General features: G+C 70.1%; 38 protein-coding genes and 4 pseudogenes (2 of these 42 cut by a window edge). 28 read left to right on the top strand and 14 right to left on the bottom strand.

The features are described from left to right. Positions 1-1,039, top strand: partial view of an FAD-dependent oxidoreductase gene (locus ACH5AF_RS26840; protein WP_398904961.1) — the 3' portion only. It extends 620 nt beyond the left edge of the window; the window shows 1,039 of its 1,659 coding nt (coding positions 621-1,659); its start codon lies beyond the left edge, outside the window; the stop codon is at positions 1,037-1,039. A 167-nt stretch (positions 1,040-1,206) separates the two neighbouring features. Beyond that, entirely contained in the window at positions 1,207-2,550 is a 1,344-nt protein-coding gene (gene gdhA, locus ACH5AF_RS26835) for an NADP-specific glutamate dehydrogenase (RefSeq protein WP_398904959.1), read from the top strand. Here the strand turns inward: gdhA and ACH5AF_RS26830 are convergent. The 4 genes and pseudogenes from ACH5AF_RS26830 to ACH5AF_RS26815 form a co-directional block, all read right to left on the bottom strand. Next, positions 2,528-3,181, bottom strand: a pseudogene (locus tag ACH5AF_RS26830) (endo alpha-1,4 polygalactosaminidase); the annotation flags it as partial. The gene gdhA and the pseudogene ACH5AF_RS26830 overlap by 23 nt on opposite strands. A gap of 56 nt (positions 3,182-3,237) precedes the next feature. Beyond that, the gene (locus ACH5AF_RS26825; RefSeq protein WP_398904957.1) at positions 3,238-3,930 is read right to left on the bottom strand and encodes a TetR/AcrR family transcriptional regulator; all 693 of its coding nucleotides are present in this window, start codon (positions 3,928-3,930) and stop codon (positions 3,238-3,240) included. Between the two features lie 313 nt (positions 3,931-4,243). After that, positions 4,244-4,528: a substrate-binding domain-containing protein gene (locus ACH5AF_RS26820; protein WP_398904956.1), complete on the bottom strand. Its 285-nt coding sequence runs from the start codon at positions 4,526-4,528 to the stop codon at positions 4,244-4,246. A 30-nt stretch (positions 4,529-4,558) separates the two neighbouring features. Continuing rightward, entirely contained in the window at positions 4,559-5,593 is a 1,035-nt protein-coding gene (locus ACH5AF_RS26815; protein WP_398904955.1) for a LacI family DNA-binding transcriptional regulator, read from the bottom strand. 348 nt (positions 5,594-5,941) lie between these two features. Between ACH5AF_RS26815 and ACH5AF_RS26810 the strand changes: the two genes are divergently transcribed. The 17 genes and pseudogenes from ACH5AF_RS26810 (at position 5,942) to argF (ending at position 31,148) form a co-directional block, all read left to right on the top strand. Further along, positions 5,942-7,216, top strand: coding sequence for an extracellular solute-binding protein (locus ACH5AF_RS26810; RefSeq protein WP_398904953.1), 1,275 nt, complete (start codon positions 5,942-5,944; stop codon positions 7,214-7,216). 21 nt (positions 7,217-7,237) lie between these two features. Next, positions 7,238-8,245 carry a carbohydrate ABC transporter permease gene (locus ACH5AF_RS26805; RefSeq protein WP_398904951.1) on the top strand — a complete coding sequence of 336 codons (1,008 nt, stop codon included), beginning with the start codon at positions 7,238-7,240 and terminating at the stop codon, positions 8,243-8,245. Next, on the top strand, positions 8,242-9,108 hold the full coding sequence (locus tag ACH5AF_RS26800; protein ID WP_398904950.1) for a sugar ABC transporter permease: 867 nt from the start codon (positions 8,242-8,244) through the stop codon (positions 9,106-9,108). Before ACH5AF_RS26805 ends, ACH5AF_RS26800 begins: the two co-directional genes overlap by 4 nt. 83 nt (positions 9,109-9,191) lie before the next feature. Further along, entirely contained in the window at positions 9,192-10,841 is a 1,650-nt protein-coding gene (locus ACH5AF_RS26795) for a glycoside hydrolase family 13 protein (protein ID WP_398904948.1), read from the top strand. Beyond that, entirely contained in the window at positions 10,829-11,893 is a 1,065-nt protein-coding gene (locus tag ACH5AF_RS26790; RefSeq protein ID WP_398904946.1) for a LacI family DNA-binding transcriptional regulator, read from the top strand. Before ACH5AF_RS26795 ends, ACH5AF_RS26790 begins: the two co-directional genes overlap by 13 nt. Positions 11,894-12,371: 478 nt before the next feature. After that, a pseudogene (locus ACH5AF_RS26785) lies at positions 12,372-13,748 on the top strand (alpha-amylase family protein); the annotation flags it as partial. Positions 13,749-13,846: 98 nt separating this feature from the next. Further along, positions 13,847-19,231: a pullulanase-type alpha-1,6-glucosidase gene (gene pulA, locus ACH5AF_RS26780; protein ID WP_398904944.1), complete on the top strand. Its 5,385-nt coding sequence runs from the start codon at positions 13,847-13,849 to the stop codon at positions 19,229-19,231. Positions 19,232-19,315: 84 nt separating this feature from the next. Continuing rightward, positions 19,316-19,711 carry a cell division protein SepF gene (locus ACH5AF_RS26775; protein ID WP_398904942.1) on the top strand — a complete coding sequence of 132 codons (396 nt, stop codon included), beginning with the start codon at positions 19,316-19,318 and terminating at the stop codon, positions 19,709-19,711. A 59-nt stretch (positions 19,712-19,770) separates the two neighbouring features. After that, a complete protein-coding gene (locus ACH5AF_RS26770; protein ID WP_398904940.1) occupies positions 19,771-20,940 on the top strand; it encodes an ATP-binding protein in 1,170 nt (389 codons plus the stop codon). Next, the gene (locus ACH5AF_RS26765) at positions 20,937-21,269 is read left to right on the top strand and encodes a nucleotide pyrophosphohydrolase (RefSeq protein WP_398904938.1); all 333 of its coding nucleotides are present in this window, start codon (positions 20,937-20,939) and stop codon (positions 21,267-21,269) included. The genes ACH5AF_RS26770 and ACH5AF_RS26765 overlap by 4 nt, the downstream gene beginning before the upstream one ends. Positions 21,270-21,569: 300 nt before the next feature. Next, positions 21,570-22,097: a DUF6099 family protein gene (locus ACH5AF_RS26760; RefSeq protein WP_398904936.1), complete on the top strand. Its 528-nt coding sequence runs from the start codon at positions 21,570-21,572 to the stop codon at positions 22,095-22,097. A gap of 161 nt (positions 22,098-22,258) precedes the next feature. Continuing rightward, on the top strand, positions 22,259-23,182 hold the full coding sequence (locus ACH5AF_RS26755) for an LLM class F420-dependent oxidoreductase (protein ID WP_398904934.1): 924 nt from the start codon (positions 22,259-22,261) through the stop codon (positions 23,180-23,182). A 15-nt stretch (positions 23,183-23,197) separates the two neighbouring features. Then, entirely contained in the window at positions 23,198-24,103 is a 906-nt protein-coding gene (mmuM, locus tag ACH5AF_RS26750; RefSeq protein ID WP_398904933.1) for a homocysteine S-methyltransferase, read from the top strand. A gap of 87 nt (positions 24,104-24,190) precedes the next feature. Then, complete coding sequence (locus tag ACH5AF_RS26745; protein WP_398904931.1) at positions 24,191-25,666, top strand: 3' terminal RNA ribose 2'-O-methyltransferase Hen1; 1,476 nt, start codon at positions 24,191-24,193, stop codon at positions 25,664-25,666. Further along, positions 25,663-28,236: a polynucleotide kinase-phosphatase gene (locus tag ACH5AF_RS26740; RefSeq protein ID WP_398904929.1), complete on the top strand. Its 2,574-nt coding sequence runs from the start codon at positions 25,663-25,665 to the stop codon at positions 28,234-28,236. The genes ACH5AF_RS26745 and ACH5AF_RS26740 overlap by 4 nt, the downstream gene beginning before the upstream one ends. Positions 28,237-28,845: 609 nt before the next feature. Then, entirely contained in the window at positions 28,846-30,078 is a 1,233-nt protein-coding gene (locus ACH5AF_RS26735) for an arginine deiminase (RefSeq protein ID WP_398904927.1), read from the top strand. Positions 30,079-30,140: 62 nt separating this feature from the next. Next, positions 30,141-31,148: an ornithine carbamoyltransferase gene (gene argF, locus ACH5AF_RS26730; RefSeq protein WP_398904926.1), complete on the top strand. Its 1,008-nt coding sequence runs from the start codon at positions 30,141-30,143 to the stop codon at positions 31,146-31,148. Positions 31,149-31,429: 281 nt separating this feature from the next. On the opposite strand, the gene ACH5AF_RS26725 is transcribed toward argF, so the two are convergent. Then, entirely contained in the window at positions 31,430-31,849 is a 420-nt protein-coding gene (locus ACH5AF_RS26725) for an ATP-binding protein (protein WP_398904925.1), read from the bottom strand. A gap of 221 nt (positions 31,850-32,070) precedes the next feature. On the opposite strand from ACH5AF_RS26725, the gene ACH5AF_RS26720 reads away from it, so the two are divergent. Both ACH5AF_RS26720 and ACH5AF_RS26715 read left to right on the top strand, forming a co-directional pair. Then, entirely contained in the window at positions 32,071-32,898 is an 828-nt protein-coding gene (locus ACH5AF_RS26720; RefSeq protein WP_398904923.1) for an enoyl-CoA hydratase family protein, read from the top strand. A 1-nt stretch (position 32,899) separates the two neighbouring features. After that, complete coding sequence (locus tag ACH5AF_RS26715) at positions 32,900-35,203, top strand: bifunctional salicylyl-CoA 5-hydroxylase/oxidoreductase (protein WP_398904922.1); 2,304 nt, start codon at positions 32,900-32,902, stop codon at positions 35,201-35,203. On the opposite strand, the gene ACH5AF_RS26710 is transcribed toward ACH5AF_RS26715, so the two are convergent. After that, positions 35,204-36,019 carry a PaaX family transcriptional regulator C-terminal domain-containing protein gene (locus ACH5AF_RS26710; RefSeq protein ID WP_398904921.1) on the bottom strand — a complete coding sequence of 272 codons (816 nt, stop codon included), beginning with the start codon at positions 36,017-36,019 and terminating at the stop codon, positions 35,204-35,206. It lies immediately after the preceding gene. Positions 36,020-36,023: 4 nt separating this feature from the next. Next, positions 36,024-37,640, bottom strand: a complete 1,617-nt coding sequence (locus ACH5AF_RS26705; RefSeq protein ID WP_398904919.1) for an AMP-binding protein — start codon at positions 37,638-37,640, stop codon at positions 36,024-36,026. A gap of 131 nt (positions 37,641-37,771) precedes the next feature. On the opposite strand from ACH5AF_RS26705, the gene ACH5AF_RS26700 reads away from it, so the two are divergent. From ACH5AF_RS26700 to ACH5AF_RS26690, 3 genes are all read left to right on the top strand, one after another. Next, positions 37,772-38,896: an acyl-CoA dehydrogenase family protein gene (locus ACH5AF_RS26700; protein WP_398904917.1), complete on the top strand. Its 1,125-nt coding sequence runs from the start codon at positions 37,772-37,774 to the stop codon at positions 38,894-38,896. After that, positions 38,893-39,291, top strand: a complete 399-nt coding sequence (locus ACH5AF_RS26695) for a RidA family protein (RefSeq protein ID WP_398904916.1) — start codon at positions 38,893-38,895, stop codon at positions 39,289-39,291. Before ACH5AF_RS26700 ends, ACH5AF_RS26695 begins: the two co-directional genes overlap by 4 nt. Positions 39,292-39,595: 304 nt before the next feature. Continuing rightward, a complete protein-coding gene (locus tag ACH5AF_RS26690; RefSeq protein WP_398904915.1) occupies positions 39,596-41,143 on the top strand; it encodes an MFS transporter in 1,548 nt (515 codons plus the stop codon). A gap of 85 nt (positions 41,144-41,228) precedes the next feature. Here the strand turns inward: ACH5AF_RS26690 and ACH5AF_RS26685 are convergent, their stop codons facing one another. The 3 genes and pseudogenes from ACH5AF_RS26685 to ACH5AF_RS26675 form a co-directional block, all read right to left on the bottom strand. Continuing rightward, a complete protein-coding gene (locus ACH5AF_RS26685) occupies positions 41,229-41,684 on the bottom strand; it encodes an SPW repeat protein (RefSeq protein ID WP_398904913.1) in 456 nt (151 codons plus the stop codon). A 343-nt stretch (positions 41,685-42,027) separates the two neighbouring features. After that, positions 42,028-42,411, bottom strand: a pseudogene (locus ACH5AF_RS26680) (IS5 family transposase); the annotation flags it as partial. Between the two features lie 539 nt (positions 42,412-42,950). After that, positions 42,951-43,699: pseudogene (locus tag ACH5AF_RS26675) on the bottom strand (transposase). A gap of 400 nt (positions 43,700-44,099) precedes the next feature. Here ACH5AF_RS26675 and ACH5AF_RS26670 point away from each other — a divergent pair. Then, positions 44,100-44,426, top strand: a complete 327-nt coding sequence (locus ACH5AF_RS26670; protein WP_398904911.1) for an integrase — start codon at positions 44,100-44,102, stop codon at positions 44,424-44,426. A gap of 143 nt (positions 44,427-44,569) precedes the next feature. Here ACH5AF_RS26670 and ACH5AF_RS26665 read toward each other — a convergent pair whose 3' ends face one another. Then, positions 44,570-46,099 carry a helix-turn-helix domain-containing protein gene (locus tag ACH5AF_RS26665; RefSeq protein WP_398904910.1) on the bottom strand — a complete coding sequence of 510 codons (1,530 nt, stop codon included), beginning with the start codon at positions 46,097-46,099 and terminating at the stop codon, positions 44,570-44,572. A 560-nt stretch (positions 46,100-46,659) separates the two neighbouring features. Between ACH5AF_RS26665 and ACH5AF_RS26660 the strand changes: the two genes are divergently transcribed. Beyond that, entirely contained in the window at positions 46,660-47,400 is a 741-nt protein-coding gene (locus ACH5AF_RS26660) for a VOC family protein (RefSeq protein ID WP_398904908.1), read from the top strand. A gap of 241 nt (positions 47,401-47,641) precedes the next feature. On the opposite strand, the gene ACH5AF_RS26655 is transcribed toward ACH5AF_RS26660, so the two are convergent. Beyond that, entirely contained in the window at positions 47,642-48,205 is a 564-nt protein-coding gene (locus tag ACH5AF_RS26655; protein WP_398904907.1) for a dihydrofolate reductase family protein, read from the bottom strand. Between the two features lie 451 nt (positions 48,206-48,656). Between ACH5AF_RS26655 and acnA the strand changes: the two genes are divergently transcribed. Then, a complete protein-coding gene (acnA, locus tag ACH5AF_RS26650; protein WP_398905095.1) occupies positions 48,657-51,371 on the top strand; it encodes an aconitate hydratase AcnA in 2,715 nt (904 codons plus the stop codon). A gap of 225 nt (positions 51,372-51,596) precedes the next feature. Here the strand turns inward: acnA and ACH5AF_RS26645 are convergent, their stop codons facing one another. Both ACH5AF_RS26645 and ACH5AF_RS26640 read right to left on the bottom strand, forming a co-directional pair. Further along, a complete protein-coding gene (locus tag ACH5AF_RS26645) occupies positions 51,597-52,523 on the bottom strand; it encodes an FG-GAP repeat domain-containing protein (protein WP_398904906.1) in 927 nt (308 codons plus the stop codon). Positions 52,524-52,674: 151 nt separating this feature from the next. Further along, on the bottom strand, positions 52,675-56,514 hold the full coding sequence (locus ACH5AF_RS26640; protein WP_398904904.1) for a GH92 family glycosyl hydrolase: 3,840 nt from the start codon (positions 56,512-56,514) through the stop codon (positions 52,675-52,677). A gap of 502 nt (positions 56,515-57,016) precedes the next feature. On the opposite strand from ACH5AF_RS26640, the gene ngcE reads away from it, so the two are divergent. Beyond that, positions 57,017-57,671, top strand: the start of a protein-coding gene (gene ngcE / locus ACH5AF_RS26635) for an N-acetylglucosamine/diacetylchitobiose ABC transporter substrate-binding protein (RefSeq protein ID WP_398904903.1). The gene runs 788 nt beyond the window's last position; 655 of the gene's 1,443 nt are visible here — the first part of the coding sequence; it begins with the start codon at positions 57,017-57,019; its stop codon lies beyond the right edge, outside the window.

The raw sequence follows: 57,671 nt of genomic DNA, 5'->3' as shown, positions 1-57,671 counted from the left end.
GCACGGTCTCGCGGCCGTCGTCGGGGACCGCCGCTTCATCGTCTGCTATCTCACCGACCCGGCGGCCGACGGAGCACTGCTGCCCGTGGACAACGCCGAGAACTGGGTTTTCCACATGCCGTGGCAACCCCAGGACGGCGAGACGCTCGAGGACTTCACCGACGAGCGCTGCATCGCCCACGTCCGCAGGGCCACCGGCGCCCTCGACCTGGACGTCGAGATCACCGGCAAGGCGCCGTGGCACGCCGCCGAGCGGGTCGCCGAACGGTACGCGGACCGCCGCGTGTTCCTCGCCGGCGACTCGGCACACGAGATGTCGCCGACCGGTGCGTTCGGCTCCAACACCGGTATCCAGGACGCCCACAACCTCGCCTGGAAGCTCGCCGCCGTCCTGGGCGGCACCGCGGGCCCCGGCCTGCTGGAGACCTACGAGGCCGAGCGCCGACCGGTCGCGGTCGCCACCGGCCAGCGGGCTTCCGCCCGCTCCGAGGAGCACAGCCACCCCGGCTACTCGCCCGCCCCCGGCGGCGGCGGAAGGCAGAGCGGGATGCTCACGGTCGCGCTCGGCTACCGCTACCGCGGCGGCGCCGTGCTGGGCGCCGACCCCCGACTCCCCGTCGTACCCGGGCAACTGGCCCTCTCGGGCGAACCCGGCAGCCGCGCCCCGCACCTGTGGGTGCATCGCGCCGGAGACAACCGCATGATCTCCACCCTCGACCTCTACGAGCGCTCCTTCGTGCTGCTGAGCGACGCCGGACCCGGGGGCGGCGCCTGGCACGCGGCGGGGGCACGCGTCGCCGCCCGGCTGCGGGCACCGCTCGACGCGTACCGCATCGGCGAGGGCCCGGACGCCGACCTGGTGCCCGAGACCGGCGTCGACTGGCGGGCCGCGCACGGCACGACCGGCGAAGGGGCCCTCCTCGTACGGCCGGACGGCTTCGTCGCCTGGCGATCGGCCGGCTCCGTGCCCGACCCCGAAGCGGTGCTGTCGGACGCGCTGGAGTCGTTGCTCCACCGTTCACCGGCGGGACGCGGCTGAGCGCCACCTGCCTGATAGCGTCCGCAGGCAGGCGGCCGGGGGTGTCCGGCGGGCCCGCCCGGTGTGAACGCATCCGGCCGGGCGGCCGTACTCCTCGCCGGCAACGACACCGGACCACCGTCCCGGCCGGGCACCGACCGCGCCGGCCGGGCAGGAAGGGACATGCTGTGACAGCTTCACCCGCGAAGGACCGGCAGACCGCTCTCCGCGAGGAACTCCACCGTCGCAATCCGGGCGAGCCCGAGTTCCACCAGGCGGCCCGGGAGGTCCTGGAGAGCTTGGGGCCCGTGTTCGCGGCGCGTCCCGAGTACGCGGAGCCGGGGCTTCTCGAACGGCTCTGCGAGCCCGAGCGGCAGATCATCTTCCGGGTGCCCTGGCAGGACGACCACGGCGCGGTCCACGTGAACCGCGGATTCCGGGTTGAGTTCAACAGCGCGCTCGGCCCGTACAAGGGCGGTCTGCGCTTCCACCCTTCGGTCAACCTCGGTGTGGTGAAGTTCCTCGGCTTCGAGCAGGTGTTCAAGAACGCGCTCACCGGGCTCGGCATCGGCGGCGGCAAGGGGGGCAGCGACTTCGATCCGCGCGGCCGCTCGGACGCCGAAGTGATGCGTTTCTGCCAGTCGTTCATGACCGAACTCCACCGGCACATCGGAGAGCACACCGATGTACCGGCCGGTGACATCGGCGTGGGCACCCGCGAGATCGGCTACCTCTTCGGCCAGTACCGGCGCATCACCAACCGCTGGGAGTCCGGGGTGCTCACCGGCAAGGGACTCGCCTGGGGCGGCTCCGCGTTCCGTACGCAGGCCACCGGTTACGGCAGCGTGCTGTTCGCTGCCGAGATGCTGAGCCGCCGCGGCGAGGAACTGGCGGGACTGACGGCCGTGGTGTCCGGCTCCGGCAATGTCGCCGTCCACACCATCGAGAAGCTGACCGCCAGCGGCGCCCATCCCGTCACCTGCTCCGACTCCCAGGGCTGCGTCGTCGACGAGAAGGGCATCGACGTCGAACTGCTCAAGCACGTCAAGGAGGTGGAACGCGGACGCGTCGCCGACTACGCGCAGCGCCGCGGCTCCTCCGCCCGCTACGTTCCGGGCGGCAGCGTGTGGGACGTGCCCGCCGACCTCGCCTTCCCCTCGGCCACCCAGAACGAACTCGACGCCCCGCAGGCCCTCACCCTCGTCCGCAACGGTGTGCGTGCTGTCTCGGAAGGGGCCAACATGCCCTGCACGCCCGAGGCGGTGCGCGTCCTCCAGGAGGCGGGCGTCGCCTTCGGCCCCGGCAAGGCGGCCAATGCCGGCGGCGTCGCCGTGAGCGCCCTGGAGATGCGTCAGAACTCCTCCCGCGACGCCTGGACGTCCGCCCGCGTGGAGAACGAACTGACCCTGATCATGGGTGACATCCACCGCGTCTGCTACGAGACGTCCGAGCGCTCCGGGCCCGGCACGCGGCGGCGAAGTCGCCCCGCTCGTACTCGACGTCGAAGACGCGGCCGGCGTGGGCGCGGGTGAAGTCGGGGCACTCCGCGTGGCGCGCGCACTCCTCCACGACCGCGAAGTCGAAGCCGATGTCCTCGCGCGCGTACAGCAGTTCGGCGGTGTTCTTCTGGGCGATCGCGAGCCCGCGCTCATGCGCCCGGTCCGCCAGCAGGCGGGCGAAGGCGATGGCGTCGGCCTCGGTGAGGAGTCCGTCCGAGCGGGTGTAGGAGTCGAGGTTGTCGGGCTCGACGGCGTCGAAACCGCGCTCGGCGCAGCCGTCGATCCACGGTCCGACGACGTCGAGCAGCGCCCCGCGCCTGGCGGCCGACGAGATGTCCAGGAGCGGCTCGTCCCAGTCCTCGTCGACGACGAGTCCGCCGTCGCGCCCGTGCAGCAGGAGATCGGGGTGATGCTCGCGCCACCAGGTGACGGCGTCGCCGGGCTGCGTCTGGAAGGCGTTGACGTAGCAGATGTTGTAGAGGCCGGGCACGGGCTCGGCGCCGCGGTCGCGGGAGACGGCCTCCACGTCGTCTCCCGGCGGATAGGCGCCGCCCAGCTGGTAGTCGAACACCGCGCCCGCGGCCGGGAGGCGGACGCCGTCCCCGTCGGGACCGGGCGCGGTGGGGCGCGGCTCGGGCTCCGCGCCCGTGGCGCACGCGCTCATGACCATCAGCAGGACGGTGACGGCGGCCGCGGCACGCAGCCGGGACATCGAGCGCATCAGCCCTCTGCTTCGGCGTCTGCGGTCGCTTCCGCCTCGCCGGCCGCCGGGGAGACGGGCCGGGCGTGCGCCACGAGGTCGAGCACCTCGGTCTCCGCGCGGCGGGCGGGGACGCCCGCCGCGATGAGCGTCGTGATCGCGGTCGCCTGCCCGTCGTCCTTCCAGGAACGGGCGTTGACGCTTTCCAGCAGCGACAGCGTCAGGGACTCCAGGGCCGCGCTGAGCGCGGGCGCCGGCACATGGGAGGGGAACGACCCCGCCGTCTGGCCCCGTTCCAGGATCGCCTTCACCGCCGCGCGCGCGGGGGAGAGGACCTCGGTGATGTGGTCGACGCCGAGGTCGCGCCGGGCGAGGGCGATCAGCATGCGGTAGCGGTCGCCGACCGGCCAGATGGTGAGCACGAAACGGGCGAGCGCGCGCTCGGCCGGCTCGTCCGCGGCGCCCGCCGCGGTGAAGGTGCCGACGGCGGCCTGAAGCGCCTGGGCGGCCTCGTCGGAGAGCGCTTCGAGCAGGGCCGTACGACCGGGGAAGTGCCCATAGACGGTGCGACGCACGACGCCGGCGGCCCGCGCGATCTCCTCCAGCGTGGTGTCCGGGTTGAAGGCCAGCTCGCTGCGTGCGACGGCGAGTATCCGGGCGCGGTTGGAGCGCGAGTTGCGCCTCTGCGGCTCGCGGGCGGCGGGCTTCGTCACAGCAGTACCTCAGGGCCGGGGGTCGCACGGACAGGCCTTCATGTTTGCACAGCGGCGAGCAGCCGCCCAAGGAGCTCACGGGCCATGCACCGGGCGTGCGCCGCCCCTTGTCCGCTCACCGCGGACGGCGCGCGCTCCGGCGCAGGCGACGGTGCCACGTCGTGTCCGCACACGTCGTCCCGGCCCGATCCGCCGAGCGCGCTTGCCCACAGCCGGTGAGCGGGAGGGCCCGCCCTGCGTCGACCCCGAAGCCGAGTGGCACCGGACCCCGTGGTCCCCCGCGCTGCGGGCGGACGACGATGCGGACATGCCGCTACGCGCTGCATCGGCGGGGATCAGCTCGGCCCGGAGCACCCCATTGCGCCGCCCGGCGGCCGAGGCCCCGGGGACGCATCCGCTCGAACGGGACGCCCGCCGTCGTGCGCCCCATCTCCTCCACCGGCCGACGGACCGTGGTCAGCCGCGGATCGGTGCGCCGGGCCGGCGGGGAGGCGTCGAAGCCGACGACCGCGACGTCCTCGGGCACCCACCGGCCGGCCGCGCGCAGCGCGGGGGAGCGCTCCCGTGGCCATCCATCCCGGGACGGGCGGGCCCGCATCCCCGGGCCGCCGCACCGGCCGCGGCCCCGTCACTGGTCGGAGCCGGACCTCTTCGTCCCCGACGCGGTCGAGCCGCGCACCACCAGCTCCGGCATGAACACGAACTCGCTGTGGGGGGCCGGGGTCCCGCCCACCTCCTCCAGCAGCGCGCGGACCGCCGCCTGGCCCATCGCCTGCACGGGCTGGCGGATGGTGGTCAGCGGCGGATCGGTGAACGCTATGAGCGGCGAGTCGTCGAAGCCGACCACCGAGATGTCCTTCGGCACGTGCAGCCCCTGCTGCCGCGCCGCGCGGATCGCGCCGAGCGCCATCATGTCGCTGGCGCACACGATCGCCGTGCAGCCGCGGGCGATGAGCCCGGAGGCGGCGGCCTGACCGCCCTCCAGCGTGTAGAGGGAGTGCTGGATCAGCTCCTGCGACTCCTCCGGAGTGAGCCCCAGCCGCTCCTGCATCGCGGCCTGGAATCCCTCGATCTTGCGCAGCACGGGCACGAACCGCCTGGGCCCGAGGGCGAGGCCGATCCGGGTGTGGCCGAGCGAGACCAGATGGGTCACCGCCAGCTGCATGGCGGCCCGGTCGTCGGGAGAGACGAAGGGTGCCTGCACCTTGGGGGAGAAGCCGTTGACGAGGACGTACGGCACGCCCTGGGCGCGCAGCCGGTCGTAGCGCTCCATGTCCGCGGTGGTGTCGGCGTGCAGACCGGAGACGAAGATGATGCCGGAGACCCCCCGGTCGACCAGCATCTCGGTGAGCTCGTCCTCGGTGGAGCCGCCGGGTGTCTGGGTGGCGAGGACGGGGGTGTATCCCTGGCGGGTCAGCGCCTGGCCGATCACCTGCGCCAGCGCGGGGAAGATGGGATTGTCCAGCTCGGGGGTTATGAGACCGACCAGGCCGGCGCTGCGCTGCCGAAGCCGCACGGGCCGTTCGTAGCCGAGCACGTCGAGTGCGGCAAGGACGGACTCGCGGGTGGCCGCGGCCACACCGGGCTTGCCGTTGAGCACGCGGCTGACTGTGGCTTCACTGACCCCCGCCTGGGCTGCGATATCGGCGAGCCGCGCGGTCATGTCAGGACTGTACCGGTCATACAGGGGATTGCCCACCACACAACGGATTCGGACGGTTGCGGCCCGACGGTGTGAGGGTCCGATCACAGCTCTGCAAAACCTTGCGGAGTGGTTGCGGACGCCTTGCGGCAGGCCTCACCCTGTGTGGGGAACGGTGTCAAGGAATTCGACGGCAACTCTCCGGACACGCGGATGTAACGATCAGCAGTCCTTGCAGAAATTTGCGGCAAGGTCTTTCCGATGGTTTTCAGCCCTGTTACGTTCCTGGCAACCCGGCGCCGCGAGGGAGCGGACGGCGGGAGGCAGGTTTTCGCCTCCGCCCTTCCGGGCTCAGTTGAAGGAGTTCACATGCGGCGTGGCATAGCGGCCACTGCACTGGTCGCGGCACTGGCCGTGTCGGCGACGGCGTGCGGTGGGGACGACGGCGACAAGGGTGGCAAGAGCAGCTCCGGCGAGCTCAGCGGCACGGTCACCTGGTGGGACACCTCCACGGTCGGCAGTGAGGACAAGGTCTTCAAGAAGATGGCCGAGGACTTCACCAAGCAGCACCCGAAGGTCACCGTCAAGTACGTCAATGTGCCGTTCGGTGAGGCGCAGAACAAGTTCAAGAACGCCGCGCAGTCCGGCTCCGGCGCCCCCGACGTCATCCGCTCCGAGGTCGCCTGGACCCCGGAGTTCGCCGATCTCGGCTATCTCGCGCCGCTCGACGGCACCGCTGCCCTCAAGGACAAGGACGACTTCCTCAAGCAGGCCGCCGCGTCCACCGTCTACAACGACAAGACCTACGCGGTGCCGCAGGTCATCGACTCCATGGGCATCTTCTACAACAAGAAGATCTTCAAGGACGCCGGTGTCGAGGTCCCCAAGACCGTCGACGAGCTGAAGACGGTGTCCGCCACGATCAAGGAGAAGACCGGCAAGACCGGCCTTTACCTCCGCGGCGACGACGCCTACTGGTTCCTCTCCTTCCTCTACGGTGAGGGCGGCGACCTGGTAGACGCCGAGAAGAAGACCGTCACGGTCGACGACGAGGCCGGCGTCAAGGCGATGAAGGTCGTCAAGGACCTGGTCGACTCCAAGGCCGCGATCACCGACGCCACCAACGGCTGGGACAACATGCAGGCCGCCTTCAAGGAAGGCAAGGTCGCCATGATGATCAACGGCCCGTGGGCCGTGACCGACACCTACGCGGGTGCACAGTTCACCGACAAGTCCAACCTCGGCATCGCCCCGGTCCCGGCCGGCACGGCCGGCCAGGGCGCCCCGCAGGGCGGCCACAACCTCGCCGTGTACGCGGGGTCCAAGAACCTGGACGCCTCCTACGCCTTCGTTGAGTACATGACCAACGCAGAGAACCAGGCCAAGATCGCCAAGGATCTCAGCCTGCTTCCGACCCGCAACTCGGTCTACTCGCAGCCGGGCGTCGCCGGCAACGAGAACGTCAACTTCTTCCGCCCGGTCGTCGACAAGGCCGTCGAGCGTCCCTGGATCCCCGAGACCGGCAGCCTCTTCGCCCCGCTGGTCACCGAGTACACCAAGGTCCTCACCGGCCAGACCACCCCGGAGAACGGCGTCAAGGCCGTCGGCGAGGAGTACCGAAAGCTCCTCAAGGACTGGAAGTAACCAAGGAGGATTGACCGGCTGATGGCTGTGGACACCAGCCAGTCGGTGGCGCAGGCCGCGGGCGACGACGCCCGCGGCCGGAGCCGCGGTACTGGCAAGCCCGAGGGAAAGCTCAAGCGTTCCGTCTCGATCCACTGGTACGCCTGGGCGATGGTCGCTCCGGTCGTGGTCGTGATCGGCGTGATCATCGGATACCCGCTCGTCCGCGGGATCTACCTGTCCCTGACGAACGCCACGGAGCGCAACGTCGCGCGCACCATCGGTGTCAACGAGATCCCCGCGACCTACGAGTTCGTCGGCCTCGACAACTACACCGATGCCCTGACCGGTGACCAGTTCCTCGGGACGCTCGGGTGGACGCTGGTGTGGACCGTGGCCTGCGTCTCCATCACCTTCACCATCGGTCTCGCTCTGGCCAACATGCTCAACCGGAGGATCGCCGGCCGCTCCTTCTACCGGATGCTGCTGATCCTCCCGTGGGCCGTTCCCGGTTTCGTCTCCGTCTTCGCCTGGCGCTTCCTCTACGACGAGCGCCGCGGACTGCTGAACACCGTCCTCGCCGGCGGCGGGATCGACGCGGTCCCGTGGCTGAACGACCCGACGATGGCCAAGCTGTCGGTGATCGCGGTGAACGTCTGGCTCGGTGTGCCGTTCATGATGGTCGCCCTGCTCGGCGGACTGCAGTCCATACCCGGTGAGCTCTACGAGGCCGCCGAGATGGACGGCGCCACGGCTTGGCAGCGCTTTCGCAACATCACCATGCCGGGGCTCCGTTCCGTCAGCACCACGGTGATCCTGCTCAGCACCATCTGGACGTTCAACATGTTCCCGGTGATCTTCCTCCTCACCCGGGGCGGTCCCGGCGAGGCGACGCAGATCCTGGTGACTCAGGCGTACAAGTTCTCCTTCGAGATCAGCCCGCGGGACTTCGCCCAGTCGTCCACCTGGGGCGTCCTGATCCTGGTCCTGTTGATGCTCTTCGCCGCGGTCTACCGGCGAGTCCTCCGCAAGCAGGGAGAAGCCTGGTGACCACCGCAGCAACCACGCCCCCGGCCAAGGTCCGCCGCCGCGGCGAGCGTTCGCCGCTCGCTTCCTTCGGGCTGCACGCCACGCTGATCGTCACGTCAGTGATCGCCGTCTTCCCTGTGCTGTGGGTCCTGCTGACCTCGCTGAAGCCGGCCAGGTACGCGAACACCGCGGACTTCGTCAAGGAGACGACGCTCGCCAACTACCGGCAGTTGCTCGGGGACACGGAGTTCCTGGCCTGGTTCGCGAACTCGCTGATCGTCGCGGCTCTCACCACCGTCCTCGGTGTCTTCATCGCCGCCACCACCGGATACGCCGTGAGCCGCTTCCGGTTCCCCGGCAAGCGCGGGCTGATGTGGACCCTGCTGATCACCCAGATGTTCCCGGTCGCGGTGCTGATCGTGCCGATCTACAACATCATGGCGACCCTGGGGCTCCTCAACAGCGCCACCGGCCTCGTCATCACCTATCTGACGATCGCCGTGCCGTTCTGCGCCTGGATGATGAAGGGCTTCTTCGACACCATCCCGGCCGAGATCGACGAGTCCGGGCAGGTCGACGGCCTCACCCCGTTCGGCACGTTCTGGCGGCTGATCCTGCCGCTCGCCAAACCCGGCATCGCGGTGACCGCGTTCTACTCCTTCATCACCGCATGGGGCGAGGTCGCCTACGCCTCCGCGTTCCTGGTCGGTGACGAGAACCTGACGCTGGCCGGCGGCCTGCAGAAGTTCGTCAACCAGTACGGAGCCCAGTGGGGGCTGATGACCGCGGCCTCCGTGCTCATCGCCGTCCCCGCCGGCCTCGTGTTCCTCTTCGCCCAGCGGCATCTGGTGACCGGTATGTCCGCCGGTGCCGTCAAGGGCTGAACCACCATATGAAGCGGCGTCGCCGGTCCGTGTCCGACCCCCGGGCCGGCGCCGCACCCCACCCCATGACCTTCAGGGATGACATGACCCAGCACCTTGCCGCCCCCGCCGCTCCCACGTCCGGCACGGACACGAGCTGGTGGCGCGACGCGGTGATCTACCAGGTCTACCCGCGCAGCTTCGCCGACGGGAACGGCGACGGCATGGGCGACCTCGAAGGCGTGCGCAGCCGGCTGCCGTATCTGAAGGACCTCGGCGTCGACGCCGTCTGGCTCAGCCCCTTCTACGCGTCCCCGCAGGCCGACGCCGGGTACGACGTCGCCGACTACCGCGCCATCGACCCGATGTTCGGCTCCCTGCTGGACGCCGACGCGCTCATCCGCGACGCCCACGCACTCGGCCTGCGCATCATCGTGGACCTCGTGCCCAACCACTCCTCCGACCGGCACGAGTGGTTCAAGCGTGCGCTGCGCGAAGGGCCGGGGTCCCCGCTGCGGGCCCGGTACCACTTCCGGCCGGGCAAGGGGAAGAACGGCGAACTGCCGCCCAACGACTGGGAGTCCATCTTCGGCGGACCGGCGTGGACCCGCACCGAGGACGGCGAGTGGTACCTCCACCTGTTCGCACCCGAGCAGCCCGACTTCAACTGGGAACACCCCGCCGTCGCCGACGAGTTCCGCTCCATCCTGCGCTTCTGGCTCGACATGGGCGTCGACGGCTTCCGCGTCGACGTCGCCCACGGCCTGATCAAGGCCGACGGCCTGCCCGACCTGGGCAGCCACGACCAGCTCAAGCTGCTCGGCAACGACGTCATGCCGTTCTTCGACCAGGACGGTGTGCACGCGATCTACCGCAGCTGGCGCAAGATCCTCGACGAGTACCCCGGGGAGCGGATCGCCGTCGCCGAGGCATGGACGCCGACCGTGGAACGCACCGCGAACTACGTGCGCCCCGACGAACTGCACCAGGCGTTCAACTTCCAGTACCTCGGCACCGCGTGGGACGCCGTCGAGCTGCGCGCCGTGATCGACCTGTCGCTGGACGCGATGCGCCCGGTCGGCGCCCCCGCCACCTGGGTGCTGTCCAACCACGACGTCACCCGGCACGCCACCCGCTTCGCCAACCCCGCGGGCCTCGGCACCCAGATCCGCACCGCCGGCGATCGCGAGCTCGGCCTGCGCCGCGCCCGCGCGGCGACACTGCTGATGCTGGCGCTCCCCGGCTCCGCGTACCTCTACCAGGGCGAGGAGCTGGGCCTGCCCGACGTGACCGACCTGCCGGACGAGGTGCGCCAGGACCCGTCGTTCTTCCGCGCGGCCGGCCAGGACGGCTTCCGCGACGGCTGCCGGGTGCCGATCCCGTGGACCGTCGAGGGCCCCTCGTACGGCTTCGGCAACGGCGGCAGCTGGCTCCCGCAGCCCGACAGCTGGGCCGCGCTCAGCGTCGAGGCGCAGACCGGCGACCCGGGCTCCACGCTGGAGCTGTACCGCAGCGCCCTCGCGGTGCGCCGCGCCCGGCAGGAACTCGGAGCGGGCGACGCCGTGGAGTGGCTGGACGCCCCCGACGGCGTGCTCGTCCTGCGCCGCGGCGGCTTCGTCTGCGTCGCCAACACGACGTCCGAGCCGGTAACCCTGCCTGCCTACGGGCAGCTGCTGCTGGCCAGTTCGACGGTGCGCGTCGACGGCGATGCGGCCGAGGTGCCTGCCGACACCACCGCTTGGTGGGCGGTGTGACGGTCCCTCCGCCTCGGGGCGACGCCACGCACGCCGTCCCCAGGCTCGCTGACCTCGCCCTCCAGGCCGGGGTCAGCGAAGCCACCGTCAGCCGGGTGCTCAACGGCAAGGCCGGTGTCGCCGCGCCGACCAGGCACCGGGTGCTGGCCGCGCTCGACGTGCTCGGCTACGAGCGCCCCGTGCGGCTAAGACGGCGCAGTGCCGGGCTGGTCGGGCTGGTCATCCCCGAGCTGACGAACCCGATCTTCCCGGCGTTCGCCCAGGTCATCGAGCAGGTGCTGGCCGGGCACGGGTACACGCCCGTGCTGTGCACGCAGATGCCCGGCGGCGCCACCGAGGACGAGCTCGTCGAGCAGCTGGAGGAGCGCGGTGTCACGGGCATCGTCTTCCTGTCCGGGCTGCACGCGGACACCTCTGCCGACCCCTCGCGCTATGTGAAACTGGCGTCCCGGCGCGTGCCGTTCGTCCTCATCAACGGCTTCAACGAGCGCGTCGACGCGCACTTCGTCTCGCCCGACGACCGCTCGGCCGCGCGCATGGCCGTACGCCATCTCGTGGAGCTGGGGCACGAACGCATCGGCCTCGCCGTCGGCCCCACGCGCTATGTCCCCTCCCGCCGCAAGGCGGAGGGGTTCGTCGCCGCCCTCCATTCCCTGCTGGGCATCGCTCATGACGAGGCCCAGGGCCTCATCCGGCGGACGCTGTTCTCGGTGGAAGGCGGCCAAGTCGCCGCCGGCGCACTGCTGGACGCGGGCTGCACCGGCATCGTGTGCGGCAGCGACCTCATGGCGCTCGGCGCCGTCCGCGCGGTGCGCGGCCGCGGCCTCGACGTGCCGCGCGACGTCTCGGTGGTCGGCTTCGACGACTCGCCGCTCATCGCGTTCACGGACCCGCCGCTCACGACGGTGCGTCAGCCCGTGCAGGCGATGGCCACGGCCGCGGTGGACGCGCTGATCGAGGAGATCGACGGAAATCCGGTGCAGCGCACGGAGTTCGTCTTTCAGCCGGAACTCGTCGTGCGCGGCTCCACGGGCGCGCCCCCGGCTCTCTAGCGACCGGATCCGGCTGCTCCTGCGCGACCGGATCCGGCTTCATCCGCAGCCGGGTGCGGATGCAGACGGGGCCGGTCCGGCCGGCCGGGCGCGTGGGGCCCGGTATTGGACCGGGACCCCCGGCCGGCGCAGACCCCGTGGAAGCCACCCGCGCGGGGTGACCGCCAACGGCCCTCGCCCCGATCGACCACGGCGTCAGGTACGGGCCGGACCGGAGTCGTGGTTGAACGTAACACCGCTGCAATAGCTTGCGAAAGAGTTTGCGGACACGGAACGGCCACGTTTTCCCGCCGTCATCCAGTCGTCATGAAGCCCTGTCCGGAGGGTTGACCCGGTCGCGGGGCGGGTCGTACGGTCTCGACCGCAACGAGTTTCAGACTTCTTGCACAAGAATCCTCAAAGGCCTTGCGGGCACGGCGCGTTGACCGTACGAGGCTGCACCCTCGCATCCGCACCTCCCTGAAGAGCAGGAGGAAACATGGCCCGCACCACCGTGGCCGCTGCGCTCGCCGTCCTGGCGGGAGCCGCTGCGGCCGTCACGGCGCCCGCGCCCGCACAGGCCGCCCCGCCCGGCGACAAGGACGTCACCGCCGTGATGTTCGAGTGGAAGTTCTCCTCGGTCGCCAAGGCCTGCACGGACCAGCTCGGTCCCGCGGGTTACGGCTACGTCCAGGTCTCGCCGCCCCAGGAACACATCCAGGGCTCGCAGTGGTGGACGTCGTACCAGCCCGTCAGCTACCGGATCGCGGGCCGCCTCGGCGACCGCACCGCCTTCAAGAACATGATCGACACCTGTCACGCCGCGGGCGTGAAGGTGGTCGCCGACACCGTCATCAACCACATGGCGGCCGGCTCGGGCACCGGCACCGGGGGCTCCACGTACGGGAAGTACGACTACCCGGGTCTGTACTCCTGGTACGACGTGAACAACTGCACCTCGCAGATCAGCAACTACCAGGACCGCTGGAACGTGCAGGAGTGCGAGCTCGTCGGGCTCGCCGACCTGGACACCGGCGAGGAGTACGTCCGCACGAAGATCGCCGGATACATGAACGACCTGCTGTCGCTCGGAGTCGACGGCTTCCGCATCGACGCCGCCAAGCACATGGCCGCGGGCGATCTTGCGGCCATCAAGGCCAAGCTGACGAACCCGTCCGTGTACTGGAAGCAGGAGGCCATATACGGCGCGGGCGAGGCCGTCTCCCCGAGCGAGTACCTCGGCAACGGCGACGTGCAGGAGTTCCGCTACGCCCGCGACCTCAAGCGGGTCTTCCAGAACGAGAACCTCGCCTACCTGAAGAACTACGGCGAGGGCTGGGGCTACATGGAGTCCGCGAAGTCCGGCGTCTTCGTCGACAACCACGACACCGAGCGCGGCGGCGACACCCTCACCTACAAGAACGGCGCCGACTACACCCTGGCGAACGTCTTCATGCTGGCCTGGCCCTACGGCGCGCCCGACATCCACTCCGGCTACGAGTGGTCGGACAAGGACGCCGGGCCGCCAGGCGGCGGACAGGTGAACGCCTGCTGGAGCGACGGGTGGAAGTGCCAGCACGCCTGGCGCGAGATCTCCTCGATGGTCGCCTTCCGCAACGTCTCCCGGGGGCAGTCCGTCACCAACTGGTGGGACAACGGCGGCGACCAGATCGCCTTCGGCCGCGGATCCCGGGCGTATGTGGCCATCAACCACGAGACGTGGCCGCTGACCCGCACCTTCCAGACCTCGCTGCCCTCGGGCAGTTACTGCGACGTCCAGAACAACAGGCCCGTCACGGTGAACGGCTCCGGCCAGTTCACAGCGACCCTCGGCCCGAACACCGCGGTCGCGCTGCACGCCGGCGCACGGACCTGCGGCTGACGTCCACAACTCGCCCACCGCCCCGCTCCTCCTCCCGGAGCGGGGCGGCACCTTGGCACCCGCTCACCACCACCCTCATCCAGGAGATCCGTGTGATACGCCTCCGTATCCGCCTGCGCCCGAGCGCGGCCGCCGTCGCCGCGGCGACGGTCGCGGCGCTCGTTCCCGCCCTTCCGGCGGCGGCCGCGCCCAAGCCGCCCCCGCCGCCCTCGGACAGAGCCCTGGCCGCCCAGCCGGCCCGCCACGACCTGACGCGCGAACAGTTCTACTTCGTGCTGCCGGACCGTTTCGCCAACGGCGACACCGACAATGACCGCGGCGGCCTCACCGGCACCCGGACGACCACCGGTTTCGACCCGGCCGACAAGGGCTTCTACCAGGGCGGTGACCTGAAGGGACTCACCGAGAAGCTGGACTACATCAAGGGGCTCGGCACCACCGCCATCTGGATGGCGCCCATCTTCAAGAACCAGCCCGTCCAAGGCCAGGGCAAGGACGCGAGCGCCGCCTACCACGGCTACTGGATCACCGACTTCACCCAGGTCGACCCCCACTTCGGAACCAACGCCGACCTGGAGAGGCTGATCGACAAGGCCCATGACAAGGGCATGAAGGTCTTCTTCGACGTCATCACCAACCACACCGCCGATGTCGTCGACTACAAGGAGAAGTCGTACGGCTATCTGTCCAAGGGAGCCTTCCCGTACCTCACGAATGACGGCGAGCCGTTCGACGACAGCGACTACGCGGACGGCGGCAGCGGCTTCCCGCGGACGGACCCGGACTCCTTCCCTCGCACACCCGTCGTGCCCGAGGCGAAGAAGAACGTCAAGGTCCCCGCCTGGCTCAACGACCCGGAGATGTACCACAACCGGGGCGACTCGACCTTCGCGGGCGAGTCGGCAGCCCACGGTGACTTCTCCGGCCTCGACGACCTGTGGACCGAGCGTCCCGAGGTCGTCGAGGGAATGACGAAGATCTACCAGCGCTGGGTGCGCGACTTCGGCATCGACGGCTTCCGCATCGACACGGTCAAGCACGTCAACACCGAGTTCTGGACCCAGTGGGCCACCGCCCTCGACGCCTACGCGGCCAAGCGCGGCCGGGACGACTTCTTCATGTTCGGCGAGGTCTACTCGGCCGATCCGGCGATCACCTCGCCGTACGTCACCCGCGGCCGCCTCGACGCCACGCTCGACTTCCCCTTCCAGGAAGCGGCACGCGGCTACGTCTCCCAGGGCGGCTCCGCCGACAAACTGGCGAACCTCTTCGCGCAGGACTACCGCTACACCACGGACAAGGCCAATGCCTACGAGTCCGTGCCCTTCCTCGGCAACCACGACATGGGCCGCTTCGGCACCTTCCTGCGGCAGGACAACCCGCAGGCCGGCGACAGCGAGCTGCTGAAGCGCTACCGGCTCGCCAACGAGCTCATGTTCCTCACCCGCGGCAACCCGGTCGTCTACTACGGCGACGAACAGGGCTACACCGGGGCGGGCGGCGACAAGGACGCACGCCAGAGCCTGTTCGCGTCGAAGACCGCCGACTACCTCGACGACGACCAGCTCGGCACCGACCGCACCCACTCCGAGGACGCGTACGACACGGCGCACCCGCTGTACCGGTCCGTCGCCGCGCTGTCGAAGCTGACCAAGGCCCACCCGGCGCTGCGGGACGGCATCCAGCAGCAGCGCTACGCGGAAGGCTCCGTGTACGCCTTCTCCCGTACGGACCACGCGGCCAGGACCGAGTACGTCGTGGCCCTGAACAACGCGGACGCCGCGAAGACCGTCCGCATCCCGACCGGTTCACCCGACACCGCCTTCCTCGCGATCCACGGCGGTGACGCCACCGTCCGCAGCGGCGGCGACGCCACCGTCGAGGTCACCGTCCCGGCGCTCTCGTCGCTCGTGCTCAAGGCCGCCAAGCCGCTGGCCGCGCCCGCCGCGAAGCCCACGGTCACGCTCAAGGCCCCCGACGCGGGTGCGACCGGCACCGTCGAGATCGCCGCCGACACCGACGGCGGGCAGCTGAACCGGGTCGTGTTCGCCGCTCAGGTGGGCAACGGCAGGTGGCAGGTCCTCGGCTCCGCCGACCACGCCCCGTACAGGGTCACCCAGTACATCACCGCGCCGGCCGGAACCGCCCTGCGCTACAAGGCCGTCGTCGTCGACAGCGCGGGCCGCACCGCGAGTGCCACGGCCACGACGACCAGCGGCGCGCCCGCCGTCGAGCAGCCGCCCACCGCCACCCAGCGGGACTACGCGGTCGTCCACTACAAGCGGGCGGACGGCGACTACGCCGACTGGGGCCTGTACACGTGGGGTGACATCGCCGACGGCGAAGGCGCCACCTGGCCCGCGGGCAAGCCCTTCACCGGCCGGGACGCGTACGGCGCCTTCGCCTACGTGAAGCTGAAGCCCGGCGCCTCCTCGGTCGGCTTCATCGCCGTGAACAAGGACGGTGTGAAGGACACCGACGCCGACCGCACCATCGACCTGTCGAAGACCGGCGAGGTCTGGATCGAGCAGGGCAAGCCGGAGGTGCTGGGCACCGCCCCGGAGGGCGCCTACCCGCCCCAGGACACGTCCAAGGCCGTACTGCACTACAAGCGGGCGGACGGCGACCACGCGGGCTGGGGACTGCACACCTGGACCGGCGCGGCGAGCCCCACCGACTGGTCCAAGCCGCTGGAGCCCGTGCGGACCGACGCGTACGGTGCGGTCTTCGAGGTGCCGCTCGCGGCGGGTGCGACCTCGCTCAGCTACATCCTGCACAAGGGCGACGAGAAGGACCTGCCGTCCGACCAGTCGCTCGACCTCAAGGCGAACGGCCACGAGGTGTGGCTGCTCGCCGGTCAGGAGAAGTACCTGCTGCCGCAGCCCAAGGGCGGCGGCGCGGCCCTGGACCTGTCCAAGGCGCAGGCCGTCTGGGTCGACGAGCACACCGTGGCCTGGAACGGCAGCGACGCCGCCGCCTCCAGCGCCCTGCTCTACTCGCGTGACGGCTCCATCGCCGTCGAGGACGGTGCCCTGACCGGAGAGCGCCGGGTGCTGCGGCTGAACAAGGCGGAGCTGACCGATGCGCAGAAGGCGCGGTTCCCGCATCTGAAGGCGTACGCCGCCTGGTCCGTCGACCCGCGTGACCGGGACAGGGTGCGTGAGGCGCTGCGCGGACAGCTCGTGGCGGCGCAGTACGCGGCCAACGGTGCCGTGGTCACCGCCACCGGCGTCCAGATCGCCGGAGTGCTCGACGACCTGTATGCCGCGAAGGCCACCAAGGCGTCGCTCGGCGCCACCTTCGACAGCAAGGGCGTGCCCACGCTGCGGCTGTGGGCGCCGACGGCGCAGCAGGTGGCTCTGGAGCTCGGCGGCAGGACCGTCGCCATGCGCCGCGACGACGAAAGCGGCGTCTGGTCGGTCAAGGGCAGGAAGAACTGGAAGGGGGAGACCTACCGTTTCGCCGTGAAGGTCTGGGCCCCGAGCGTCCAGAAGATCGTCAGCAACAAGGTCACCGACCCCTACGCGCTCGCCCTGACGGCGAACTCGCAGAAGAGCATCGTCGTCGACCTCTCGGACACCTCCCTCGCCCCGCCCGGCTGGTCGGCGCTGAAGAAGCCGGCCGCCGTGCCGCTCAAGGACGCCCAGATCCAGGAGCTGCACATCCGCGACTTCTCCGTCGCCGACCCGACGGCCGAGCACCGGGGCACCTACCTCGCCTTCGCCGACAAGGACAGCAAGGGCTCGAAGCATCTGCGCGCGCTCGCCGACGCCGGCACCTCCTACGTCCACCTGCTGCCCGCCTTCGACATCGGCACCATCCCCGAGAGGAAGGGCGACCAGCAGCAGCCGGAGTGCGACCTGAAGATCTACGCACCCGACTCGGAGGAGCAGCAGGCGTGCGTCGCCGAGGCCGCCGCGAAGGACGCCTACAACTGGGGCTACGACCCCCTGCACTACACGGTCCCCGAGGGCTCCTACGCCACCGACCCCGACGGCACGAAGCGCACGGTCGAATTCCGGCAGATGGTGAAGTCCCTCAACGAGGACGGCCTGCGCACCGTCATGGACGTCGTCTACAACCACACGGTCGCGAGCGGTCAGGCGGACAAGTCCGTCCTCGACAAGATCGTGCCCGGCTACTACCAGCGGCTGCTCGCCGACGGCTCCGTCGCCACCTCCACCTGCTGCGCCAACACCGCGCCCGAGAACGCCATGATGGGCAAGCTCGTCGTGGACTCGGTGGTGACCTGGGCGCGTGACTACAAGGTGGACGGTTTCCGCTTCGACCTGATGGGCCACCATCCGAAGGCCAACATCCTCGCGGTGCGTGCCGCGCTCGACAAGCTGACCATCGAACGCGACGGAGTCGACGGGAAGGAGATCGTCCTGTACGGGGAGGGCTGGAACTTCGGCGAGATCGCCGACGACGCCCGCTTCGTGCAGGCCACCCAGAAGAACATGGCCGGCACCGGCATCGCGACCTTCTCCGACCGGGCACGCGACGCCGTGCGCGGCGGTGGCCCGTTCGACGGGGACCCGGGGGTGCAGGGCTTCGCCTCGGGCCTCTACACCGATCCGAACACCTCCAAGGCCAACGGCACCGAGGCCGAGCAGCGGGCGCGGCTGCTGCACTACCAGGACCTGATCAAGGTGGGCCTGTCCGGCAACCTCGCGACGTACTCCTTCACGGACACCAGCGGCCGTGAGGTCAAGGGCTCGGAGGTCGACTACAACGGCTCCCCGGCCGGTTACGCCGCGGCGCCCGGTGACGCGCTCGCCTACGCGGACGCCCACGACAACGAGACGCTGTACGACGCCCTCGCCTTCAAGCTCCCGGCCGGCACCCCGGCGGCGGACCGGGCGCGCATGCAGGTGCTCGCGATGGCGACCTCGGCCCTGTCGCAGGGGCCCGCGCTCTCCCAGGCGGGCACCGACCTGCTGCGCTCCAAGTCGCTGGACCGCAACTCCTACGACAGCGGCGACTGGTTCAACGCCATCCACTGGGACTGCCGCGACGGCAACGGCTTCGGACGCGGCCTGCCGCCCGCCGCGGACAACAAGCCCAAGTGGGGGTACGCGAAGCCGCTGCTGACGGATCCGGCGCTCACCGTGGAGTGCGACCAGATCGACGGCACCTCGGCCGCCTACCGTGACCTGCTCGAGGTCCGGACCACCGAGCCCGCCTTCGGCCTGGCCACCGCGGCGGACGTCCAGTCCGCGCTCTCCTTCCCGCTGTCCGGCAGGGACGAGACCCCGGGCGTGATCACCATGCGGCTCGGTGACCTCGTCGTGGTGTTCAACGCCACGCCGGAGCGGCAGACCCAGCGGGTCACGCAACTGGCGGGCACGCCGTACGGGCTCCACCGCATCCAGGGCTCGGGCGCGGACGAGGTCGTCAAGTCCTCGTCGTACGCGAGGAGCACGGGCACGTTCTCCGTCCCGGCCCGCACGGTGGCCGTTTTCGTGCGGGGCTGACGCCTCCGGCGCCCACCGAAGGTTCTCCCGTCCCTCACCGTGTCGCTGTTGGGCCGAACGAGTGAGGGACGGGAGGATGGTCCCATGAGTAGGTACGAGAGGTACGACGTCACCGACGAGCAGTGGGAGGGCTTGGCCCAGGTGGTGCCACTGCGCGGTCGCGACGAGTGGCCGTCGCGGGTGGACCACCGGACCGTCCCGCAGGACTACGCGGTCTCCGAGAACCGTCGCTTCGTCGTGCTGCGGGTGCAGGTCTTCGCCGACGCGCGCGAGGTCGCCGAGTACCTCGTCAACCGGACGCCCGTCCTGCTGGACCTGACGGCGGCCGACACCGAAGTGGCCAAGCGCATCCTGGACTTCAGCAGTGGTGTCGTCTTCGGACTCGGCAGCGCGATGCACCGCGTCGACCGCAACGTGTTCCTCCTGGCGCCCGCCGGCACCGAGGTGGAAGGCGCCGAGGCCGACGTCGTCCCTCATTAGTAGGACGGCGGCCACGACGGAACGGTTCGGCGCTGATCACACTGCGTACCGTCCCGCTCATGGATGCGAACTCACCGGTCGTCGAACCGCACGCACGGCCCGGCGAGGCCGGCGCCGCCCGACCCCAGGTCACCGAACTACGGCTCACTGCCTTCAGGAAGCACCGTGGGGCGGTCCTCGCCCTCGGCCCCATGGCGCTCTTCGCGGGGGCCAGCGGCAGCGGCAAGTCGAGTGCACTCCAGGCGTACGAGGCACTCGCCCTGCTCGGCTGCGGACACGATCTCGAGGCAGTTTTCCCCGAGGCGGCCGACTGCGTTCCGGAAGGGGCACGGGCTGACCGGCAGGGGCGCCGCGGCTTCCGGATCGGGTGCACGGTGGACGGGCCCGCCGGACCCGTGCGCCTCGACCTCGCGGTCCAGGCCACCCCGCGCCTGGAGGTCGTCGGTGAACGGCTGACCGCCGGCGGACGGACCTTACTCACCACGGCCCTGCGTGATCCCGCCCGCGCGGAGGTGGAGGCCGCCTGGCACACCGCCGGTGCGGCCGGTGTCACCCGCGGCCGGCTGCCCGCCGACCGGCTCGGCACCGCCCTGCTGCCGCTGCACGTCGCGGGAAGGACCCCGGCGCAGCTGCGGGTGCTGGCCGCTGCCGAGCAGGTGGTCCTCGCGCTGCGGTCCGTCTTCGCCTGCGACCCGTGGCCCCAGCGGATGCGGAAGCCGGTCGCCGCCGGCCCGGGCAGGCTGCGGCGCGGATGCGACAACCTGGCCGAGGTCCTGCACCGTACGCGCAGCGAATGCGGCAAGCGGCATGCGCGGCTCGCCGCGGCGGCGCGTGTGGGATGCGCGGGGGAGGTGACGGACCTGCGTGTCGAGGAGCTGGGGAACGGCACGGTGCGGGCGCTGCTCGCCCGCGGCGGCACATGCGCCGACACGCCCCTCGGGCACCTCGGGGACGGGGAGTTGAGGTACCTGGCCCTCGCTCTGGTCCTGCTCACCGGGCCTGGCGTGCTGTCCGTGGACCAGGTGGCCGAGGTGCCGGCGGCGTACCAGTCGCTGACCGTGCTCGCGGACGGCTTCGACCGCTGCCTGGATCCCGCGCAGGCGCGCGAACTGGTGGGCCTGGCGGCCGAGATGTGCGCCAGAGGGCACATCCGGCTGGCGGGGGCGGTCTCCGACGCCTCGTGCGCGCGCGGGGTCGCCGGAGTGTCGGTGGTAGACCTGGTGCCGTGACGAGAGACGACGGGCTGGACGTGGCGGGGCTCCAGCGCAGGCTGGCGGAGTTCGCGGCGGCACGTGACTGGCAGCCGTACCACACCCCGAAGAACCTGGCGGTGGCGCTGAGCGTGGAGGCCGCCGAACTGGTCGAGATCTTCCAGTGGCTGACGCCCGAACAGTCGGCACGTGTGATGGAGGACGACGGCACGGCGCACCGGGTGCGGGACGAGGTCGCGGATGTGCTCGCGTATCTGCTCCAGTTCTGCGAGGTGCTCGGGATCGACGTGCTTCAGGCCCTGTCCGACAAGATCGACCGCAACGAGGGGCGTTTTCCAGCCCCGTAGCGGCGCGGGATCACCCGGGTCTGCCGGGGTGCGGCCGGGGGTGCGGCCGGGGTGCGACCCGGGGCGCTCGGGGGCGCCGCAGGGGTGGTCCGGGGTCGCGTCGGACAGATTCGGATAGATGCGGTGAGGGGGCGCCACGGCTGCTACGACACTCCTCCGTCACTCTTTGGAGTTATTGAGTTATCCACAACAGCCTTGGTGTCCACAGATTTCCGAATTCCCTTGGCTTTTTTGGTCGATGACCTTCACTCTGGGTAATGAACTGAGTGGGCAGGAAGTCGTACGAACGGGGGAGCGCTCATGGAAGCGTTACGGCTCATCGAGATCAGCCGCCATGCACTGGCGCAGAGCCGGTCCGCGCCGGAGATCGTCGCCGAGGCCTGGCAGATCCAGGCGCTGGCCCAGGCGATCGGCAGCCGGCTCGTGATGAGCGGGCCCGCCGAACTCAGAGGCGAGGCCCGGGGGCTCGGCGAGATCGGCGGGCGCGGGTGCGGTGTGCTCGACCATCCGATGGTGCGCAGCGGAGGCGCGCGGGCCACGCAACTGTCGGGAGTGAGCGACCCGGAGGCCGCGCTGATCGGGCTGAACGTCCTGCTCGGCGAGGTCGGCATTGCTCTCGTCGGCGTCGCCTGCGCCACCGACGACGAGGGGCTCTACTGGCAGTGCATCGAGACGATAGACGCCGCGGACGAGTCGAGCGACCGTGTGCGTGGCATGCTGCGCCGCCTCGCGGAGCACCAGCCCGAGCGCCCTCCCGAAACGGTCCGCGGCCGGGCGGGCCCGGCGGGGACCGTCGCCGAGATGGGGCCGGCGGCCGGCACCTCGTGACCGGCGCCGCGTGAGCCCGCGCTGTGTGAACCGGCCCACGCGACCGGCGCCGCGTGATCCCGGCCGCGTGATGCCGGCCTGGTGAACGTGCCGCGTGACCGGCACTCGTCACCTGCCCTCGTGACCTGAGTGCGCGGCGGCGAAAGGTGCAGGATGGATGCATGGATCTTCGAATCTTCACCGAGCCTCAGCAAGGGGCGAGCTACGACACCCTGCTGCGCGTCGCGACGGCCACCGAGGAGCTCGGCTTCGACGCCTTCTTCCGGTCCGACCACTACCTGCGCATGGGCTCCGCCGGCGGCATGCCCGGCCCGACCGACGCCTGGATCACCCTTGCCGGTCTGGCCCGCGAGACCAAGCGGATCCGCCTCGGCACACTGATGACGGCGGCCACCTTCCGGCTCCCCGGCGTGCTGGCCATCCAGGTCGCCCAAGCCGACCAGATGTCGGGCGGCAGGATCGAACTGGGGCTGGGCGCGGGCTGGTTCGAGGAGGAGCACCAGGCGTACGGCATCCCCTTCCCCACGGAGAAGTTCGCCCGGCTCGAGGAGCAACTGGAGATCGTCACCGGCCTGTGGGCCACCGAGGTCGGCAGGACCTTCACCTATGAGGGCGACCACTACCGGCTGATCGACTGCCCGGCCCTGCCCAAGCCCGTCCAGGACAAGATCCCCGTGCTGATCGGCGGTCACGGCGCGACCCGCACGCCCCGCCTCGCCGCGCGGTACGCCGACGAGTTCAACCTGCCCTTCTCCTCGGTCGAGGACACCGAGCGCCAGTTCGGCCGGGTCCGTACCGCCGCCGAGAAGGCCGGACGCTCCCCCGACGACCTGATCTACTCGAACGCGCTGGTGGTATGCGTCGGCAAGGACGACGGCGAGGTGGCCCGCCGCGCGGCGGCGATCGGCCGCGACGTGGACGAGCTCAAGGCGCATGGACTGGCCGGGTCCCCGGCCGAGGCCGTCGACAAGATCGGCCACTATGCGGCGACCGGCTCGTCCCGGATCTACCTCCAGGTGCTGGACCTGCACGATCTGGACCACCTGGAGCTCATCTCCGCCCAGGTCATGGCTCAGCTGACCTGATTTCCGGGAGCCACCGTGAGACCCGCCCGCACACTCGCCGAAGCGCTCGCCCGGGACGTCCTCGTCCTCGACGGGGGGCTGTCCAACCAGTTGGAGGCACAGGGCTGCGACCTGTCGGACGACCTCTGGTCGGCACGGCTCCTCGCCGACGATCCACGGCAGATCGAAGCGGCGCACGCGGCATACCTACGGGCGGGCGCCCAGGTGCTGATCACCGCGAGCTACCAGGCCACGTTCGAGGGGTTCGCCCGCCGGGGCGTCCGGCACGACGAGGCCGCCCGCCTCCTCGGCCGGAGCGTCGCACTGGCGCGCAGCGCGGCCGAAGCGGCGCCCCGTGAGGTGTGGGTCGCCGCCTCGGTCGGCCCGTACGGGGCGATGTTGGCCGACGGCAGCGAGTACCGGGGCCGTTACGGGCTGACCACGGCGGAGCTGGAGCGCTTCCACCGGCCGCGGATCGAGGCCCTCGTGGCCGCCGGTCCGGACGTGCTGGCCCTGGAGACCGTTCCGGACGCCGACGAGGCGCGGGCGCTGCTGCGGGCGACCGAGGGATGCGGCGTACCGGTGTGGCTGTCGTACACCGTCACGGGCGGGCGGACCCGGGCCGGCCAGGACCTCGCGGAGGCGTTCGCGCTGACCGCGGGCCGGGACGGCGTGCTCGCGGTCGGCGTGAACTGCTGCGACCCGGACGAGGTGGCCGCGGCGGTCCGCACCGCAGCCGAGGTCACCGGCAAACCCGTGGTCGCCTACCCCAACAGCGGCGAGGGATGGGACGCCGTCGAGCGGCGCTGGCAGGGCGCGAGCGCGTACGACCCTGCCGCGGCGCGCGCCTGGTGTGCCGGCGGAGCCCGGCTCGTCGGCGGCTGCTGCCGTGTGGGCCCGGCGCAGATCGGGGCGCTGGCCCGACTCCTGGGCACGGAGTGACGCCTGCCGCGCGGTGGTGGCGCTCTGGGGCCCGATTGTGACAAAAACTGCTGGTCGGGGCGGACCGAGCGCACGATACTCAAACGCGTGTTCCTGACGATCAGTACGACCGGTACCCCTGAACGTCCCGCGACCGACCTCGGCTTCCTGCTGCACAAGCACCCCGACAAGGCGCAGGCGTTCTCCACCTCGCACGGCACCGCACATGTCTTCTACCCCGAGGCGTCCGCGGAACGGTGCACGGCCGCACTGCTGCTGGAGGTGGATCCGGTGGCGCTCGTACGGCGCGGCAAGGGCAAGGGCCGCGGCGGCGCCCCCGACTCGGCGCTGGCCCAATACGTCAACGACCGCCCCTACGCGGCGTCGTCACTGCTGGCCGTGGCGTTGAGCACGGTGTTCAAGACCGCGCTGCGCGGTGTGTGCGCCGCCCTGCCCGAACGGGCCGAGGCCACGCTGCCGCTGCGCATCGAGGTGCCGGCGGTCGCCGCCCGTGGCGGCGCCGATCTGGTCCGGGCGCTGTTCGAACCGCTCGGCTGGACCTCGGTCGAGGCCGAACCGGTGCCCCTCGACGAGCAGTTCCCCGAATGGGGCGCATCGCGCTATGTGCAGCTGGTGCTCGAAGGGGAGCTGCGGCTCGCCGACGCCCTGCGTCAGCTGTACGTCCTGCTCCCCGTCCTCGACGACGCCAAGCACTACTGGGTCGCACCGGACGAGGTCGACAAGCTGCTGCGCGCGGGCGAGGGCTGGCTCGCCGAACACCCTGAGCAGAAGCTCATCACCAGCCGCTACCTGTCCCGCCGCTGGGGACTGACCCGGCAGGCCATGGAGCGCCTGGAACTGGTGCGCCTCGCCGAGGCCGACGACCTCCGTGTCGAGGACGTGGACAACGCCGTGGACGAGACCAAGGACACCGAGGAGCGCCCGGTACCGCTCGCCGAGCAGCGCAGGGAAGCGATCCTCGAGGCGCTGCGCGCCGCCGGCGCGAGCCGTGTCCTCGACCTGGGCTGCGGGCAGGGCCAGTTGGTGCAGGCGCTGCTCAAGGACGTCCGGTTCACCGAGATCGTCGGCGTCGACGTATCGGTGCGTGCCCTGACCATCGCCGGGCGCCGGCTCAAGCTGGACCGCCTCGGCGAGCGGCAGGCCGCCCGCGTCGCACTGATCCAGGGCTCCCTCACGTACACCGACAAGCGGCTCGCGGGCTACGACGCCGCAGTGCTCAGCGAGGTCATCGAGCACCTCGACCTGCCGAGGCTGCCCGCCCTCGAATACGCGGTGTTCGGCTCCGCGCGCCCGCAGACCGTGCTGGTGACCACTCCGAACGTCGAGTACAACGTCCGCTGGGAGACGCTGCCCGCCGGCCATGTGCGCCACGGCGACCACCGATTCGAATGGACCCGCGAGGAGTTCCGGACCTGGGCCGAAGCCGTCGCCGGGCGCCACGGCTACGCGGTGCGCTTCGTCCCCGTCGGCCCCGACGACCCCGAGGTGGGCCCGCCGACCCAGATGGCGGTGTTCGAGAAGACGACGACCGACACGACCACGAAGCAGGCGACCGCCGCATGACCAGCACCACGGAAACCACCGCGACCGCCGCCGCCCCCGGCCGGCGGCTCCCGGTGACCGACCTGTCCCTCGTGGTCCTCGTCGGTGCCACCGGTTCGGGCAAGTCCACGTTCGCCCACAAGCACTTCAAGCGCACCGAGGTCGTCTCCTCCGACTTCTGCCGGGGCCTCGTCGCCGACGACGAGAACGACCAGAGCGCGAGCGGTGACGCGTTCGACGTCCTGCACTACATCGTGGGCAAGCGGCTCGCCGCCGGACGGCTGACCGTCGTCGACGCCACCAACGTGCAGACCGAGAGCCGCCGGCAGCTCGTACGCCTCGCCCGCGAGCACGACGTGCTGCCCATCGCCATCGTCCTCGACCTCCCCGAGGACGTCTGCGCCGCGCGCAACGCCACCCGCCCCGACCGCGCCGGCATGCCCGGCCATGTCATCGCGCGCCACCGCCGCGAACTGCGCCGCTCCCTGCGCGGACTGGAACGCGAGGGCTTCCGCAAGGTCCACGTCCTGCGCAGCCCGGAGGAGGTCGACAGCGCCGAGATCGTCCTCGAACGCCGCTACAACGACCTGCGCCATCTCACCGGACCGTTCGACATCATCGGCGACATCCACGGCTGCAGCTCCGAGCTGGAGACCCTGCTCGGCAAGCTCGGCTACGACAACGGCGTTCACCCCGAGGGCCGTACGGCCGTCTTCGTCGGCGACCTCGTCGACCGCGGCCCCGACAGTCCCGGAGTGCTGCGCCGCGTCATGGGCATGGTCGCGGCGGGCAACGCCCTGTGCGTACCGGGCAACCACGAGAACAAGCTGGGGCGCTACCTCAAGGGACGATCCGTCCAGCACACGCACGGGCTCGCCGAGACCGTCGAGCAGCTGGAGAAGGAGGACGCCCGCGACCCCGCTTTCCGGGAGCAGGTGCGGGAGTTCATCGACGGCCTCGTCAGCCACTACGTGCTCGACGAGGGCAGGCTCGTCGTCTGCCACGCCGGCCTGCCCGAGAAGTACCACGGCCGCACCTCCGGCCGCGTCCGTTCGCACGCGCTGTACGGCGACACGACCGGAGAGACCGACGAGTTCGGGCTGCCCGTGCGCTACCCCTGGGCCGAGGACTACCGCGGCCGGGCAGCCGTCGTCTACGGACACACGCCGGTGCCGAACACCTCGTGGATCAACAACACCATCTGCCTGGACACCGGCGCCGTCTTCGGCGGCAGGATGACCGCGCTGCGCTGGCCGGAGCGGGACCTGGTCGACGTGCCCGCCGAAAAGGTCTGGTACGAGCCGACCAGGCCGCTCGTCGCCGAGGCGCCCGGTGGCCGCGAGGGACGCCCGCTCGACCTCGCCGACGTGTCGGGCCGCCGGATCGTCGAGACCCGGCACATGGCACGCATCGGCGTGCGCGAGGAGAACGCGGCCGCGGCGCTGGAGGTCATGAGCCGCTTCGCCGTCGACCCCCGGCTGCTCGCCTATCTGCCGCCGACGATGGCGCCCACCGCCACGTCGCGGGAGGAGGGGTACCTGGAGCATCCGGCCGAGGCGTTCCTCCAGTACCGGGCCGACGGCATCGACAGGGTCGTGTGCGAGGAGAAGCACATGGGGTCGCGTGCGGTCGCGCTCGTGTGCCGCGACGCGGACGCGGCCCGGGAGCGGTTCGGCGTGGACGGCCCCACCGGCGCTCTGCACACCCGTACCGGGCGGCCGTTCTTCGACGACGAGGCGGTCACCGAGGAGATCCTCCAGCGACTGCGCACGGCCGTCGGCGCGGCCGGGCTGTGGGACCAACTCGACACCGACTGGCTGCTGCTGGACGGCGAACTGATGCCCTGGTCGCTGAAGGCGTCCGGTCTGCTGCGCTCCCAGTACGCGGCGGTCGGCGCCGCCTCGGGCGCCGTGCTGCCCAAGGCGGGCGCGGCGCTGGAGGCAGCCGTCGCACGAGGCGTCGCCGTGGCGGACCTGCACACCCGGCAGCTCGACCGGGCCACCGACGCCGCGGCGTTCACGGACGCCTACCGCCGCTACTGCTGGACGACCAACGGCCTCGACGGGGTGCGGCTCGCGCCGTTCCAGGTCCTCGCCTGCCGGGGCCGCTCGCTCGCCTCGGTCGCGCACGACGAGCAGCTCGCCTGGCTGGACCGGCTCGTGGAGCACGACCCGACCGGGCTGCTCCAGGTCACTCGGCGACTGGTCGTCGACACCGGCGACGAGGAGTCCGTGCGCGCGGGCGTGGACTGGTGGCTGGAGATGACGGGCCGCGGCGGCGAGGGCATGGTCGTCAAGCCGCTGCGGGCGCTCGCCAAGGACGGCAAGGGCCGGCTGGTGCAGCCGGGCATCAAGGTCCGCGGCCGTGAGTACCTGCGCATCATCTACGGCCCGGAGTACACCCGTCCGCACAACCTGGAGCGGCTGCGCCAGAGGTTCCTGAACCACAAGCGCTCACTCGCCCTGCGCGAGTACGCCCTGGGGCTGGAGGCACTGGACCGGCTTGCCGACGGGGAGCCGCTGTGGCGGGTCCACGAGGCCGTGTTCGCGGTGCTGGCCCTGGAGTCGGAGCCGGTCGACCCCCGGCTCTGAACAGGTCCGGTCGGCTGCGGGGAGGCACTGTCAGTGCCTCCCCGCAGCGCCGTGGCAGCGCCGAGCCTGCGGATGCACGCGCTGCGGCGTTCTGGTTCCATACGCGGAGCGCGACCTCGCAGACGCTGCCGGACCCGGAGACGAAGCGGATGGCGAAGCTGCCGTGCGCCGCGACGCAGGCCGCGACAGAGGCGCTGCATCGCGCGCCGGCGTGCGGCGTCCACCAGGAGGCACCGCGCCACTGACGCCGTGCCGTCACAGGCTGCCCGCGCGTCACCGGGCGCGCGGCCCCACCGGCCCGACGCCGCCAGGTCCCGCGCCCACTGACGCCGCCACGGGCTGTCCGAACGTCACCGACCGCGCCGACCCCGCCCGGCCCGCCGCCGCCTGCTGCCGCGCCTGCTGCCCCCGACGTAACCCACGGCGCGGGCCCACTGGCCCCGCGTGCCAGGTACCACGTTCGCTGACGCCGTGACGTGACCCGCCGCCCGGCCTGTGATGCCCGTGCTCCTGTCGAGGTGTGGGGACCGGCGCGTCGACGCCGCGAGCGCTGTGACGAGGTCGGCCGTTCGCCGGGTGAAGGGCCGTCCGCGCGGCGAGGATAGAGGTATGGGATTCCATGTCGACTCCGAGGCCGGGCGGCTGCGCCAGGTCATCCTCCACCGGCCCGATCTGGAGCTGAAGCGGCTGACGCCGAGCAACAAGGACGCGTTGCTCTTCGACGACCTGCTGTGGGTGCGCCGCGCCCGTCAGGAACACGACGGCTTCGCGGACGTTCTGCGTGACCGAGGGGTGGAGGTGCATCTCTTCGGCGATCTGCTGCGCGAGTCGCTGGAGATCCCCGAGGCCAGAAAGCTCGTTCTGGACCGCGTCTTCGACGAGAAGGAGTACGGGCCGCTCGCGACCGATCACCTGCGGGCCGCGTTCGACGCGCTGCCCACCTCCGATCTCGTCGAGGCACTGGTCGGGGGGATGACCAAGCGGGAGTTCCTGGCCGGTCACAGTGAGCCGACGTCCGTCCGCTTCCATGTGATGGACCTGGACGACTTCCTTCTCCACCCCCTGCCCAACCACATCTTCACCCGGGACACTTCGGCCTGGATCTACGACGGCGTCTCCATCAACGCGATGCGCTGGCCGGCCCGGCAGCGGGAGACGGTGCACTTCGAGGCCATCTACAAGCACCATCCGCATTTCGTGGGCGGAGAGGACGAGCCGTTCCACCACTGGTCGGAGGGGCAGGACGACTATCCCTCCACCATCGAGGGCGGCGACGTGCTGGTGATCGGCAACGGCGCGGTACTGATCGGGATGAGCGAGCGCACCACACCGCAGGCCGTGGAGATGCTGGCGCGCGGGCTGTTCGCGGCAGGTTCCGCCCGCACGATCGTGGCTCTGGACATGCCCAAGCGCCGGGCGTTCATGCACCTGGACACCGTGATGACGATGGTCGACGGGGACACCTTCACGCAGTACGCGGGCCTCGGCATGCTCCGCTCGTACACCATCGAACCGGCCGACGGCATCGGCGCGCTCAAGGTGAGCGACCATCCGCCGGAGCGTATGCACGACGCGATCGCGGCGGCGCTCGGGATGAAGGACATCCGGGTGCTGACCGCGACGCAGGACGTGCACTCGGCCGAGCGCGAGCAGTGGGACGACGGCTGCAATGTGCTCGCCGTCGAACCCGGTGTCGTCGTGGCCTACGAGCGCAACGTCACCACCAACACCCATCTGCGCAAACAGGGCATCGAAGTGATCGAGATACCGGGCAGTGAGCTGGGTCGGGGGAGGGGCGGTCCGCGCTGCATGAGCTGTCCTGTGGAGAGGGATGCTGTATAGAGATGCATTGAGTCGTATAGACTTCCAAGGTCACCGCATTTCGCGACCCAGGAGCAGCCACCATGGCGATACATCTCGAAGGCCGCCACTTCCTCAAGGAGCTGGACTTCACGGCCGAGGAGTTCCGTGGCCTGATCGGCCTGGCCGCTGACCTCAAGGCCGCCAAACGGGCAGGTGCCGAGGTCCAGCGGCTGCGTGGCAAGAACATCGCGCTGATCTTCGAGAAGTCGTCGACCCGGACGCGCTGCGCCTTCGAGGTCGCCGCTGCCGACCAGGGCGCGTCCACGACCTATATCGACCCGTCCGGCTCCCACATCGGCAGCAAGGAGTCCGCCAAGGACACCGCCCGAGTGCTGGGCCGGATGTTCGACGCGATCGAGTTCCGCGGTGACGCGCAGGAGACCGTCGAGGAGCTGGCCGGGTATGCGGGGGTGCCCGTCTACAACGGGCTCACCGACGACTGGCACCCCACCCAGATGCTCGCCGATGTGCTGACGATGACCGAGTACACCGACAAGCCGCTGACGGAGATCTCGTTCGCCTACCTGGGAGACGCCCGCTTCAACATGGGCAACTCCTACCTGGCCACCGGTGCCCTGCTGGGCATGGACGTGCGCATCGTCGCGCCGCGGGCGTACTGGCCGGCCGAGGAGATCGTCGCCGCGGCCCGCCGGGCCGCCGAGGGGAGCGGTGCGCGGATCACCCTCACCGAGGACATCGCCGCGGGTGTGCGCGGCGCTGACTTCGTCGCCACCGATGTCTGGGTCTCCATGGGCGAGCCCAAGGAGGTCTGGGACGAGCGGGTCAAGATGCTCGGTCCGTACGCGGTGACCATGGACGTGCTGCGCGCGACGGACAACGCGGACGTGAAGTTCCTGCACTGCCTGCCGGCCTTCCACGACCTCGGCACCTCGGTCGCGCGCGAGATCCACGAGCGCCATGGGCTCGTGGAGCTGGAGGTGACCGACGAGGTCTTCGAGTCGGCCCACTCCGTCGTCTTCGACCAGGCGGAGAACCGTATGCACACGATCAAGGCCGTCATGGTCGCCACACTCGCCACCACTGAATAGCCACGCCCCCCACGTGGGTGACATGTGTATCGGCGGTGGGGAGCCGTCCTCGGTGGGGTCCGGGCTCGCGTGCCCGGACCCCACTCCCTTGTGCGCGACGAGCACGAACTGCGTCGCGCCCCACGACCCGCTTGCCGGTGCGGTCGTCCACGCGCTCCCCGGCCGGCGCCACTCGGGGCGGGCGGTCGGCCCGTCATCCGGTCCCGGGCGGGCGGTCGGCCCGTCATCCGGTCCCGGGCGGGCGGTCGGCCCGTCATCCTGTCCCGGGCCGCCGGAGCTCGTCAGCGCCGTACGGGCAGAGTGAACCAGACCGCCTTGCCGCGGGCCGTCGGGCGGTGCCCACAGGTCGAGCTGAGTGTCCTCACGAGCAGCAGTCCGCGGCCGTGCTCCTGCCACGGATCGGGCACATGAGCCGGCGCCGCCGGTGAGAGATCGCCGGGCGGCGCCGGATCGGCGTCGTGCACCTCGACATGACAGCCCGTGGGCATCAGCTCGATCACCAGCTCTATGGGCACGCGGTGCGGGGTGTGCTCCACCGCGTTGGCCACCAGTTCCGCCGTGAGCAGCTCGGCCGTGTCGCTGTCCGGCGACGCCTCGATGTCCGTCAGTGCGGCGCGGATCATCGCGCGGGCCATGGGCACGGCCGCCGTGGTGTGCGGCAGCGCGATGCGCCAGGAGGCGTAGTCGGGGGCTTCGGGCACGGGGAATGTCCGTTCGGTGGCGGTGGTGTGTTCACCCTACGAACACCTTCACGCCCGACAAGGGCCCCGAGGGCTTCCCGTCGGGACCTGTGCCAGAAACGGGACGCGCCCCCAGTACTGTCACAAGACGGATATCGCGCGCCCGTGACGGCAGTCACGAATGGGTGATAGCTTCGAACGGCAGGCAGCAGGACGACCGTCCGCCGAAGGAGGCCCCACTCATGAGCCCCTTTTCCGGTTCCGCGACGCGCACCGAGCAATGGCGCCACCTGCGGCTGACCCGACAGGACGGCGTGGCGAACGTCACGCTGGAACGGCCCGAAAAGCTCAACGCGCTCACCTTCGGCGCGTACGCCGACCTGCGCGATCTGCTCGCCGAGCTCTCCCGCGAGCGTTCCGTACGGGCGCTCGTGCTCGGCGGCGAGGGCCGCGGCTTCTGTTCGGGCGGTGACGTCGACGAGATCATCGGCGCGACCCTGTCCATGGACACCGCCCAGCTCCTGGACTTCAACCGGATGACGGGACAGGTCGTCCGCGCGATCCGGGAGTGCCCCTTCCCCGTCGTCGCCGCGGTGCACGGGGTGGCCGCCGGGGCGGGTGCGGTACTGGCGCTGGCCGCCGACTTCCGGATCGCCGACGCCTCGGCGAAGTTCGCCTTCCTGTTCACCAAGGTGGGGCTGTCCGGCGGCGACATGGGCGCGGCGTACCTGCTGCCGCGGGTCGTCGGGCTCGGCCACGCCACCCGGCTGCTGATGCTCGGCGAACCGGTGCGCGCGCCCGAGGCCGAACGGATCGGTCTCCTCAGCGAACTGGTCGACGAGGGCCAGGCGGACAAGCGTGCGGCCGAGCTGGCCCGCCATCTCGCGGACGGGCCCGCGCTGGCGTACGCACAGACCAAGGCCCTGCTCACCGCCGAACTGGACATGCCGCTCGCCGCCGCCGTCGAGATGGACGCGGCCACCCAGGCGCTGCTGATGAACGGCCAGGACTACGCGGAGTTCCACGCCGCCTTCACCGAGAAGCGCGCGCCCAGCTGGCAGGGCCGCTGACATGTCCCCTGTCCCGCCGCCCAGTGCCCGGCGCCCCCTGCGCGTCGCCGTCATCGGTGGCGGACCCGGGGGACTGTACGCCGCCGCGCTGTTCAAGCGGCTCGACCCGGCCCGCGACATCACCGTCTACGAACGCAACGCGCCCGACGACACCTTCGGCTTCGGCGTCGTCCTCTCCGACGAGACGCTGGGCGGCATCGAGCACGCCGACCCCGTGGTCCACGGCGCGCTGAAGGACGAGTTCGTCCGGTGGGACGACATCGACGTCGTCCACCGCGGACACCTCCTCACCTCCGGCGGGCACGGCTTCGCCGCACTCGGCCGGCGACGACTGCTGGAGATCCTGCACGAGCGCTGCGCGTCCCTCGGCGTACGCCTCCGCTTCCGCACGCCCGCACCGCCCGCCGCCGACCTCGCCGTGGACCACGACCTCGTCATCGCCGCCGACGGCGTGCACAGCGCCACCCGGGAGGCCCACGCCGACGCGTTCGGCCCCCGGATCACCACCCACCGCTGCCGCTACATCTGGCTCGCCGCCGACTTCGCCTTCCCCTCCTTCCGGTTCGAGATCGCCGAGACCGAGCACGGCGTCATGCAGCTGCACGGCTACCCCTTCGCGGCCGACGCCTCCACCGTCATCGTCGAGATGCGCGAGGAGGTGTGGCACGCCGCGGGCTTCGACGAACTCGACGAGCAGGAGTCCGCCGCACGCTGCGCCAAGATCTTCAGTGAGGCTCTCCACGGCCGCCCCCTGCGCGGCAACTCCTCCGCCTGGACCGCTTTCCGCACCGTGGTCAACGCGCGCTGGTCGCACGGCAACGTCGTCCTCCTCGGCGACGCCGCCCACACCGCGCACTTCTCCATCGGCTCGGGCACCAAGCTCGCCGTCGAGGACGCCCTCGCGCTGGCCGCCTGCGTCCAGGAACACCCCGACCTGGCCGCGGCACTCGCCGCCTACGAGAGCGAGCGCCGTCCCGTCGTCGAGTCCACCCAGCGGGCCGCCGCCGCGAGCCTGCGCTGGTTCGAGGAGCTCGCGACCTACCTCGACCAGCCGGCCCGGCAGTTCGCCTTCAACCTGCTCACGCGCAGTCGCCGGGTCACCCACGACAATCTGCGGCTGCGTGACGCCGCCTTCACCGGGGCCGTGGAGCGGGACTTCGGGTGCCCGCCGGACACCCCGCCCATGTTCACCCCCTTCCGGCTGCGGGGACTGACCCTGCGCAACCGCGTCGTCGTCTCGCCCATGGACCTGTACGTCGCGCGGGACGGGCTCCCCGGCGACTTCCACCTCGTCCACCTCGGTGCCCGTGCGCTCGGCGGCGCTGGACTGGTGATGACCGAGATGGTGTGCGTGAGCCGCGAGGGCCGGATCACTCCCGGCTGCACCGGGCTCTACACCGACGAACAGGCCGCCGCATGGCGCCGCGTCACCGACTTCGTCCACCACCGGGCGCCGGGCACCGCGATCGGGGTCCAGCTCGGCCACTCCGGCCGCAAAGGCTCCACCAAGCTGATGTGGGAAGGCATCGACCAGCCGTTGGACGAGGACAACTGGCCCGTGTCCGCCGCTTCCCCGCTCCCGTACCGCCCCGGCGTCAATCAGGTCCCGCACGCACTGGACCGCGCCGGACTCGCCGAGGTCCGCGCCCAGTTCGCCGCGGCCGCCCGCCGCGCGGCCGACAGCGGCTTCGACCTCCTCGAACTTCACTGCGCGCACGGCTACCTGCTCTCCGGCTTCCTCTCCCCGCTGACCAACCGGCGCACGGACGGCTACGGAGGCTCCCTGGAGGGCCGGCTCCGCTTCCCGTTGGAGGTGTTCGACGCGATGCGGGAGATCTGGCCGGAGGACCGGCCCATGACCGTCCGCGTCTCCGCGACCGACTGGGCCGAAGGGGGCACCACCCCCGAGGACTCCGTCGCGATCGCCCGCGCCTTCGCCGCACACGGCGCCGACGCGATCGACGTCTCCACCGGCCAGGTCGTGCCGGACGAACGTCCCGAGTACGGCCGCTCGTACCAGACCCCGTACGCCGACCGGATCCGCAACGAGGCGGGCGTCCCGGTCATCGCCGTGGGCGCCATCTCCTCCTGGGACGACGTCAACTCGATCCTGCTCGCCGGCCGCGCCGACCTCTGCGCCCTGGCCAGGCCGCACCTCTACGATCCCCACTGGACTCTGCACGCGGCGGCCGACCAGGACTACGCCGGAGACGCCGCTCGCTGGCCGCTGCCGTACCTCGCGGGCAGCCGCAAGCCCCCGACAGGCCGCACCGATGCCCCGAGGCCCCGGCTCACCCTGAGCTGATCAGCCCCGTGCGCCCAGTACGAAGGCCGCGCCCGCGTCCCGCAGCCGGGCGTGCAACCGGGCGAAGACCTCCCACGAGTGGCCGCCGGGCCAGCCCTGGGGCACCAGCTCGGCGGGCAGCCCCGGGTCCGCGTACGGAAGCCGGCGCCAGGAGTCCAGGGCCGGCAGATAGTCCCGGTAGGCGTCCTCCGCGGGGGTGTCCTCCCGCGCCTCCCACAAGCGCAGCACCGGCTCGTGGAGATCGAGGAACTCCTCGTGCTGCTTGGCGATCGCCGCCAGGTCCCACCAGCGCGAGACCGCCTCCGCCGTGGGCATGAAACCGAGATGCTCGCCGCGGAACAGGTCCACGTACGCGTCGAGCTGGAGGCGGCGCAGGGTGTGCTGCGTCTCGTCGAACAGGCGGGCGGGAGCGATCCACACGCCCGGTGCCGCCGCCCCGAAGCCCAGTCTGACCAGGCGGGAGCGCAGCAGATGCCGCTTGTGGCGTTCGGCCTCGGGGACGGAGAAGACGGCGATGACCCAGCCGTCGCCGAGGTCGGCCGACGAGGCCGCGTAGATCCGCCGGTCGCCGTCGTCGAGGAGCTGACGGGCGTCCGCGGACAGGGCGTAACCGGCCGCGCCGTCCGCGGTGCGCTCGGCCACCAGCAGTCCGCGGCGCTTGAGCCGGGACACCGAGGACCGCACCGACGGCGGGTCCACGCCGAGGACGCCCAGCAGCCGGATGAGCTCGGCCACGGCGAGGGAACCCGTGTGCTCGCGTCCGTAGGCGCCGTACAGGGTGACGATCAGGGATCCGGGGGTGTGCTGCTCGGCCACGTGATCACTCTAGAGCGCGCAGCCGGTAGCGCTGCAGCTTGCCGGTCGGTGTACGCGGCAGCGCGTCGAGGAACACGATCTCGCGCGGGCACTTGTACGGCGCGAGGCGCTGCTTGACCGACTCGGTCAGCTTCTCGGCCGTGCCGTCGCCGCGCTCCGCGCCCTCGCGCAGCACGACACAGGCGACCACGATCTGGCCGCGCAGCTCGTCGGGCCGCCCGACGACCGCTGCCTCGGCCACGTCGGGGTGGTGCAGCAGGGCTTCTTCCACTTCGGGGCCCGCGATGTTGTACCCGGCCGAGATGATCATGTCGTCGGCGCGTGCGACGTAGCGGAACCAGCCGTCCGGTTCGCGTACGTAGGTGTCGCCCGTGATGTTCCAGCCGCCGCGCACGTATTCCCGCTGCCGGGGGTCGGACAGATAGCGGCAGCCGACCGGACCGCGTACGGCCAGCAGCCCCGGCTCGCCGTCGGGCAGCGGCACGCCCTGCTCGTCCACCACCCGGGCCTGCCAGCCCGGTACGGGGATCCCGGTGGTGCCCGGCCGGATCGCGTCGTCCGCCGCGGAGATGAAGATGTGCAGCAGTTCGGTGGCGCCGATGCCGTTGATGAGGCGCAGACCGGTCCGCTCGTGCCAGGACCGCCAGGTCGCCTCGGGGAGGTTCTCACCGGCCGACACACACCGTCGCAGCGAGCCGACGTCGTGCCCGTCGAGGTTGTCCAGCATCACGCGGTAGGCGGTGGGGGCCGTGAACAGGACCGACACCTGGTGCTCCGCGATCGCGGGCAGCAACTGTGTCGGGCCGGCCTGTTCCAGCAGCAGAGCGGACGCCCCGGCCCGCATCGGGAAGACCACGAGGCCGCCGAGCCCGAAGGTGAACCCCAGCGGGGGACTGCCGGCGAACACATCGTCCGCCTCGGGCCGCAGCACATGGGCCGAGAATGTGTCGGCGATCGCGAGGACGTCCCGGTGGAAGTGCATACAGCCCTTGGGGCGGCCGGTGGTGCCGGAGGTGAACGCGATCAGCGCGACGTCGTCGGCGGCCGTCGCGACCGCCTCGTAGGGCTTCGGGGGCCGCGCCGCCGCCAGCCGCAGCAGGTCCTCGGGCCCGTCGCCGCCGTACGTGGTGATCCGCAGCCCCGGTACCTCGGCCTTGACCAAGTCGTCGACCGACCGGACGTCACACAGGGCGAGCCGGACCGTGGCGATCTCGCACACCGTGGCCAGCTCCTTCGCCCGCTGCTGGGCCAGCACGGTGACCGCGACCGCGCCTGCCTTGAGAACGGCGAGCCAGCAGGCCGCGAGATGGGGCGTGGTCGGCCCCCGCAGCAGGACCCGGTTGCCGGGGACCACGCCCAGGTCACCGGTGAGGACATGGGCGATCCGGTCGACCTGCTCACGCAGCTCGCCGTACGTCCAGACGCCGCCTGCGCCCACACGGAAGACGGGCCGGCCGGCGCCGTGGCGCGCGATGGTGCCGTCCAGGAGCTCGGCGGCGCAGTTGAGGCGTCGCGGGTACCGGAGCGAGGGCAGATCGAAGACCATCTCCGGCCACTCGTCGACGGGCGGCAGCCGGTCGCGCGCGAAGGTGTCCAGGTGGGCCGAAGGTGTCAGCTCCATCGTTCGCCCCTCTTCTGGTGGTGGGGTCGCGAAACGAGCGTATCGTGATGGTGACGACAGTCAACGGTCCGCGATACTGTGCTTTCGCCGGGGGGCACCCCGGACCTCCGGCCGTACGAAGTGGGGCGCGAATGCCCGTATTCTCACTGGATCCGGTACAGGCCGCCTGGTGTGCCGAGCTGCGCACGCTGGCCGCCACCCGCCTGCGCCCTCTCGCCGAGAAGGGTGAACCGGGGCACGTCAACCGCCCCTTGGTGGCGGCCCTCGGCGAACTCGGCCTGCTGGAGCGCCTCTTCACGGCCGGCGCCCTCGAACTGTGCCTGCTGCGCGAGTCGCTGGCGTACGGCTGCACCGAGGCCGAGACCGCCCTCGCGCTCCAGGGCCTCGGCACCTCCCCGTTGGTCCGGGCGGGTACCGACGCCCAGCGCCGGCGCTGGCTCCCCGAGGTGATGGCCGGGCGGGCGGTGGCGGCCTTCGCGCTGAGCGAGCCCGACGCCGGCTCGGATGCCGCCGCGCTCACTCTGAAGGCGGTGCCGGACGGGCGCGGCTGGCGGCTCAGCGGCGAGAAGCGGTGGATCTCCAACGCCCCCGGGGCCGATTTCACTTCCGTCTTCGCGCGGACCACCGAAGGCGCGGGCGCGCGCGGCGTCACCGCGTTCCTCGTCCCCGCCGACCGGCCCGGACTCAGCGGCACCGCTCTCGACATGCTCTCCCCGCACCCGATCGGCGCGCTCACATTCGACGACGTCCCGGTGACGGCCGACGACCTGCTCGGCGAGCCGGACCGCGGCTTCCGCGTCGCGATGGACACGCTCAACCTCTTCCGCCCGAGCGTCGGCGCGTTCGCCGTGGGGATGGCGCGCGCTGCCCTGGACGCGACCCTTGCGCACACAGCGCACCGCAGGGCCTTCGGGGGCGCGCTCAAGGACCTGCAGTCGGTCGCCCACACGGTCGCCGAGATGGCCACCCGCACCGAGGCCGCCCGCCTGATGGTGTATGCGGCGGCCTGCGCGTACGACGAGGGGGCGGCCGACGTGCCGACACGTTCCGCGATGGCCAAAATGCTCGCGACGGAGACCGCGCAGTATGTCGTCGACTCGGCTGTCCAGCTGCACGGCGCCCGCGCCCTCCAGCGCGGCCACCTGCTCGAACACCTCTACCGAGAGGTCCGTGCCCCCCGCATCTACGAGGGTGCGACCGAGGTCCAGCGCACGATCATCGCCAAGGAGCTGTACGCGGCGGAGGCGTCCCGATGAGCCTGCAACGGCACAACCCGGCCGAGCTGTCGCCCCCCACGGGCTTCTCCCACGCCGTCACCGCGTCCGGTACCCGGCTTGTGTTCCTCGCGGGCCAGACCGCCCTGGACACCGAGGGCAAGGTCGTCGGAAGCACGCTGCCCGAGCAGTTCGAGACGGCCCTGGCCAATCTGCTCACCGCGCTCGCCGCGGCCGGCGGCACCCCCCACGACCTCGCCCGCGTCACCGTCTACGCCACCGATGTCGACGACTACCGCGCCCACGCCGTCGAACTGGGCCGCATCTGGCGCAGGTTGGCGGGCCGCGACTACCCGGCCATGGCGGTGATCGGCGTGGTCAGGCTGTGGGACGACGCGTGCCTGGTCGAGGTGGACGGGACGGCCGTCCTGCCCTGACCTGCGGCCACGCCCGCCCGCGGCCCCTGGCCCTCCTGCCGCACGGCCGCCGGCCGGTCGAACGGCGCGCGGGGGGCGTGAGTCGGAGACCGAGAACACCCGGGCGCGGGCGGCGGCGGACCAACCGGTGAAACCGGCCGCCGCAGCGGTCCTCCATGCCTTCGCCGCCCGGCGCCCACCCATGATCGAGTGGTGACCCCCTCGGGGCCGGGCTTAACGTCGAACAGTGGACGAAGCCGTCTGACAAACCCGCTGAACGGGTGACATCCGAAGGGGATGCGCCACGACAGAGGCACGATGCGCCATGACCACCCCGCGACCGGCATCAGCGACATCGGACACCGCCTCCGACCGGGGCGGGCGCGGGAACGCGATGGCGCTCCTCGTCATCGCCTCCTGCCAGCTGATGGTGGTCCTCGACATCACCATCGTGAACATCGCGCTGCCGCACATCCAGAGGTCGCTGGACTTCTCCACCACCACCCTGTCATGGGTGGTCAACGCCTACACACTGACCTTCGGCGGCCTGCTGCTGCTCGGCGGGCGCATCGGCGACATCCTCGGCCGGCGCCGCGTCTTCATCTTCGGTGTGCTGGTGTTCGTCGTCGCCTCGCTGCTCGGCGGACTCGCCCAGAACGCCGGCCAACTGCTCGCCGCCCGTGCCCTCCAGGGTGTCGGCGGGGCGATCGCCTCACCGACCTCGCTGGCCCTGATCACCACCACCTTCAAGGAAGGCCCGGAACGCAACCGGGCCTTCGGCGCTTTCGCGGCCGTCTCGGCGGGCGGCGGCGCGATCGGTCTGCTGGCGGGCGGCATGCTCGTCGAATGGCTCGACTGGCGCTGGGTGCTGTTCGTCAACGTGCCGATCGGACTGCTGATCGCGCTCGCCGCCCCGCGCCACCTCAGGGAGTCCCAGCGGCACCCCGGGCACTTCGACCTCCTCGGCGCGCTGACCTCGACCCTGGGCATGGTGGCCCTGGTCTACGGGTTCATCCGCGCGGCACAGGAAGGCTGGCGCGACGTGTTCACGCTGGCGTCCTTCACGGCGGCCGTGGTGCTGCTCGCGCTCTTCATCACCGTCGAGCGGCGCTCGAAACAGCCGATCACCCCGCTGCACATGTTCGGCGACCGCAACCGGGCGGGCACGTACGGCATCATGCTCTGCCTCGCCGCGGCGATCTTCGGGATGTTCTTCTTCCTCACCCTGTTCGTCCAGAACGTGCTGGGCTTCGGCCCCCTGCAGGCCGGACTCGCCTTCCTGCCGGTCAGCGCCGTGATCGCGGTGGGCGCGGGCACGGCCTCGCACCTGCTGCCGAAGTACGGACCGAAGCCCTTCATGGTGACCGGTGCGCTGCTCACCGCGACCGGCCTGGCGTGGCTGACCCTGATCGACGTCCACTCCACCTACGCGGGAAGCGTCCTCGGCCCCATGCTGGTCTTCAGCCTCGGGATGGGCATGCAGTTCGTCTCCCTGACGCTGATGGCGCTCTCGCGGGTGCCGGTGCACGAGTCCGGCGCCGCGTCCGGCCTGCTCAACGCCACCCAGCAGGTGGGCGGTTCACTCGGGCTGTCCATCCTGGTCACCGTCTTCGGCACGGCCAGCACTAACGAGGCCGAGGAACAGATCCCTCGCTTCATGTCCCAGGCGACACCGGCGGAACGGCTGCGGTTCGTCTCCACGGGTCAGCTGCCGGCCCCGTGGAGCGACCAGGTCCTGACCTCCGGCGTGTCCGCCGCCTTCATCGTGGCCGCGGTCTTCACCGCCCTCTCCGCGGTGATCGCCCTGATCGTGATCCAGGTCCGCCCCGATGACCTGGAACGCCTCAAGGGCACCGTGACGCCGGGGTCGTGAGCGTCACCGCGTGCCCCCCCGCTGGGTCGGCGCGGTCGGCAAGGGCCCCGGCGCTCATGCCGGGGCCCTTGCTGGTTGTGACAGGTCAGCTCATCGCAGAGGGACCAAGGGACCGGCCGCGTACGCGTTCGGTCCGAGCGCCGACGGCCATGGCCAGGGCGCACAGAAGGGCGACGGCGCCGACGATCACGTTGTTCACAACGGTTCGCGTGGTGTCGACGTTTCCGGCGACGACCCACGGCGAGATGATCGTGAAGGCGCCGATGAGGCATGCTGCCCACGCCATGGCGTGAGTACGTTCGTAGGCGGATCCCAGGCCGCTCATGCAGACCGCATAGGCGATACCGAGGATCAGATTGGTCACCGCCAGGGCGGTGACGCCGCTGAAGCCGGCGATCCACGGCGATGCCGCGAGATAGACGCCGGTCACCAGTCCCAGTGCTTCGACGGCCTGGGCCAGGGGATTGGTCGTCGCCCGCTCGAAGCGGGAACGCATCTCGGCCAGGTCCGGGTGTTGTGTGATGTCCGAACGGGTGGTCATGGTGGGCCGCCTCCTGTCAGCAGCCTTATCTGTCCTTTATGTCCTATGGAACGCCTGTCGGGCCGCGAGGTCAAATGGGCAATTTCCGCGCGGCGGACGGCTGTGGGGCGGCGAACCGCTGTGCGTGTCCGGTGATCCGGAACGGGAGGGCCGAGGTGCGGACCTGATCCTTACTGGCACCTGATCTGTTCGAAACTGCAAGTTTCAAGTGATTATCGAACATATCCTGTCGTCGTCAGGTCCCCAGCAGCCTGGAACGAAGACGGAGCTAGGTCCTGTCGCGCTTCACCTCCTGCACCACCTCCACCAGGCGGGCGCACAGTCTCACCCACGGTCCTCCGCTCTGGTGTGCCATAGCCGCCGCCCCTTTTGAAGCGGCGGGTGGCGGCGCCTTCCGTGCGCCGGCTGCCTGCTGCTGGGCACGGATCGAGGTGGAGTCAACTGCGACATCCCAGTCAATCCCACCGGCGGCTTGGGCCTGCACCTGCTGGAGCAACCGTTCCCAGGTTCCGTCGGCCGACCAGCGTCGATGACGCTCATAGACGGTCTTCCACGGCCCATAGCGTTCCGGCAGATCACGCCACTGCACCCCGGTCCGCACCCGGTGCAGGATGCCGTTGACCACCTGACGGTGATCGCGTCACCGCCCGCAGCGGTTGTTGCCTCTCGGAAGGAGCGGCTCGAGACGTCGCCACTCCGCCTCTGTCAGATCGCCCCGACCAGTCATACAAGAGCCAACGAATCAGCGGGTGGCATAGGCACGGTCAGCACCTGCGATGCCACCACGCCAGCTCTGGGTCTGCCATTGGCTCGTGATGCGTTCGCCCGAGGAGCATCACGTCCAGGCGCTCCACCTGCACCCGGAGTTCGGCGGCGGCTCTTGGCGGAAGCATGAACAGAGCGTCTTGCAGTTTGTCCCGGGCCCAGCCCTCACCGCAGCAAGGGCAGGTGAACTCAGCCTCCCACCGTCTCCAACGGCGTTTGGTGCCATGGACGCGCACGGACCACACGCTCAACGCCACTGCCACGACGCCCGGAGACAATCGCTCCCGTTCGAGCACACGGACGGCGGCATTTGCTGCTCCCGATAGTCCGGGGACATCGCGATACCGCACCCAGGGTCTTCCCCAGCCACGTTCCCGCGACCGAAGCGAAGCTGGTGTTCTACGCGGCACGGCCCCTTCGAATGCAAGTCATGGACCGCATCCTCCCACGGCCCTATCGGCGGGTGTGTCAATTTAACGGCTGATCTTGATTGTTTAGTGGTCAGTTGTGGCTCGGGGTCAGGCGGCCCTCGAAGGCGATCTGGAAGGCGTTCAGGGGTGCCTTCCAGCGCATGGTCCACCGTTTGCGTATGCGGGCGTTGACGCTCTCGATCGCGTTCGTGCTGCAGATGACCTTGCGTATCTCGACCTCGAAGGAGAGGAAGGGCACGAACTCGGCCCAGGCGTCCGACCACAGCTTCACGATCGCCGGATACTTCCGCCCCCAGGACTCCTGGAACTCCAGGAACCGCTCCGTGGCCGCGTCCTCGCTGGGGGCGGTGTAGACGGGCTTGAGGGCCTTGGCGACCTTGTCCCAGTCCTGACGGGCCGCGTAGCGGAAGCTGTTCCGCAGCAGGTGAACGACGCAGGTTTGCACGATTGTGCGAGGCCAGACGGTTTCCACGGCCTCGGGGAGCACCATCTCGTCGACGCCGGTCAGGCGCCGCTGCCGCTTCTTGACGATCTGCGGCTCGAAGCTGCCGGCGGTGTCGCGGGGCACCTTCACCTCGACAGGGCCGACATCGGTCAGCACAGTCTTCGCCCGCGTGCCGTTGCGGCTGTTGCCGGCCCGGCCGGATCATGTTTCTCATAGCCGAGGTGATCGGTGATCTCGCCCTCGAGGGCGGACTCCAGCACCCGCTTGGTCAGCATCTGCAACAGCCCGCCCTCGCCGGTCAGTTGCAAGCCCTCGCTCCGGGCCCGGTCAACCAGCATCGCGACGAGCTGCTCGTCCGACGCGGCCGACGGCATCGCACCACCGGCCGGCTCCTCCACGGACTCGTGATCGATCGTCGTCTCGCTCACGTGGCGTCTCTCCCTTGATCAGCAGATCCGCCGTTGATGAGACACTCCCCCACCTGGGCGCTCAGCCGCTCAACGCCATCGGCACAGAAGTCCTGCGCCACTGGAAGAAGCGGCTGGAGAAGGACCTCGGTCCGACCTCGATCCGTCTCGTCTGGGCGACGCTCTCCAGGCTGTGTTTCGCCGCAAGGTACGGGACGTGCCGCTGCCATCCAGCGTGGCTCGGGCCATCCAGCAGCACACGGAGCAGTTCGCGCCGATCCCGGTCACGCTGCCTTGGGACGACCCGACTCCTGCCGAGACGCCGGTTGAAGCCAAACACCGGCGGCCGAGGACCTACAACCTCTTGGTGACAGGACGCGAACGGAAGGCCATCAACCGGAACTACTTCAACTCCTACGTGTGGAAGCCCGCTCTGGCTGAGGCCGGCGTGATCGCTCCGCTGGAGGAGGGCAACACAAACGGCGCTCGCGGGCGGGAGCCATCCCGGGAGCACGGCTTCCACGCCCTGCGCCACTTCTACGCCTCCGAGGAACTGGAGGCTGGCGAATCGATCGTCTCCCTGGCACGCTGGCTGGGGCACTCCGACCCCGGGTTCACGCTGCGGAAGTACTCCCACTTCCTGCCCCGCGCCGGTGCACGGGGCAGCGCCGCCATCGACGCGATCTTCGCGTAGCCGCGGCCGGTCGGCAGAGCCTCTCGAGCGCGGCTCGCAGCCCACCGCGGGCCCAAAGTCCCAGAGAAGTCCCAGAGATGCCGCCGCACCCCTCCCTGACCCGCTAAGTAGCAGGTCAGACGGGGTGCGGCGGCATCCTCGTATCAAATGTCGCGGAAGATCTCGATCTGCGCGCCCACCGTGTTCAGACGCTCCGCCAGCTCCTCGTAGCCGCGGTTGATGACGTACACGTTGCGCAGCACCGACGTGCCCTCGGCCGCCATCATCGCGAGGAGGACCACCACTGCCGGCCGCAGCGCCGGCGGGCACATCATCTCGGCAGCGCGCCAGCGGGTCGGGCCCTCGACCAGCACCCGGTGCGGGTCGAGCAGTTGCAGCCGGCCGCCCAGGCGGTTGAGGTCCGTCAGGTAGATGGCGCGGTTGTCGTAGACCCAGTCGTGGATCAGCGTCTGGCCCTGCGCCACGGCCGCGATCGCCGCGAAGAACGGCACGTTGTCGATGTTCAGCCCGGGGAACGGCATCGGGTGGATCTTGTCGATCGGCGCCTCCAGCTTGGACGGCCGCACGGTCAGGTCCACCAGACGGGTGCGGCCGTTGTCCGCCGCGTACTCGCCCGAGCGGTCGTGGTCGAGGCCCATCTCCTCCAGGACCGCCAGCTCGATCTCGAGGAACTCGATCGGCACCCGGCGGATCGTCAGCTCCGACTCGGTGACCACGGCGGCGGCGATCAGGCTCATCGCCTCGACCGGGTCCTCGGAGGGGGAGTAGTCGACGTCCACGTCGATGTTCGGCACCCCGTGCACGGTCAGCGTCGTGGTACCGATGCCCTCGACCTTGACGCCCAGCGCCTCCAGGAAGAAACACAGGTCCTGGACCATGTAGTTGGAGGAGGCGTTGCGGATGACGGTCACCCCGTCATGGCGGGCGGCGGCCAGCAGCGCGTTCTCGGTCACCGTGTCGCCGCGCTCGGTCAGGACGATCGGCCGGTCCGGCGAGGTCGAACGGTCCACCCGCGCGTGGTAGATGCCCTCGGTCGCGGTGATGTCGAGGCCGAAACGGCGCAGGGCGATCATGTGCGGCTCGATGGTCCGTGTCCCGAGGTCGCAGCCACCGGCGTACGGCAGGCGGAAGGTATCCATCCGGTGCAGCAGCGGGCCGAGGAACATGATGATCGAGCGTGTGCGGCGTGCGGCATCGGCGTCCATCGAGTCCATGTCGAGACCGGCCGGCGGGACGAGCTCCAGGTCCATGCCCTCGTTGATCCAGCGGGTGCGCACCCCGATGGAGTTGAGCACTTCGAGCAGGCGGTAGACCTCTTCGATGCGGGCCACGCGCCGCAGCACCGTACGGCCCTTGTTGAGCAGCGCACCGCACAGCAGCGCCACGCACGCGTTCTTGCTCGTCTTGACGTCGATGGAGCCGGAGAGCCGGCGTCCGCCGACCACTCGCAGATGCATGGGTCCCGCGTAGCCCAGCGAGACGATCTCGCTGTCGAGTGCCTCACCGATGCGCGCAATCATCTCAAGGCTGATGTTCTGATTGCCGCGCTCGATCCGGTTGACCGCACTCTGACTGGTACCGAGCGCTTCGGCGAGCTGACTCTGTGTCCAGCCACGATGCTGGCGGGCGTCACGGATGAGCTTGCCGATGCGTACGAGGTAGTCGTCTGCCATGGCTGGAGGCTATCTCACATATGAGATGTGATCACGCAGGGATGGGCCGTCCGGGTGATGTCACCCCGGAGGGACGGCCGTTCGGCGGTGGATTCGCACAATAAGAGAGTTTGCCCCATTTGGCCGCATGTCGCCCACGCGACCCGCGTCGTAGGTCGGGCGCTCGCGTCCGCCGCAATCGCGCCCCGCCGCACGGCTGCCCTGATGGGGGGTCAGGGTATCGGGCAAGCGCCTCGCCGGACACCGCCCCGGGGGCGTGCCGTCAGTGGCCCGCGAGCCCGCCGCTGCCGGGGGGCGGGTGTCTGCGGTCGACGTCGCCGGCGCTTCCGGGAAGCTGCACAGCCTGTCCTGTCTCGCTGAAGGTTGAGCGCGCTGGAACCGGCATCGGGGGTGGTGGGTCGGGACCTGTGACTTGGCACTTCATCTGGCGAGTGAGCGGTTCACCTGGCGCGGCTGAGCGCTCTGGTCGGCGAGCTGAGCATTGCGGCTGATGAGCGAGTTGATCTCTGTTTTGCGACGGTGCGGATGTCGTTGGAGAGCGGGTGCATAGGATCGCCGGCATGGCACTGCGACCCGTGATGGTGAACATAAAGGCTCTTGATCCCTCGGCGGTCGGCAGGTTCTGGGCGGAGGCGCTCGGCTGGAGTGCCTACAGCCCCGGCGTGACCACCTACGTCGGCCCCGGCGGCGGCTTCGTCTGGCCGGACCCGGTCGCGGTCGGCATCGACGTCGTTCCCGTCCCGGAACCCAAGACAACAACAAAGAACCGTGTGCACCTCGACCTCCCCACCACCTCCGCCGCCCATCAGGCGGAGTTGGTCGCGCGCCTGAAGGCTCTCGGTGCGACGCCCGTCCACGTGGGTCAGGGCACAGTGCCGTGGACGGTCCTCGCCGACCCCGAGGGCAACGAGTTCTGCGTGCTGGAGCCTCGGGAGATCTACCGGGACACCGGGCCGATCGCCGTGGTGGTGGTCGACTGCGCGGATCCGCGGGCCATGGCCCGGTTCTGGGACGAGGCGCTGGACTGGACCCTGCACGAGGTGACCGACGATCACGCGGTGTTGCGCTCCGCCAAGGGTGTCGGCCCGTATCTCGAGTTCCTCCGCACGCCCGGCGTGAAGACCGTGCCGGACCGCGTCCATCTTGACCTGCTGCCGTACCCCGCTGACGACAAAACAGCGGAGGTGGCCCGGCTGCGGGCCCTCGGCGCCACCGACCTCGACCTCGGCCAGGGCGACGTCCCGTGGACGTGCATGGCCGACCCGGAGGGCCACGAGTTCTGCGTCCTCGCCCCGTCCTGACGCGGAGCCCTGAGGGCACCCCGAGACGTGAGCCTCGTGTGCTCATGCGCCATGATCCTGGGTGGGTCGGGCCGCGGCGTCCGGGTCGATTCGGGCGGCGAGAGCCCCCGCGTCGGGGGCGAGATCAGCTCCCTCGCCGACCACGACACTCGACTCGCCAACTGAGGTGCCAAGTGCCCGAGATGGCCATGCGCTCTGCGGGACCTCGTTCATGGGCGGGGTTACTCCGCGACGAGCCTGGTCAGCGCGCCACGCGGTAGCGGAGGTAGACGACTCGCGAGCTGAAGGTGCGGGTCTCGACGAGTTCGAGATCCACCCGGCGCTCGCGCCGGGGAAAGAACGGAATGCCACCGCCAACCAGCACCGGGTAGACCACGGCCCGGTACTCGTCGATCAGCCCCAACGCGGCCGCCTCGGCGGCGAGAGTCGCGCCGCCGATCGCGATGTCGCCCTCCCCCGGCTCGGCTCGCAACCGCTCGATCTCCTCCGCCAGGCCGCCGGAGGCCAGGCGGGCATTGCCCTGCACCACCGGCAGCGTGGTGGAGAACACCACCTTCGGGAGCGGCTTCCAGAGCGCGGCCCACTCGAGCATCGAGTCGTCGAGCGATGGATCCTGGTCGGCGGTCTCCCAGTACAGCATCGTCTCGTACAGCCGTCGTCCCAACAGGTGGACGCCGACCTCTCGTATCTCGTCGATCCAGAAGCGAAAGACCTCATCGCCGGGCGAAGTCCAGTCGAAGTCGCCGTCCGGCCCGACGATGTAGCCGTCAAGTGAGACGCTCATCGAATAGGTCACGCTGCGCATCAGCAGTCCTCCTCGGTAACGGGTTCGACAGTACGACTTCAGGACGCCGCAGGACTCCGCGAGCTCTCCCACCAGCCACCCGTGCCGATCCCGTATCCACTCACGCCGTGAAGAGGTCGGACTCTCCACCTCGTGGGATCCCGCCAGGCCAGATGCGGTGAAAACCCCTCGCGCGAGTGAAGGGCCACTCGACCTCCGGTGACACGAAACTGTCAGTCATCCGTCTTCGGCGGGATGCTCAGTCTTCGATGAGACAGCAGACAGGGCGTCCGGGCATGACCGGGCCGCGGTCATGTACTAGAGTTATCTCGACATCGAGATATCTGCCGAAGGCGTACCGCAAGCCGCCATTCGGTAAGGGTTACCTAACTAAGCCTTACCTTAGCGGATCGGCGAGGAGCCGGGGCGGCAGCATTGAGGTAGTACGCGCATATTGATGAAGGAGACTGTCGTGTCGGCGAACAGCTTCGACGCCCGCAGCACGCTGCGCGTGGGCGACGAGTCGTACGAGATCTTCAGGCTGGACAAGGTCGAGGGCTCCGCGCGCCTCCCCTACAGCCTCAAGGTCCTCCTGGAGAACCTGCTCCGCACCGAGGACGGCGCGAACATCACCGCCGACCACATCCGAGCGATCGGCGACTGGGACTCCCAGGCCCAGCCCAGCCAGGAGATCCAGTTCACGCCGGCCCGCGTGATCATGCAGGACTTCACGGGTGTTCCCTGTGTCGTCGACCTCGCCACCATGCGCGAGGCCGTCAAGGAGCTCGGCGGCGACCCGGCGAAGATCAACCCCCTCGCCCCCGCCGAGCTGGTCATCGACCACTCCGTCATCGCCGACAAGTTCGGCACCCCGGACGCCTTCGGCCAGAACGTCGAGCTGGAGTACGGCCGCAACAAGGAGCGCTACCAGTTCCTGCGCTGGGGCCAGACCGCCTTCGACGAGTTCAAGGTCGTCCCGCCCGGCACCGGCATCGTCCACCAGGTGAACATCGAGCACCTGGCCCGCACCATCATGGTGCGGGGTGGACAGGCCTACCCCGACACCCTCGTCGGCACCGACTCCCACACCACCATGGTCAACGGCCTCGGTGTGCTCGGCTGGGGCGTCGGCGGCATCGAGGCCGAGGCCGCCATGCTCGGCCAGCCGGTCTCCATGCTCATCCCGCGCGTCGTCGGCTTCAAGCTGACCGGTGAGCTCCAGCCCGGCACCACCGCGACCGACCTGGTCCTCACGATCACCGAGATGCTGCGCAAGCACGGCGTCGTCGGCAAGTTCGTCGAGTTCTACGGCGAGGGCGTGGCGGCGACGAGCCTCGCCAACCGCGCCACCATCGGCAACATGTCGCCGGAATTCGGCTCCACCGCCGCGATCTTCCCCATCGACGGCGAGACGCTGAACTACCTCAAGCTCACCGGCCGCTCCGAGCAGCAGGTCGCGCTCGTCGAGGCGTACGCCAAGGAGCAGGGCCTCTGGCTCGACCCGGCCGCCGAGCCGGACTTCTCCGAGAAGCTGGAGCTCGACCTCTCCACGGTCGTCCCCTCCATCGCCGGCCCGAAGCGTCCGCAGGACCGCATCGTCCTGGCCAACGCCGCCCAGCAGTTCGCGCAGGACGTGCGCAACTACGTCGAGGACGACGACGAGGCGGGCAAGGAGTCCTTCCCGGCCTCCGACGCCCCGGCCGAGCACAACGGCGTCCCGACCCGCCCGACCCTGGTCACGGCCCCCGACGGGTCGACCTACGAGATCGACCACGGCGCCGTCACCGTCGCCGCCATCACCTCCTGCACCAACACCTCGAACCCGTACGTCATGGTCGCCGCCGCGCTGGTGGCCAAGAAGGCGGTCGAGCGGGGTCTGACCCGCAAGCCGTGGGTCAAGACCACCCTCGCGCCGGGCTCCAAGGTCGTCACCGACTACTTCGACAAGGCGGGTCTGACCCCCTACCTCGACAAGGTCGGCTTCAACCTGGTCGGTTACGGCTGCACCACCTGCATCGGCAACTCCGGCCCGCTGCCGGAGGAGGTTTCCAAGGCGGTCAACGAGCACGACCTCGCGGTCACCTCGGTGCTGTCCGGCAACCGCAACTTCGAGGGCCGGATCAACCCCGACGTCAAGATGAACTACCTGGCCTCCCCGCCGCTGGTCGTCGCGTACGCCCTCGCCGGTTCGATGAAGGTGGACATCACCAAGGACGCGCTCGGCACCGACCAGGACGGCAAGCCGGTCTACCTGACCGACATCTGGCCGACCGAGGCCGAGGTCAACGACGTCGTCGCCAACGCCATCGGCGAGGACATGTTCTCCAAGTCCTACTCCGACGTCTTCGCGGGCGACGCCCAGTGGCAGGCTCTGCCGATCCCGACCGGCAACACCTTCGAGTGGGACCCGCAGTCCACCTACGTGCGCAAGCCCCCTTACTTCGAGGGCATGACGATGGAGACCACCCCGGTCTCCGACATCGCCGGCGCTCGCGTGCTCGCCAAGCTCGGCGACTCGGTCACCACCGACCACATCTCCCCGGCCGGCGCCATCAAGGCCGACACCCCGGCCGGCAAGTACCTCACGGAGCACGGCGTCGAGCGCCGCGACTTCAACAGCTACGGCTCCCGCCGAGGCAACCACGAGGTCATGATCCGCGGTACGTTCGCCAACATCCGCCTGCGCAACCAGATCGCGCCGGGCACCGAGGGCGGCTACACCCGCGACTTCACCCAGGCGGATGCGCCGGTGTCGTTCATCTACGACGCCTCGCAGAACTACCAGGCCGCCGGCGTCCCGCTGGTCATCCTGGCGGGCAAGGAGTACGGCTCCGGCTCGTCCCGTGACTGGGCCGCCAAGGGCACCGCGCTGCTCGGCGTCAAGGCCGTCGTGGCCGAGTCCTACGAGCGCATCCACCGCTCGAACCTCATCGGCATGGGCGTGCTGCCGCTGCAGTTCCCGGAGGGCGCCTCGGCCGGGTCGCTCGGCCTGACCGGCGAGGAGACCTTCTCCATCACCGGCGTCACCGAGCTCAACAACGGCACCACGCCGCGCACGGTCAAGGTCACCACCGACACCGGTGTGGAGTTCGACGCGGTCGTCCGCATCGACACCCCCGGCGAGGCGGACTACTACCGCAACGGCGGCATCATGCAGTACGTGCTGCGGAACCTCATTCGTGGATAAGCACAGCCGCGGCTAGTCGTCGCCTTGCGACCGAAGGGCCGCCCCCCGTCTCGCCGCGGGGTGCGGCCCTTCGCCGTGTCCGGACGCCGAAGCGTGCCAGGAGTCGCCCAGCGAATGCCCGGCGCGGCGACGCGTCCCCCCTGCCGGCTCGGCCGAGCCCGGCACGCAGGACGGGCCGCGCCCCGAGGGGGGCGCGGCCCGCTGGTGCCGCTGCGTCGCCGCGGATCAGAACAGCAGGCGGTAGCCGTTCCAGCCGGAGGTGCCGATCTTGACGCGAGACTTGAACGGGGCAGCGGCGTTGCCGGTGCCCGAGTAGCGCCACAGCGTGCCGTCGGTGCCACGGGCGAGCAGGTCGGTGATGCCGTCCAGGTCGATGTCGCCCACGGACACGAGGTTGTTGAAGATGTTCCAGCCCGTGCCGACCTTGGTGCGCGCAAGGAAGGGCGTGGTGCGGTTGCCGGTGCCCTTGTAGAGCCAGAGCGTGCCGCCACCGTCGCGGGCGACGATGTCGTTCCTGCCGTCGCCGGTCAGGTCGCCCTTGCCGGTGATCTGGTTGTAGGTCCCCCAGCCGGTGCCGACCTTGCTGCGGCCGGTCAGGGTGCCGTTGCCGTAGCCCAGGTAGAGCCACAGGGTGCCGCTGCCGTCGCGGGCGAGCAGGTCGTCCGCACCGGCACCGGCGAGGTTGCCCGTGGAGAGGACCTTGTTGTAGATCCCCCAGCCGCCGCCGACGGTGACCGGGTCCTCGCCCCAGAAGAGGTGGTAGAGGGTGCCGGAGCCCTCGACCGCCCAGACGCCGTCGGCCGAGCCGTCCGCGTCGTGGTCGGCCTGAGTCATGTGCTTGGTGGTCCCCCAGCCCGAGCCGCTCCAAATGCGGCTGTCGAGACCGCCAGTGCCGTTCGGCGGGTAGCCGTAGAGCGTGCCCGAGCTGTTGACGCCGTACAGGGCGTTGACGGGAGCGTCGGCCGCGTCCTGGGTACCGAAGGTGTTGCCGCTCGCGGCGGGTGCCTTGGTGGCGGCTGTCGCGGACGGCGCAGGGTCCGCGGCGGACGCTGAGCCGGCGGCCACTCCGGTGACGAGCAGTGCCGCGGCGGTCGCCGCGGCAACGAGGCGGGCACGTGCCCGGCCGCGCTTGAGGCCAGAGAGTTCGGCCACGTAGGTCTCCATAAAGGGTGTGTCGACGATGCGGGCCCGCCCCGCTGGCGGGGCGGGCCACGGATTCACCGTGATCCTTTCATATAGCCTTCACAAGTCGACTGCGTTTTTGTGTCGCGGAATTGCTACAACCGCAACGCGCCGACCCGGCTCAGCCGAGCAGTTCGACCTCCGCGAGGGTGCCCTGTCTGTCCAGGACCAGCCGGTAATGGTCGTACGGCTGGCTCTGCTTCACCGTGAAGACCCTGGTCTGTTTTTCCCAGGTGAACGCCTCGCCGGCCCGTCGGTCGAGGTCGGTCCAGGACCGCCCGTCTGCCGACCCCTGCAGCACCCAGCCTGTCGGCGCCCTGTCCTTCGCCGACGACGTCAGCGTGTACTGCACCGCCCGGGTGCCCGCCTTCACGGGCAGGTGGAGCGAGGTGAACTCCGCAGAGGTCGCCGAGGTGTTGTCGAGCAGTGCTCCGCCGGCCGTCGTGACATCGTGGTGCGGTGCGGGGACCTTGTCGTCCTGGGTGATGGAGACCGGGGCCGCGTTCTTGCCCGTGCCCCAGGTGGACGGCTCCGGGCCCATGTCGAACTGCAGCGTGCCCCCCTTGGCGATGACGTCGTGCGGCAGGGAGGTGGAGTTCCACTTCTTGTCGTTGACCTTCAGCCCCTGCACGTAGACGTTCCTCGCGCTGTTCCCGGGGGCCTTGACCACCAGCTCGCGGCCGTTCTCCAGGTGCACGGTCGCCTTGGTGAACAGGGGCGAACCGATGGCGTACTCGCCCGAGCCCATTACCAGCGGATAGAAGCCGAGCGCGGAGAAGAGGTACCAGGCCGACTGCTCGCCGTTGTCCTCATCGCCGTGGTAGCCCTGCCCGATCTCGCTGCCCGTGCAGAGGCGGGAGAGGACCTCGCGGACCTTCTCCTGCGTCTTCCACGGCTGTGAGGCGGCGTTGTACATGTATGTCACATGATGGGCGACCTGGTTGGAGTGCCCGTACATGCCCATCCTTACGTCACGCGCCTCTGTCATCTCGTGGATGACCGAGCCGTACGACCCGACGAACTCGGGCGAGGCCGTTTCCGGCGTGGCGAAGTAGGTGTCGAGCTTCTCGCCGAGGCCGGAGCGGCCGCCGTAGAGGTTGGCGAGCCCGCGGCTGTCCTGCGGGGCGGTGAAGGCGTAGCCCCAGCCGTTGGTCTCGGTGTAGTCGTAGCCCCACACGCGCGGGTCGTACTTGGAGCTCTCGACCCGCCAGTCGCCCTTCAGGTTCCGGCCCTGGAAGAAGCCGGCCTTGGAGTCGAAGAGCTTGACGTAGTTGCGCGCCCGGTTCAGAAAGTACTGCGACTCCTCCTGGTAGCGCGGCTTCTTCGTCTTCTCGTACAGCGCCCGGCCCATCTCGGCGAGGCCGTAGTCGTTGAGGTAGCCCTCCAGCGACCAGGACAGACCCTCGTGGGTTGAGGTGGAGGCGTAGCCGATGAACGGCGAGCTCTCCATGCCCTTGCGTCCCACGCCCGACGACGGCGGGACCACGGTCGCGTTCTTCAGCGCCGCCTCGTAGGCCGCCTCCGCGTCGAAGTCCACGCCCTTGACGTAGGCGTCGGCGAAGGCCACGTCCGAGCTGGTCCCGGTCATCAGGTCCGCGTAGCCGGGGGAGGACCAGCGGGAGATCCAGCCGCCGTCCTTGTACTGCTGGACGAAGCCGTCCACCAGCTCGCCCGCCTTCTGCGGTGTCAGGAAGGAGTACGCCGGCCAGGTCGTGCGATAGGTGTCCCAGAAGCCGTTGTTGACGTACACCTTGCCGTCGACGATCTTCGCGCCGGTCCGGGTCGGGGTGTCGGGCCCGGGCATCGGCGAGAACGGGCTCGCGTACTGGTACCGGGGCTTGTTCTTGCTGCCGGTGTTCTCGAAGCCCGAGTTCGGGTACAGGTAGAGCCGGTACAGGCTGGAGTAGAGGGTGGTCAGCGCCTCGCGCGTCGCGCCCTCGACCTCCACCCTGCCCAGCAGCCCGTCCCAGGCGGCCTGCGCCTTCTCGCGTACGCGCTCGAAGCGGGTGCCGGCCGGGATCTCGTCGGCGAGGTTCTTCCTCGCCTGGTCCACGCCGATCAGCGAGGTGGCGATGCGCAGGGTGACGGTGCGGTCCTCGCCCGCGTCGAACCGGTAGCTGCCGTTGACGCCGTCGGCGCCCGAGTCCGTGACCGGAGCGTCGAAGACGCCGTACACGAACAGCCGCGTGGCGCCGGTCGACAGACCGCTCTTGACGTCGGAGAAGCCGGTGAAGGAGCGGTTCGCCGGGTCGAGGGTGAGCCCGCCCTCCTTGGTGACGTTGTCGAAGACGACGCTCGCGTCGTCACCCGGGTAGGTGAAGCGCATCATCGCCGCGTGATCGGTCGGCGTCATCTCGGCCTTGAGACCGTTCTCGAACGTGACGCCGTAGTAGTGCGGGCGCGCGGTCTCGTTGTCGTGCCGGAAGGGCAGTGCCCGGCCGGTGCGCGTGGTGTCCGGGGTGCCGGCCGCGGCGGACGGCATCAGCTGGAAGGTCTGCCGGTCGCCCATCCACGGGCTCGGCTCATGGCTGGTGCTGAAGGCCTGCACGGCCGGCAGGTTGTCCGCGTTGTTGCCGCGCGCGTACTCGTACAGCCAGCTCTTGGAGCCCGCGTTGGTCACCGGGGTCCAGAAGTTGAAGCCGTGCGGGACCGCGGTGGCGGGGAAGGTGTTGCCGCGGGAGAACGAACCGCTGGAGTTGGTGCCGCGGGTCGTCGAGGCGTAGTCCGACAGGTGCGCGAGCCGCTTCTCGGGCGCCTTGGGCCTGATCGTGATGTCGTCGATCCACCCCTGGAACGTGGCAGGCCCGTTGGGGGAGTCGTACGCCACCAGGACCCGGTCGACCGTCTTGCCCGCGGCGACCGTGCCGATGCCCGACGCGACGGCGTTCCACTGGTTGACGTACAGCCGCTTCGCGGCGCCCTGCCCCTGGGGGGTGAGCGGTCCGCCGTGCGAGTCGACGGCCTTCAGGTCGCTCAGGTAGGTGCCGTCGGTGAAGGCGAGGTCGACCGCCACGTTCGTGGCGGGGTAGTTGAGATCCGTTTCCGCCATGGCGGGAAAGACCTTGTACGACAGCTCGGTGTCGTGGCGCACGTCGATGTCGACGTCGAAGACCTTGTTGTAGGAGTAGGCGCGGCCGTCCGGCTGGTGGGTGCCCGCGTACCTCAGGGCCCGCTTGCCGGTGAAACCGGCCCCGGCCTTGGCGGTCGGGGAGCCGCTGGGACCGCGGTCGACCTGGGTACGCATGTCGTCCGGGACGGGGGTGGTGGTGTCTCCGCCTGAGAACTGGACGTCCGCCAGCTGGGTGACACCGGACGCGCCGTTGTTCTTCGTGATCTCCAGGCGGTAGTGCGCGTACGCCGTCACCTCGGACGGCGAGCCGATGTCGTACGTCTTCGTCTCGAAGCGCTTGGTGAACGTCTCGTCGGCACGTGTGTCGAGGACGGTCCACGTCTTTCCGTCGGCCGACCCCTTGAGGGTGAAGTCCCTCGGGTCGCGCTCGGCGTAGTCGTTGGCGGACGTCAGCGCGTACGTGGCGACCCTGACCGGCTCGTCGGTGTCGAACTCGACCCATGCCGTCGGCTCGAAGGTGAGCCATTTGCTGCTCGGCAGGAGATCGACGAGATTCTCCTTCGTCTCGCCGGCGCCGGTGTTCTCGCCGCTGGCGCGCAGTCCGATCACTTTGTCGGTGACATTGCCCGGGATTCCACTCGAGAACCCGCCGTCGACACCCGACGACCGCTTCTTCCCGTCAGCGCCGACTTCGACGGTATTACGCCAATTGGGCTGTTTTTCATCCGCCTCGAAGGACGAGGTGAATTCCCGGGCGGCGCTGGGGGATTGTCCGGGGTGCGCGGGAAGGGCGACGGCGGCGGAGGGGGCCGTCAACATCAGGAGTGAGGCGCTCACCGCGAGGGTGACCGCATGGGCTGGTCTCTGCCGAGGTCGGAGTCTTGGCTGCATCCCGGGTCATTCCTCCAGGGGAAAGCGCGTTGGACAACGTTGTCAGGCGCGAAGTGCAGGATCCAGTAGGGAGGCAAGTTGCCTGGGCTGTCAAGGGTGTTGGCGGCGGCGAGTGGTCGGAATGGGGTGTTCCGCGAGGAATGCTGTGGGCGTAAGGGTGCGCACGGGGACTATGTATCCGTGAGGTCTCAACTCGGGAAAGACTGCCGTCCAACTTTGCATTCGATCTTGCTCACGTGGCGGGAAGTGGACTATACCTGTCGGCGTCCGCATAGCTGTTCAAGGTTGCGGGCAGGGGGACGAGCGGCGGTCGGGGCCATGTGGACCGGCGGCCGTGAAAATGGTCCTTTCCCCCTGCCGGCCGGCGCACGACCCGAGCTTCACTGAGTTTCCCTTCGGGAAAACACAGCAACTGACCGCGGTGGCGGGGCCCTTCGCCTGTGGCGAGCAGTACGGGCGACCGGTACACCGCCTGAGTCCTGGAGAAGGCGAGGACTTGAGCATGGGATCCACCTCCGCCCACACGAACAATGAGGGCCTCAGCCGTCGAAATCTGATCAAGCGGTCGGCCGCACTCGGCCTGATCGCCGTCCCGACGATGAGCTTCCTGTCCGCGTGTGCCAGCAGCGGCAGCGCCGACGACCAGGAGAAGCAGAAGGGCGAGGTGACCAAGGACAACCCGTTCGGCGTCACCAAGGGCGGCACCCTTGACGTCGTCATCTTCAAGGGCGGCTTCGGCGACCAGTACGCCATCGAGTGGGAAAAGCTCTACAAGGCCAAGTACGGGCCGCAGATCAGCCACCTCGGCACCCAGGAGATCACCGGCAAGCTCCAGCCCCGCTTCAACGCGGGCAACCCGCCGGACGTCGTCGACGACTCCGGCGCCCAGCAGATCAAGCTGGACGTGCTGCACAAGAACGGGCAACTCGCCGACCTCACCGAGCTTCTCGAGGCGCCGTCGGTCGACGACCCGGGCAAGAAGGTCAAGGACGTTCTGATCCCGGGCACCGCCGACAAGGGCTTCATCGGCGGCAAGATGCACGCGCTCAACTACGTCTACACGGTCTGGGGCGTGTGGTACTCCGGCAAGCTCTTCAAGGAGAAGGGCTGGGAGGTCCCGAAGACGTGGGACGCCTTCCTGGGCATCATGCAGGAGG

Origin of the sequence: Streptomyces sp. NPDC018833, from assembly GCF_044390825.1 — a bacterium.
In the GTDB taxonomy this organism is placed as follows: Bacteria; Actinomycetota; Actinomycetes; order Streptomycetales; family Streptomycetaceae; genus Streptomyces.
The sequence above is the reverse complement of the archived record's forward strand: the minus strand, read 5'-3'. Positions and strand labels throughout refer to the sequence as shown.

Coding starts and splice junctions, on each gene's coding strand:
- ACH5AF_RS26740 (WP_398904929.1), top strand. CDS start 25,663: ATGACCAGCACCACGGAAACCACCGCGACCGCCGCCGCCCCCGGCCGG.
- ACH5AF_RS26655 (WP_398904907.1), bottom strand. CDS start 48,205: ATGCGCAGCGTGACCTATTCGATGAGCGTCTCACTTGACGGCTACATC.
- ACH5AF_RS26705 (WP_398904919.1), bottom strand. CDS start 37,640: ATGGAGCTGACACCTTCGGCCCACCTGGACACCTTCGCGCGCGACCGG.
- ACH5AF_RS26665 (WP_398904910.1), bottom strand. CDS start 46,099: ATGGCAGACGACTACCTCGTACGCATCGGCAAGCTCATCCGTGACGCC.
- ACH5AF_RS26755 (WP_398904934.1), top strand. CDS start 22,259: ATGGATCTTCGAATCTTCACCGAGCCTCAGCAAGGGGCGAGCTACGAC.
- ACH5AF_RS26760 (WP_398904936.1), top strand. CDS start 21,570: ATGGAAGCGTTACGGCTCATCGAGATCAGCCGCCATGCACTGGCGCAG.
- ACH5AF_RS26690 (WP_398904915.1), top strand. CDS start 39,596: ATGACCACCCCGCGACCGGCATCAGCGACATCGGACACCGCCTCCGAC.
- argF (WP_398904926.1), top strand. CDS start 30,141: ATGGCGATACATCTCGAAGGCCGCCACTTCCTCAAGGAGCTGGACTTC.
- ACH5AF_RS26810 (WP_398904953.1), top strand. CDS start 5,942: ATGCGGCGTGGCATAGCGGCCACTGCACTGGTCGCGGCACTGGCCGTG.
- ACH5AF_RS26775 (WP_398904942.1), top strand. CDS start 19,316: ATGAGTAGGTACGAGAGGTACGACGTCACCGACGAGCAGTGGGAGGGC.
- ACH5AF_RS26700 (WP_398904917.1), top strand. CDS start 37,772: ATGCCCGTATTCTCACTGGATCCGGTACAGGCCGCCTGGTGTGCCGAG.
- ACH5AF_RS26640 (WP_398904904.1), bottom strand. CDS start 56,514: ATGCAGCCAAGACTCCGACCTCGGCAGAGACCAGCCCATGCGGTCACC.
- ACH5AF_RS26770 (WP_398904940.1), top strand. CDS start 19,771: ATGGATGCGAACTCACCGGTCGTCGAACCGCACGCACGGCCCGGCGAG.
- ACH5AF_RS26720 (WP_398904923.1), top strand. CDS start 32,071: ATGAGCCCCTTTTCCGGTTCCGCGACGCGCACCGAGCAATGGCGCCAC.
- ACH5AF_RS26660 (WP_398904908.1), top strand. CDS start 46,660: ATGGCACTGCGACCCGTGATGGTGAACATAAAGGCTCTTGATCCCTCG.
- ACH5AF_RS26795 (WP_398904948.1), top strand. CDS start 9,192: ATGACCCAGCACCTTGCCGCCCCCGCCGCTCCCACGTCCGGCACGGAC.
- ACH5AF_RS26685 (WP_398904913.1), bottom strand. CDS start 41,684: ATGACCACCCGTTCGGACATCACACAACACCCGGACCTGGCCGAGATG.
- ACH5AF_RS26815 (WP_398904955.1), bottom strand. CDS start 5,593: ATGACCGCGCGGCTCGCCGATATCGCAGCCCAGGCGGGGGTCAGTGAA.
- ACH5AF_RS26820 (WP_398904956.1), bottom strand. CDS start 4,528: ATGCGGGCCCGCCCGTCCCGGGATGGATGGCCACGGGAGCGCTCCCCC.
- ACH5AF_RS26715 (WP_398904922.1), top strand. CDS start 32,900: ATGTCCCCTGTCCCGCCGCCCAGTGCCCGGCGCCCCCTGCGCGTCGCC.
- ACH5AF_RS26735 (WP_398904927.1), top strand. CDS start 28,846: ATGGGATTCCATGTCGACTCCGAGGCCGGGCGGCTGCGCCAGGTCATC.
- ACH5AF_RS26805 (WP_398904951.1), top strand. CDS start 7,238: ATGGCTGTGGACACCAGCCAGTCGGTGGCGCAGGCCGCGGGCGACGAC.
- ACH5AF_RS26695 (WP_398904916.1), top strand. CDS start 38,893: ATGAGCCTGCAACGGCACAACCCGGCCGAGCTGTCGCCCCCCACGGGC.